Origin of the sequence: Streptomyces sp. NPDC088157 (assembly GCF_044741545.1) — a bacterium.
Taxonomy (GTDB): Bacteria; Actinomycetota; Actinomycetes; order Streptomycetales; family Streptomycetaceae; genus Streptomyces.
This window is the reverse complement of the sequence record NZ_JBIUSU010000002.1, coordinates 725,494-770,228: the sequence shown is the minus strand read 5'-3', so window position 1 is coordinate 770,228 and position 44,735 is coordinate 725,494. Positions and strand designations below refer to the sequence as shown.

At 73.6% G+C, this 44,735-nt stretch carries 28 protein-coding genes (1 of these 28 running past the window's edge); 24 read left to right on the top strand and 4 right to left on the bottom strand.

Going from position 1 to position 44,735, the window contains the following annotated elements; genetic code table 11:
* Positions 1-224: 224 nt before the first annotated feature.
* Both ACIPFH_RS09650 and ACIPFH_RS09645 read right to left on the bottom strand, forming a co-directional pair.
* A complete protein-coding gene (locus ACIPFH_RS09650) occupies positions 225-1,145 on the bottom strand; it encodes a thioesterase II family protein (RefSeq protein ID WP_401824654.1) in 921 nt (306 codons plus the stop codon).
* A gap of 121 nt (positions 1,146-1,266) precedes the next feature.
* Positions 1,267-2,520: an MFS transporter gene (locus tag ACIPFH_RS09645; protein WP_359130389.1), complete on the bottom strand. Its 1,254-nt coding sequence runs from the start codon at positions 2,518-2,520 to the stop codon at positions 1,267-1,269.
* A 203-nt stretch (positions 2,521-2,723) separates the two neighbouring features.
* On the opposite strand from ACIPFH_RS09645, the gene ACIPFH_RS09640 reads away from it, so the two are divergent.
* The 22 genes from ACIPFH_RS09640 (at position 2,724) to ACIPFH_RS09535 (ending at position 40,297) form a co-directional block, all read left to right on the top strand.
* Positions 2,724-3,917 (top strand): cytochrome P450, encoded by a 1,194-nt coding sequence (locus ACIPFH_RS09640; protein ID WP_401824653.1) that lies wholly within the window; start codon positions 2,724-2,726, stop codon positions 3,915-3,917.
* A 30-nt stretch (positions 3,918-3,947) separates the two neighbouring features.
* On the top strand, positions 3,948-10,562 hold the full coding sequence (locus ACIPFH_RS09635; RefSeq protein ID WP_401824652.1) for an amino acid adenylation domain-containing protein: 6,615 nt from the start codon (positions 3,948-3,950) through the stop codon (positions 10,560-10,562).
* Positions 10,563-10,600: 38 nt separating this feature from the next.
* Positions 10,601-13,096, top strand: a complete 2,496-nt coding sequence (locus ACIPFH_RS09630) for an amino acid adenylation domain-containing protein (RefSeq protein ID WP_401824651.1) — start codon at positions 10,601-10,603, stop codon at positions 13,094-13,096.
* Positions 13,097-13,147: 51 nt separating this feature from the next.
* Entirely contained in the window at positions 13,148-18,268 is a 5,121-nt protein-coding gene (locus tag ACIPFH_RS09625) for a hypothetical protein (protein ID WP_401824649.1), read from the top strand.
* Positions 18,269-18,324: 56 nt separating this feature from the next.
* A complete protein-coding gene (locus tag ACIPFH_RS09620; RefSeq protein WP_401824647.1) occupies positions 18,325-19,320 on the top strand; it encodes a hypothetical protein in 996 nt (331 codons plus the stop codon).
* Positions 19,321-19,509: 189 nt separating this feature from the next.
* Positions 19,510-23,523, top strand: coding sequence for an amino acid adenylation domain-containing protein (locus ACIPFH_RS09615; RefSeq protein WP_401824645.1), 4,014 nt, complete (start codon positions 19,510-19,512; stop codon positions 23,521-23,523).
* A 41-nt stretch (positions 23,524-23,564) separates the two neighbouring features.
* Positions 23,565-24,407: a DUF6202 family protein gene (locus tag ACIPFH_RS09610; RefSeq protein WP_356257129.1), complete on the top strand. Its 843-nt coding sequence runs from the start codon at positions 23,565-23,567 to the stop codon at positions 24,405-24,407.
* Between the two features lie 2 nt (positions 24,408-24,409).
* Complete coding sequence (locus tag ACIPFH_RS09605; RefSeq protein ID WP_401824644.1) at positions 24,410-25,234, top strand: aspartyl/asparaginyl beta-hydroxylase domain-containing protein; 825 nt, start codon at positions 24,410-24,412, stop codon at positions 25,232-25,234.
* Positions 25,235-25,323: 89 nt separating this feature from the next.
* Complete coding sequence (locus ACIPFH_RS09600; protein WP_401824642.1) at positions 25,324-26,373, top strand: ketoacyl-ACP synthase III family protein; 1,050 nt, start codon at positions 25,324-25,326, stop codon at positions 26,371-26,373.
* Entirely contained in the window at positions 26,370-28,304 is a 1,935-nt protein-coding gene (locus tag ACIPFH_RS09595; RefSeq protein WP_401824641.1) for an HAD-IIIC family phosphatase, read from the top strand. The genes ACIPFH_RS09600 and ACIPFH_RS09595 overlap by 4 nt, the downstream gene beginning before the upstream one ends.
* A complete protein-coding gene (locus tag ACIPFH_RS09590) occupies positions 28,297-28,623 on the top strand; it encodes an acyl carrier protein (RefSeq protein WP_401824639.1) in 327 nt (108 codons plus the stop codon). The genes ACIPFH_RS09595 and ACIPFH_RS09590 overlap by 8 nt, the downstream gene beginning before the upstream one ends.
* The gene (locus ACIPFH_RS09585; protein ID WP_401824637.1) at positions 28,620-29,051 is read left to right on the top strand and encodes a VOC family protein; all 432 of its coding nucleotides are present in this window, start codon (positions 28,620-28,622) and stop codon (positions 29,049-29,051) included. Before ACIPFH_RS09590 ends, ACIPFH_RS09585 begins: the two co-directional genes overlap by 4 nt.
* A gap of 643 nt (positions 29,052-29,694) precedes the next feature.
* Positions 29,695-30,528, top strand: coding sequence for a dimethylargininase (gene ddaH / locus ACIPFH_RS09580; RefSeq protein WP_401824635.1), 834 nt, complete (start codon positions 29,695-29,697; stop codon positions 30,526-30,528).
* Between the two features lie 99 nt (positions 30,529-30,627).
* Entirely contained in the window at positions 30,628-31,224 is a 597-nt protein-coding gene (locus tag ACIPFH_RS09575; RefSeq protein WP_401824633.1) for a nitroreductase, read from the top strand.
* A 17-nt stretch (positions 31,225-31,241) separates the two neighbouring features.
* Complete coding sequence (locus tag ACIPFH_RS09570; protein WP_401824631.1) at positions 31,242-31,976, top strand: 4'-phosphopantetheinyl transferase family protein; 735 nt, start codon at positions 31,242-31,244, stop codon at positions 31,974-31,976.
* Positions 31,977-32,106: 130 nt separating this feature from the next.
* Entirely contained in the window at positions 32,107-33,084 is a 978-nt protein-coding gene (locus ACIPFH_RS09565; protein WP_401824630.1) for a LuxR C-terminal-related transcriptional regulator, read from the top strand.
* A gap of 320 nt (positions 33,085-33,404) precedes the next feature.
* Positions 33,405-34,715 carry a DUF4190 domain-containing protein gene (locus tag ACIPFH_RS09560; RefSeq protein ID WP_401824629.1) on the top strand — a complete coding sequence of 437 codons (1,311 nt, stop codon included), beginning with the start codon at positions 33,405-33,407 and terminating at the stop codon, positions 34,713-34,715.
* A gap of 148 nt (positions 34,716-34,863) precedes the next feature.
* Positions 34,864-35,616, top strand: a complete 753-nt coding sequence (locus ACIPFH_RS09555; RefSeq protein WP_356256036.1) for a GntR family transcriptional regulator — start codon at positions 34,864-34,866, stop codon at positions 35,614-35,616.
* 460 nt (positions 35,617-36,076) lie between these two features.
* On the top strand, positions 36,077-36,292 hold the full coding sequence (locus ACIPFH_RS09550) for an SPOR domain-containing protein (protein ID WP_359126925.1): 216 nt from the start codon (positions 36,077-36,079) through the stop codon (positions 36,290-36,292).
* Positions 36,293-36,322: 30 nt separating this feature from the next.
* On the top strand, positions 36,323-36,733 hold the full coding sequence (locus tag ACIPFH_RS09545; protein WP_401824626.1) for a (deoxy)nucleoside triphosphate pyrophosphohydrolase: 411 nt from the start codon (positions 36,323-36,325) through the stop codon (positions 36,731-36,733).
* Positions 36,734-36,949: 216 nt separating this feature from the next.
* Positions 36,950-37,378 carry an ATP-binding protein gene (locus tag ACIPFH_RS09540; protein ID WP_401824625.1) on the top strand — a complete coding sequence of 143 codons (429 nt, stop codon included), beginning with the start codon at positions 36,950-36,952 and terminating at the stop codon, positions 37,376-37,378.
* Positions 37,379-37,648: 270 nt separating this feature from the next.
* The gene (locus tag ACIPFH_RS09535; protein WP_401824623.1) at positions 37,649-40,297 is read left to right on the top strand and encodes a SpoIIE family protein phosphatase; all 2,649 of its coding nucleotides are present in this window, start codon (positions 37,649-37,651) and stop codon (positions 40,295-40,297) included.
* 94 nt (positions 40,298-40,391) lie between these two features.
* Here the strand turns inward: ACIPFH_RS09535 and ACIPFH_RS09530 are convergent, their stop codons facing one another.
* Positions 40,392-42,461 carry a hypothetical protein gene (locus tag ACIPFH_RS09530; protein ID WP_401824621.1) on the bottom strand — a complete coding sequence of 690 codons (2,070 nt, stop codon included), beginning with the start codon at positions 42,459-42,461 and terminating at the stop codon, positions 40,392-40,394.
* Positions 42,462-42,778: 317 nt separating this feature from the next.
* Here ACIPFH_RS09530 and ACIPFH_RS09525 point away from each other — a divergent pair, with 317 nt between their 5' ends.
* Both ACIPFH_RS09525 and ACIPFH_RS09520 read left to right on the top strand, forming a co-directional pair.
* A complete protein-coding gene (locus tag ACIPFH_RS09525; RefSeq protein ID WP_401825128.1) occupies positions 42,779-44,089 on the top strand; it encodes a hypothetical protein in 1,311 nt (436 codons plus the stop codon).
* A gap of 127 nt (positions 44,090-44,216) precedes the next feature.
* A complete protein-coding gene (locus tag ACIPFH_RS09520) occupies positions 44,217-44,549 on the top strand; it encodes a hypothetical protein (RefSeq protein ID WP_401824619.1) in 333 nt (110 codons plus the stop codon).
* On the opposite strand, the gene ACIPFH_RS09515 is transcribed toward ACIPFH_RS09520, so the two are convergent.
* On the bottom strand, positions 44,530-44,735 hold the 3' end of the coding sequence (locus ACIPFH_RS09515; protein WP_401824618.1) for a succinate dehydrogenase/fumarate reductase iron-sulfur subunit. 565 nt of this gene lie beyond the right edge of the window; the window shows 206 of its 771 coding nt (coding positions 566-771); its start codon lies beyond the right edge, outside the window; its stop codon occupies positions 44,530-44,532. The two genes, ACIPFH_RS09520 and ACIPFH_RS09515, sit on opposite strands and share 20 nt — an antisense overlap.

Below are 44,735 nucleotides of genomic sequence, written 5' to 3'. Positions count from 1 at the left end.
GCCCCCCCCACCCGCCGCTCGGCCGCCCCCCCCCCCCCCCCCCCCCCCCCCCCCCGGCGGGCCGCGGGGGGGGGGGGGCGGGGGCGGGCGCCCCCCCCCCCCCCCCCCCCGCTTCCGTGCCGGTGCCCGCATGTCCCGGCCCGCTCGCCGCGGCCCGCAGGGACTCCTGCCCCGCTCGCTGCGGCCCGCGGGGGCCTCGGCCCGCAGGGGCCCGTGGATCCGGATCAGGCCGGGGCGGGGTGGGCGGCCAGGGTTCGGGTCACGGTGTTCAGGACCTCCTCGGCGGCCGTCACCGGGAAGAAGTGACCGCCCTCGACCATCCGCACCGAGAACGGGCCGCGCGTCCACGGCTCCCAGGTCGCGCACTGGCCCTCCGGGACGGTCGAGTCCCGCAGTCCGCCGAGCACCGTCACCGGTACGGCGGTGCGCTCCTCCTCGGTGAGCTCCTTGCGGCAGGAGTGGAACAGCCGCATGTCCGCGCGCAGGGTCGGCAGGAAGGTCCGCAGGAATCCGGGATCGGACACCAACGCCTCCGGGGTGCCTCCCCAGGCGGCCAGGTTCCCGAGCAGCTCCTCGTCCGACGGGGCGGAGGTCTGCTCCTGGACCAGGTGCGGGGGCAGCGCGCCCGCGACGAACAGGGCCCGCTGCGCGCGGGTGGACGCGGACAGCCGCCGAGTCACCTCTCGGGCGACGAGCGCCCCGGTGCTGTGGCCGAACAGGGCGAACGGCCGCTCTCCGGCGTGCCCGAGGATGTGCTCGGCGATCCGGTCGGCCAGCGCTTCGACATCCGTGAACGGAGCCTCGTTGAAACGCTCCTCGCGCCCCGGTGTCAGCACCGCCTCGATCCGTACCCCGTCGGGGACGGCGGCCGCCCAGGACTGGTAGCGGCCGGGACCCGCCCCGGCGGCCGGGAGGAGGTACAGGACCAGGTCCCCGTCCCCCGCGAGGTGTTTGAACCATCGGTTCGGGGCCTCGCGGCCGATCCGGTCGGCGAGGGGCCGGGCCTGGGACCGCAGCAGTGCCACGAACCGCTGGTCCAGCGCGGCCGGCGGACCGGCGTGCCGGAGGACCCCGGACGAGTCGACCCACAGCCGCACCTGGCGGCGCCGGGCCTCACCCATCAGCTGGTCGACGAGGAACGACATGGCATCTCCCTGCGGAAGGTCGGGGCGGTGGGCTGTCGAGACGATCGGACGGGCGACGGCGCGGCCACGGCGCGCGCGGGCCGTCGGGGCCACGGAATACGGCCGGGAACGGGCCGTCGGCTCACTCGGCCTGGTCGGGCAGGGTCTTCATCCCGGCCACCGGCGCGAGCAGCAGCGGCAGCACACTGATCACACCGCCGATCACGGCCAGCCACAGCGCAGGCCGGTAGCCCATCAAGGTGCCGAGCGCGCCCGCGACGAGCGCGCCGGCGGTCCGCACTCCGTGGATCAGGGCCAGGTAGGCGCCCTGTACCCGGGAGCGGAACCGGTCGGGCGTCAGCGCCTGCTGGAGGGAGGATCCGGCGATGTCGCACAGCATCAGGCCCATGCCGGACAGCAGTTCGGCGGCGATCACCAGGCCGAAGGCCACCCAGTGGTTCGACGGCGCGAACGGCACGAGCACCAGCGCGCCGGGGAACAGGATCGAGCCGGCGATGAACGTCAGGCCGAGGCCGATCCGGCGGGTGAACCAGCCCGTCACGAACGACCCCGCGAGGGCGCCGATCGCACCGAGTCCCAGCGCCAGGCCGATCATCCACGGGGGAAGGTCCAGGTCGCGCGCGATGAACAGCAGGAAGAGGGTGAAGTAGATCGTGTAGAAGAGGTTCAGGAAGCCGCCGCCGAGGAACTTCGCCCGCAGCACGGGGGTGCGGTTGACGAACCGTAAGCCCTCCCGGATGTGCGAGGGCTCCTTGTGCTTCGTCGGCTCCGGCTCGCGCGGGTTGATCGAGCGCAGCAGGAGCCCCGAGGTGAGGAAGGAGACGACGTCGGCGACGAGCGCCACCGGGGCGGAGAGGGCCTGGACGAGCATGCCGCCCAGTCCCGGTCCCGCGACCCAGGAGAAGGAGAAGCTGCCACGGGTGAGGGAGGTGCCCGCGACGTAGTCGGCGCGTTCCACCAGGGCGGCGAACATGCTGTTGCTCGCCACGTTGAACAGCATGGCCAGGGTGCCCGTCACGAAGGCCACCGCCCACAGCTGTGGCAACGTCAGACAATCCAGCGCGTACGCGACCGGCACGGTGGCCAGCGCCGCGGCACGGCCGAGGTCGCACAGCACCATGATGCGGCGCAGTTTGCCGCTGCGGTCCACGAAACCGCCGGCGTGCAGCGAGAACAGCAGGTTCGGCAGTGAGGCCAGCGCGCCGAGCATGCCCATCTGGGCGGCCGAGGCGTTCAGGGCCAGCACCGCCGTCAGGGGCAGGGCGATCGTGCTGACCTGGTCCCCCAGGAACGAGATCGTCTGCGCCGTCCAGAATCTGCGGAAGGCGACCTGGTGCAGCAGTGCGGGTATGCGGTCGAGGAGCGGAGTAGCCATCGGGTAGCCGTTTCAGTCGTCGAGTTCCCGCAACGAGCCCCCTCGCCGGGAGACCCGGCCATGGCCAGGGGCGGGTGCCCGGACAATCTACAGCTCCCCTCCGGCCGTTCCCGCAGCGTTCGACTGTGCCGTGTGCGCCATCGAACACTTCTACTCTCGGACCTCGGACAGAGGAATACCGGCGCTGAATTCGAGGGGCAATCGTGCTGACCGATACCGTCGCGCTCACCGATCCGATGTTGTACTCCCACGGGGACCCCCACGCGGTCTGGCGCAGGCTGCGGCGCGAGAGCCCGGTGTCCTGGCACGAGTACGGGGAGCACGGCGGCTACTGGGCGGTCACCACACACGCCGCGGGTCTCGAAGTCCTCACCGACTGGGAGCGGTTCACCTCGACCAAGGGCATCTTCCTGCGGCCGAACTTCAGGGACCCCTACCCCGGCGCGGGGAAGATGATGGCGCTGAGCGACCCGCCCCGCCACGACCGGCTGCGCAAAGCGATCATGGGCCTGTTCACCGTGCGGGCCGTCGCCAGAATGGAGGAACGCACCCGTGACGTGGTGCGCGGAGCCCTTATGGGAGTGGTGGAGGCCGGCCGCTGTGATTTCGTCAAGGACATCGCCGCTCGGATCCCGCTCGCCGTTTCCGCCGAACTTCTCAGCATTTCCATGGACGACGTGGAAATGCTGGCGAAAGTCACCACCGAGGCCGCCGAGAATTCCACGGACATCGATGGAATAGAAGCCCAGATCGCCCATTTCGAAATCATGCAGCACTATTCCGGGATCATCGAGGAGAAGCGGCGCGACCCCGGCCGCGACCTGGTCTCGGCCCTGGTCTCCGCCCAGGCCGACGGACTCGACATCACCGACGAGGAAGTCATCCTCACCTGCGACAACGTGATCGTCGCCGCGAACGAGACCACTCGTCAGGCCGTCGGCGCCGGGATGCTGGCCCTGCTGCGCAGCCCCGACCAGTGGGCGGCCCTGCGGGCCGGCGAGGTCCGGCTGAAGACCGCCGCCGAGGAGTTCCTGCGCTGGACCGCCCCGGTCACCCACATTCTGCGCACCGCCCAGCACGACACCGTCCTCGACGGCGTGCACGTGGCCGCGGGCGACGCCGTCACCGTCTGGCTGCCGTCGTTGAACCGGGACGAGAACGTCTTCGACGAGCCCGACCGTTTCCGGCTCGACCGGACCCCCAACCACCACGTCGCCTTCGGCGGCGGCGGCCACTTCTGCATCGGCGCCAACCTCGCCCGGCTGACCATCAAGGTCATGCTCGACGAACTGGCCCGGCTGCCCGCGGAGATCGAGGTCAGCGGGGAGCCGCGGCACATCGCCTCGCACATCCTCGGCGGCCTGACCTCCCTGCCGCTCACGCTCCGCCCGCACTGACCGCCGATCCGCAGAGTAGATAGGGCAGCCATGACAGCAGCAGCGCGCGACCTCCTCGACGAACTGGCCGCAGACGGCGTGCAGTTGTGGGTGCAGGACGGCAGGCTGCGGTTTCGCCCCGCCGGTTCCCTCGGCACCGAGCGCCTCGCCCGGCTGCGCACCCACAAGGAGGACATCCTCCATGTCCTCGCGCAGCCCGAGGGTCCGGCTCCCGACACCGGCGCGGCCTCCCCGCAGGAGGCTCCCGAACCGCTGGACGGGCAGCCCCGCCCCGACCTGCTGCCGTTGTCGTACGGCCAGGAGAGCCTGTGGTTCCTCGACCGCCTCGGACTCGACGCCAGCTACAACGTCGGCGTCGTCCTGCGTATGGAAGGCAGCCTCGACGTCCCGGCGCTGCACCGCGCGCTCGACGAGACCGTCCGCCGACACGAGGTGCTGCGCAGCCGGTTCGGCACCGTCGACGGCACGGTCTTCCAGCGGCCCGTCCCCGACGAACGCGTGTCCCTCACCCACATCGACCTCAGCGCCGAGCCCGACCACCTGCTCGCCGAGCGCTCCCAGCGCGAACTGGACCGGCACTTCGCCATCCACTTCGACCTGGAGAACGACCCGCTGTTCGTCGTCCAGCTCCAGAAACTCCGGCCCGACGTCCATGTCCTGGCCCTCAACGCCCAGCACATCATCGTCGACGGCCCCTCGCTCGGTCTGATCTACGCCGAACTCGAAGCCCTCTACGGCGCCTTCCGCGCAGGACTCCCCTCCCCGCTGCCCGAACCGCCCGCCCAGTACGCCGACTACGCGCTGTGGCAGCGCCGCACCCTGGGCGACGACGAGCTGGAGGCCCAGGTCGCCTACTGGCGTGACCGCCTCGACGGCGCTCCCCAGGGCCTGGACATGCCGCTCGACCGGCCGCGCGGGGAACGGGCCGACTTCGCGGGCGGCTCGGTCGGCTTCACCCTGCCCGTCGAGCTCTCCGACGCCCTGCGGGGGGTCGCCGCCCGCTGCTCGGCCACGCCGTTCATGGTCCTGCTCGCCGGCTTCCACGTCCTGATGGGACGCTGGTGCCGGCAGAACGACGTGTGCGTCGGCATACCCGTCGACGGCCGCGCCCACCCCGACGCCGCCGCCCTCGCCGGTTACTTCGCCAACACCGTCGTCATCCGGTCCGACCTGTCGGGCAACCCCGCCTTCGAGGGTCTGCTCGACCAGTTGCGCACGGGCGTCGTCGACGCCTACGACCACCGCCACCTGCCCTTCGACCGGCTGGTCGCGGCCCTGCGGCCCAGCCGCGGCCAGGCCCGTCAGCCGCTGTTCGACGTGATGTTCTCCTACCAGGGGCAGCAGGAGTACCGGATGCCCGGGCTCACCCTGACCCCCGTCGAACAGCCCAGCACCACCGCGAAGTTCGACCTGTCGCTGTTCGTCTCCGAGCTGCCCGACGGATCCCTCTACGGCTGCTTCGAATACAGCACCGCGCTCTTCGACGTCTCCACCGTCGAGGGGCTGGTCCGCAAGTACACCAGCCTCCTCGAAGGCATCGCCCAGGACTCCGGCACCCGCGTCCTCGACCTGCCCGTGCTCACCCCGCAGGAGATCCCCCCGCTCACCGTCGAGGCTCCCGCCGCCGGGCCGGCCGCCGCGGTCCGCGCCGGTTCCCTCGCCCAGTGGTTCGAGCAGGGGGCCCGCACCTGGGGCGACGAGCTCGCGGTGGTGGAGGGTGGGGTGTGCCGGTCGTATGGGGAGGTGGATGGTCGGGCGGATCGGGTGGCGTGGTCGTTGGGTGGTTGTGGGGTGGGGGTGGAGTCGGTGGTGGCGGTGTCGTTGCCGCGTTCGGAGTTGGCGGTGACGGCGTTTGTGGGGGTGTTGAAGTCGGGGGGTGTGTATTTGCCGTTGGATCCGGAGTTGCCGGGTGAGCGGGTGCGGTTGATGGTGCGGGATGCGTGTCCGGTGGTGATCGTGACGGATGCGGTGGGTGCGGCGCGGTTCGAGGGGTGGGGTGTGCCGTTGTTGGTTCTGGATGACGAGTTGACGGGGTGTGCGGTGGAGCCGGTGGGCGCGCGGCCTGTGGCGGTGGGTGACGCGGGTGCGTATCTGCTGTACACGTCGGGTTCCACGGGGCGTCCCAAGGGTGTGCTGATGACCGTCGCCGCCCTGCTCAACATGATGGACTGGCACTTCGCGGACCAACCCACGGGCCCCGGCCGCATCGTCACGCAGTTCACCGCGCTCAGCTTCGACGTCTCCGTGCAGGAGATGCTGTTCGCCCTCCTCGGCGGCGCGGCGCTCACGGTCGTCCCGGAGGATGTGCGGCGTGCTCCGCAGGCGTTCGTGCCGTGGTTGGAGGAGCACGGTGTGACCGATCTGTTCGCTCCGAACATCGTGATCGAGCTGTTGTGCCGGGCGGCGCTGGAGCAGGGCCGGACCCTGCCCGCTCTCACGCATGTCGCGCAGGCCGGTGAGGCGCTGGTGCTCAGCGACGCCGTCCGGGAGTTCTTCCGCCGGCGTCCCGGCCGCCGCCTGCACAACCACTACGGCGGCACCGAGATCCAGGTCGTCACCGCCCACCGCCTCGGCGCCGCCCCCGCCACCTGGCCCGAGGTGTCCCCCCTCGGCGCACCGGTGTGGAACACGCGGATCTATGTGCTGGACGAGGCGTTGCGGCTGGTTCCGGAGGGGGTGGCGGGTGAGCTGTACGCGGCCGGTCCGTGCCTGGCCCGGGGATACGCGGGCCGTCCGGACCTGACCGCGGACCGGTTCCTGCCCGACCCCTACGGTCCGCCCGGCAGCCGTATGTACCGGACCGGGGACCTGGTCCGCCGCCGCTCCGACGGCGGCCTGCACTACCTCGGCCGGACCGACCACCAGGTCAAGATCCGCGGCATGCGCGTCGAACTCGGCGAGATCGAGGCCACCTTGCGCCGCACCCCCGGAGTCCGGGAGTGCGTCGTCACCACCCGCACCGGCGAGCAGGGCTTCACCCACCTCACCGCCTATGTCGTGCCCACGGACCCGCACGACCCGCCGGGCACCGCCGCGCTGCGCGGCCGGCTCCTGGACCGGCTGCCCGCCCATGCCGTCCCCTCCGCCTTCGTCACCCTCGACGCGCTGCCGCTGACCCGCCACGGCAAGACCGACCGGGACGCCCTGCCCGCCCCCGACGCGTCCACCGCCGACACCGGCGCCGAATTCGTGCTCCCGCGCACCGGCGGCGAGCACATCGTGGCCGGTGTCTGGCAGGAGATCCTCGGCGTCGAACGCGTCGGCGCCTTCGACGACTTCTTCGCCCTGGGCGGCCACTCCCTCCTCGTCACCCAGGTCCTGTCCCGGCTGGACCGCGCCTGCGGCGCCCGCATCTCGGTGCGCGACTTCTACGACCGGCCCACCGTCGCCCAGCTCGCCCAGTTGATCGGGCACACCGAAGGCGGCACCCGCGACCTGCTGCCCCTGCCCGCGGGCACGGCCCCCACCACCTCCTTCGCCCAGGAGCGGATGCTCTTCCTGCACCTGCTGCAACCCGCGGGCGGGCTCTACAACGTGGCCATCCCACTCGAACTGCGCGGCACGCTCGACGCCGACGTGCTGCGCGCCTCGCTCGACGAGATCGTCCGCCGCCACCAGACCCTGCGCACCCGCTTCAGCCTGGGCAGCAGCACCGCCGTACCCGTGGTGGACACCGACGCCCACTGGCCCCTCGACCTCGTCGACGCCACCGCGGCGGCCGACCCGGACGCCGCGGCCGCCGAGGTGATCCGCCGCGACGCGTCGGCCACCTTCGACGTCGAGACCGGACCGCTGCTGCGGGCCACCGCCGTCCGCACCGCCCCCGACCGGCACACCCTCTCCCTGACGATCCACCACATCGTCTTCGACGGCTGGTCGGCGGACATCCTCATCGGCGAACTCGCCGCCCTGTACGAGGCGTTCGCACACGGTCTGCCCTCCCCGCTGCCGGAACTCGGCCTGCAGTACGCCGACTACGCCGCCTGGCAGCGCGCCGAGCTCCAGGGCGTCGCCCTCCAGGACCACCTCCAGTACTGGCGCCAGTACCTCGCCGGCGCCCAGCAGGCCCTCGACCTGCCCGCCGACCGGACCCGCCCACCGCTACCGGACTTCGAGGGCGACGCGGTCGGCTTCACCGTCGACACCGAGCTCACCGCACGGCTGCGCGCCCTGTCGGAACGCTCCCGCTCCACCGTCTTCATGACGGCCATGGCCGCCTACAGCGCCCTTCTGCACCGCCTCAGCGGCCAGGACGACCTGTGCGTCGGCTACTTCTCGGGCAACCGCACCGCCGTCGAGACCGAACCGCTCATCGGCCTCTTCGTCAACTCCCTCGTGGTCCGCTCCCGCACCGACGCCGGCCAGAGGTTCAGCGACCACCTCGACCAGGTCCGCGCCTCGGTGCTCAACGCCCACGGCCACCGGGACCTGCCCTTCGAGCTGCTGGTCGACGAGGTGCAGCCGGAGCGCGACGTCTCGCGCCATCCCGTCTTCCAGACCGCCTTCGGCTACTACCCGGCCTCGGTGACCGCAGCGGGCGCCCAGGGCGACGGCCCCGCGCTGAGGGTGGCCCCCGCCGCCCACAGAAGCGACACCTGGATGGCCAAGTTCGACCTCAGCCTCTACCTGACCGAGACCGGCCAGGGCACCCTGGCCGGCGAACTGGAGTACGCCACCGCCCTGTTCGACCGCGCCACCGTGCAACGCTTCGCCGACTGCTATCTGCGGCTGCTGCGGGCCGTCACCGAGGACGCCACCACCACCCTGGACGCCCTGCCGCTGCTGGACGACGCCGACCGGGCCCAGCTCCTCGACACCTGGGCCGGACCCGTGGCCGAGGTGCCGCACACCACCCTGCCTGCCCTGTTCGAGGCGCAGGCCGCCGCCACCCCGCACGCCCCGGCCGTCCACCACGCCGGGACCACCCTCACCTACGCCTCCCTCGACGCGCGGGCCTCCCGACTGGCACGGCACCTGACCGCACGCGGGATCGGCCCCGGCGACTTCGTGGCCGTCGCCCTGCCCCGCACCGGAGAACTCCTCGTGGCCGTCCTGGCGGTCCTCAAAGCGGGCGCGGCCTACCTCCCCGTGGACCCGGCCTACCCCACCGACCGGATCGCCCTGGTGCTGGCGGACGCCGCACCGGCCCTGGTGCTCACCGCCCGGCCGGTCCTGGACCGCATCGCGGGCGCCGCCTCCGTCCCGGTCCTGGTCCTGGACGACGAAGACACCGCCGCGGCCCTCGCCGCCCTGCCCGGCCACCCCCTGACCGACGCCGACCGCACCACGGCCCTGCACCCGCTGCACCCGGCCTACGCCATCCACACCTCCGGCTCCACCGGCAGCCCCAAGGGGGTGGTCGTCGCCCACCGCAGCGTCGTCAACCTGGTGGCCTGGGCAGGCGACGCCTTCCCCGGGGGCGTCCTGGACCGGGTGCTGGCAGCCACCTCGCTCAGCTTCGACGTGTCGGTCTTCGAGATCTTCGGCCCGCTCCTGAACGGCGGCTCGGTCGAGATCCTGCCGTCCCTGCTCAGCCTCGCCGACCCGGACACGGGCCCCTACCGGGCCTCCCTGCTCAGCGGCGTCCCCTCCGCGCTCGCCCAGCTCATCGCCACCGGCTCCGTGCGCGCCCGGGCCGACACCGTGGTCCTGGCCGGCGAGCCGCTCGCCGCCCAGGCCGCCCGGGACATCGCCGACGCGGTCGGCGCGGGACTGCTCGGCAACCTCTACGGGCCCACCGAGGCGACGGTCTACGCCACCGCCTGGTACACGCGGGAGACCGTCGCCGGCGGTCCGCCGATCGGCCGCCCGCTGCGCAACACCCGGGCATACGTCCTCGACAGCGCGCTCAACCCGGTCCCCGTCGGGGTCGTGGGCGAGCTGTACCTCGCGGGGGAGGGCCTGGCCCGGGGCTATCTGAACCGCCCGGAGCTGACGGCCGACCGCTTCCTGCCCGACCCGTTCGGCGCACCGGGCACCCGGATGTACCGCACGGGCGACCTGGTGCGCTGGACGGCGGACGGGGAACTGGTCTGCCTGGGCCGCGCCGACCAGCAGGTCAAGGTGCGCGGTCACCGCATCGAACCCGGCGAGATCGAGGCGCACCTGGCGGCCCACCCCGACGTGGCCCAGGCCGTCGTCGGCGTCGACCAGCGCCCCGGGGACGACCGGCGGCTCGTCGCCCACCTGGTGTGCGCCCGCCCGGTGCAGGCCGAGGAACTGCGCGAACACCTGGCGGGCCGGCTCCCGGGCTACATGGTGCCCGCGGCGTTCGTCTTCCTCGACGCCCTGCCCCTGACCGCCAACGGCAAGGTCGACCGCACGGCCCTGCCGGCCCCGCGGGACGCCGACACGCGGGGCGGTGCGCCCCACGTCCCGCCGGTCACGCCCCTGGAGAAGGAACTCGCCGAGATCTGGGCCGACGCCCTGGGAGTGGACCGGGTGGGGCTGCTCGACAACTTCTTCTCGCTGGGCGGCCACTCGCTCCTCGTCACCCGGATCAGTTCCCGGATCAGGCAGCGGACGGGCGTGAACGTCGACCTCATCGCCTTCTACACGACGCAGAACCTGGGCGAACTCGCCCAGCACGTCGACGAACTCGCCCAGCACGTCAACGAGCTCGCCCGACCGGCCACCGCGCTGTGACCCACGCGCCCGCCCACGTGCCTCACGAGGAGAAGCCAGTGACCAGCACCCTGAACGAATCCGTCGCGCGCGCCGCCACCACGGACCACGACGCCTCGACCGCCGAGGCCCCGCCCGGGGTGCCCTTCCGGCCGACGGCGGCCTCCCGCCGCGCGCTCTCCGAAACCGCCTCCCACCTGGGCGTACGCGAGCAGGCCGTCCTGCTCGCGGCCACTCTCGCCACCCAGTTCCGGTACACCCGGCGGGAGAACGCCGAGATCCGCACCGAACCCGGCCAGGACCGGGTGATCCCGGTGGCGGTCTCCGGCGACCGGTCCTTCGCGGACCTCGCGCGGGACGTGCACGCCGGCCTCCTGCACGGCCCCACCGCACAGCCCGCGGACACCGGCCCGGGCGACACCCGCCCCGGCGGGAGCGCCGGGCCGCACCGCGCCGTCGAGCGGATCCTCTTCGTCTGGTCCACCACCCCCGAGGGGCCGCGGGCCGCGGCGGATGCCGCTGCGGGGACCGTCGTCGACGTCGTCGCCGAGGACGGCGGCCCGCTGTCCGGCGCCCTGTACCCCGCGGACCTGCCGGCCGGGGCCGACGCACCCGGCTGGGCCGCCGCCCTGCTCACCCTGCTCACCGACGCCACGGCCCGCCCCGGGGCCCGCGTCGAGGAGCTGGCGCTGCTCTCCGAGGCCCACCAGGCCGAGACGGCCGCCGCCGCCAACGCCCACCACGAGCGCTACCCCGACCTGCGGCCCCTGCACACGGCCTTCGAGGACGCCGCCCGCCGCGACCCGCACGCCGTCGCCGTCGAGGCGGGCGGCCGCTCCACCACGTACGGCGAGATCGACGGCCGTGCCAACCTGCTGGCCGCCACCCTGGCCGAGTCGGGCGTGGGCCCCGAGAGCCTCGTCGGTGTGTGCGTCGAACGCTCCGCCGAACTGGTGGTGGCCCTGCTGGCCGTCCTCAAGCGCGGCGCCGCCTTCGTCCCCCTCGCCCCGGCCGTGCCCGTCGAGCGCGTGGCGGTCGTCACCGCCGACGCCCAGGTGCACGCCGTCGTGGTCGAGGAGGCACAGCGCGCACGTCTCGCCGCCCTGCCCGTACCGCTGGTGGGGGTCCCCACCGAGGGCTCCGCACCGCACCCGCCGCAGGCCGAGGTGACGCTCGACCACGCCGCGTACGCCTACTACACCTCGGGCTCCACCGGCACCCCCAAGGGCGTGCTCATCGACCACCGGTGTGCCACCGGCCGGCTGGCCTGGCTCGGCCGCCGCTACGACCTGAACCCCGGTGACCGGGTGGTCCACAAGACTCCGCTCATCTTCGACGTGGCGATCTGGGAACTGTTCGGGCCGCTGGCCGCCGGCGCCACGATCCTCATGGCGGACCCGGGCGCCGAGTCCGACGTCGTCCACCTGAGCGCACTGCTGGCCACCGAGCGGACCGTCTTCGTCCACTTCGTGCCCTCCCTCCTCAACGCCTATCTCGACCTCGCTCCCCGCACCCCCGCCCCCGACCTGCGCTGGGTCCAGCTCTCCGGCGAGGCCGCCGGAAGCCACCTGCTCGGGCGGTTCACCGAGCGGTTCGACGCGGAACTGCACAACCTCTACGGCCAGACCGAGACCTCGGAGGTCGCCGGCTGGGAGGGCCGCTCCTACGCGGGCACCGGCGGACTGCCCCTGGGCCGCCAGATCGGCCTCTACCGGCTGTTCGTCCTCGACGACGACCTGCGTCCCGTACCGCCCGGCGTCCCTGGCGAACTCTGCGTCTCCGGCGTCGGCGGGCTGGCCCGCGGCTACCTCGGCCGCCCCGCGCCGACCGCCGAGCGCTTCGTCCCCCACCCCTACCCGGTCGAGCCCGGCGAGCGGCTCTACCGCACCGGCGACCTGGTCGCCACCGGCCCCGACGGGCAGATCCACTACCTCGGCCGGGTGGACGACCAGATCAAGATCCGCGGCTGCCGGGTGGAGACCGGCGAGGTCGAGGCCGTCCTCGCAGGCCACCCCGAGGTCCGCGCCTGCGCCGTCTCCGTCTTCCGCGACGAGGACGGGGCCGCCCAACTCGCCGCTCACGTCGTCGCCGACACCGAGGACGTCGAGGACCTTGCCGCGTACGCGGGCCGCCGGCTGCCCGGGTACATGCTGCCCGCCGTGTACGTCCGCCTCGACGCCCTTCCCCACACCCCCTCCGGAAAACTCGACCGGCTGCGCCTGCCCGCGCCCACCGCCGCCGACCGGCAGGCCCGGGGCGGCACCGACGAGCCGCACCCCGGGCTGGAGCGGGAGATCGCCGGGCTGTGGCGATCGGTCCTCGGCATCGAGCGGGTCGCCCGCACCGACAACTTCTTCTCCGTGGGCGGCAATTCGCTGAAATCCCTGCAACTCCTCAACCGGATCAACGCGGGCTTCGACGTGCGCGTGTCGGTCCGCGACTTCTTCGCGGAGCCGACCGTCGAGGCCCTGGCCTCGGCCGTGGAGAAGGCGCTCACCGAACTGGTCGCCGGAATGACCGACGAGGAGGCGGCTACACTCCTGAGTCGGCTGTGATCGCACGGCACGGACCGGGCCCGCGGTTCCGGGCGGTGAAAGGGCTCAGCGGTGAGTACGAGCGGTACGACGGGCGCCGAGGACGTGAGCGGCTTAGCACTGCGGATCGAAGGCGCGGCCGAGAACAACCTCCATGACGTCGACGCCACGTTCGGCGACGGCATCACGGCGGTGGTCGGGGCCTCCGGCTCCGGCAAGTCCTCCCTCGTCTTCGACACCCTGCACCGCGAGGCCAGGCACCGCTTCCTGGCCACCCTCGCAGGCTCCGGCGGCGGCGCCGCCACCCGGGCCGCACAGGTCCGCGCCGTCCACGGCCTGCGCCCCGCCGTCGCGGTCGGCCAGAACGTCCTCAACCGCAACCCGCTCTCCACCGTGGCGACCGCCTCAGGCGTCCACCCCTTCCTGCGGGTCCTCTACGCCCGCTTCGCCACCCCGCGCTGCCTCCGCTGCGCCGCGACGAGCGAGATCCTCTCCGCCGAGGAACAGCTCTCCGTCCTGCGGCGGACGGCCGACACGGCCGGCTCGGTGGAGGTCGGCGCACCGCTCGTGCGGGGCGCCGAAGGCAGTCACGCCCGCTTCCTGGCGCACCTGGCCGGGCGGTTCGGGCCGGACGGGCTCACCGTGGACGACCACCCCTGGGACGGCGGCCCGCTCGACCCCGACCGCGCCCACACCATCGAGGTGACCCTGGGGGTCCTCACCGCCGGGGCGCCCGCCCGGGCCGCCCGCGCCCTGCTCGACCGGGCCGCCGCTCTCGGCGCCGTCCAGGTCCGCCTGACCGTGCCCGACGGGCCGGCCCGGGTGCTGTCCCGGGCGGCGGTGTGCACCAGTTGCGGGGCGCCGCTGCCGCCGGTGCGGCCCGAGGACTTCCGCGGCGAGGCACGGACGAAGGGGAACGGAGCCGCCGACAGCGCGGCCGCCCACTCCTCCGGCCGAAAACCCCCCACCACCGCACGGCGCACCACCCCCGAGCCCGCCGCGCCGGGTCCGGTGTCCCCGGCCGCCGTCGCCGAGCCCGCGGCGTCGGGTCCCGTGTCCCCGGCCGTCGTTCCCCAGCCTGCGGCGTCGGGCCCCGCGCCCCGGGTCGGCGTCGAGCCCGCCGAGTCGGGTCCGGTGTCCCTCGCCGCCGTTTCCGAGCCCGCCGCGTCGGGCCCCGCGCCCCGGGTCGGCGAGGAGCCCGCCGCGCCGGGTCCGGTGTCCCCGGCCGTCGCGCATGAACTCGCCGGGTACACCTTCGCCGACCTTCTCGCCCTCGACGTCGACCGGGCGCACGCGGTCCTGGCCGGTGCCACCCTGCCCGGCCACGCCGACGCGGCCGTCCGGCAGATCCTCACCAGGCTCCAGGCCCTGCGCTCCCTGGGCCTGGGCTACCTGGCCCTCGACCGGTCCTCGCCCTCCCTCTCCCGCGGCGAGGCCCAGCGGCTGCGCATCGCGGTGCTGCTCGCCAACGACGTCGAGGACCTGCTGCACATCCTCGACGAACCGACCACCGGCCTGGGCCCCGACCAGGTCCGCACGCTGATGGATCAACTCGCGCGGCTGGCCGGCCCGGTGGTCCTCGTGGAGCACGACCGCACCGCCGTCGCCGGAGCCGACCGGGTGATCGAGATCGGACCCGGCGCCGGGCCGGGCGGTGGCCACGTCGTCTACGAAGGCACCCCGGCCGGACTGTGGGAGGCGGACACCCTCTCCGGCCGCTGGTTCTCCGGCCGAGAGCAGCTCACCGCGCCCGCACGCTCCACCACGCTCGCCACCACGACGGACCCCGACGCCTGGCTGCGCGTCCGAGGCGCCCGCCACCACAACCTGACAGGCTTCGACTGCGCCTTCCCCGTCGGCGCCCTCACCGTGGTCACCGGCCCCTCGGGAGCCGGCAAGAGCACCCTGGTCCGTGACGTGCTGGTCGCCTCACTGGAGGCCGGCGAACCGCGCGGCTGCGAAGCCCTCGACGGTCCCGCGCTGGTCCCGCTCACCGTCGACCAGTCACCCATCGGCGTCAATCCGCGCTCCAACCCGGCCACGTACACCGGGCTCGCCGACCGGATCCGGGCCGTGCTCGCGGCCGCCAACGGCACCGACGCCGGCATCTTCTCCTTCAACCGCAGCGAGGGCGCCTGCCCCGAATGCGCCGGCCTCGGGTCCGTGGAGGTCAAGCTCCGCTTCCTGCCCTCGGAGTGGGTGCAGTGCGAGGCGTGCGACGGCCGCCGCTTCACCGCCGAGGCCCTGGCCCTGCGTGCCGAACTCGCCGACGGACGTGGCTACTCCGTCGCCGAGGTCTTCGCCCTCAGCGTGCGCGAGGCCCGGCCCCTCTTCGACCACGACGCCAAGGCCCGCCGCATCCTGCGGGCCCTCACCGACGTGGGGCTGGACTACCTCACCCTGGGCCAGCCCTCCCCGACCCTCTCCGGCGGCGAGGCCCAGCGGGTGAAACTCGCCCGGCAGCTCGCCGCGAGCCGACCCGCCCAGCTGGTCTACCTCGACGAACCCAGCACCGGTCTGCACCCCGCCGACGTGCCCCGCCTCGCCGCCCTGCTCCGCGCCATGACCGACCGGGGCTGCACCGTGGTCGTCGTCGAACACCACCAGAGCATCGCCGCCATGGCCGACTGGACCCTGCGCGTCGGCCCGGGCAGCGGCCCCGCCGGCGGCCGGCTGCTGCACGCCGGGCCGCCCGGACCCCCGCCCCGCGAAGAGACCGCGCCCCTGGCCCGGCCACGCCCGCGCCGCCCGGCCCGCACCGCCGTCGAGATCTCCGGCGCCACCGCGAACAACCTCCGCAACGTGTCGGTGGCCCTCCCCAAGAACACGCTCACCGCCGTGGTCGGCGTCTCCGGCTCCGGCAAGTCCTCCCTCGTCCGCGACGTCCTGGAGGCCGAGGCCACCCGGCGTCTCCTGGAGTCCCTCTCCCTCTACGAGCGCCAGTCGGTCCGCGAGGGACCCCGGTCGGGCGCCGCCTCCGTCACCGGACTGGGCCCCACGCTCGCCGTCGGCGCCGGCGGCCGCACACCCGGTCTGCGCAGCACCGTCGGCTCCACCACCGACCTCGGCCCCCACCTGGGCGTCCTGCTGGCCTACGCGGGCACCCGTACCTGCCCCGGCTGCGGCGGCGAGCAGCGCCGCGCGGGCCACCGGCCCGGCGCCCTGTGGACCTGCACCGGCTGCGGGCTGTCCGGACCGCCCGCCGACCCCTCCGACTTCTCCCCGCTGCGCTACGAGGCGGCCTGTCTGCGCTGCCACGGCATGGGCACCGTCGCCGTACCGGTGGTGGAACGGCTCATCACCCGGCCCGACCGGCCGCTGGCCGACGGCGCCATGTACTCGCCGGGCTTCTATCCGCGCTCCTACCACTCCAAGCCCGCCAACGGCGGCTACTGGATGCTCAAGGCACTCGGCGAGCGGTACGGCTTCGACCTCGACACCACCCCCTGGCAGGACATGAGCCAGGAGGCCCGCGACGCCTTCCTGTTCGGACAGGAGAAGGTCACCCTCTCCGACCGGGCCCGCGTCACCCCGGGCGCCACCGTCATGTGGCGCGGCATCTTCCGCATCATGGACGGGTGGGACGTCGGCGGCCTGTACACCGAGCGCGTCTCCTGCCCGCCCTGCGGCGGCGGTCGACTGCGCCCGGAGTTCCTCGACCGCGAGCTCGCCGGGATGAACCGGCACGCCCTGCACCGCGAGCCCGTCTCGACCGTCCGCGCGGCCCTTGCGGCACTGCCGCTGCCCGTCGGGGTCCCCGGCTGGGCGGCCTCCTCGTACGCCCTCGTGCTGCGCCGCCTCGAGTTCCTCGGCCGGGTCGGCCTGGGGCACCTGAACCTGGACCGGATGGCCAACACCCTGTCCGCGGGCGAACTCCAGCGGGTGCGTCTGACCGCGCTGCTCGGGGCCGACCTCACCGGCATGACCGTCCTGCTGGACGAACCCTCGCGCGGCCTGCACCCGCGCGAGACCGACGTCCTGGGAGACGTCCTGGAGGAACTCGCCGAGCGCGGCAACACCGTCGTCCTGGTCGACCACGACAGCCGGCTCGTCGCCCGGGCCGGCCATGTGGTCGTGATGGGCCCCGGGTCCGGCCGCGAGGGCGGCACCGTCGTCGCGGCGGGCCCCACCGGCGAGGTCGTGCGCGACCCCGCCGCCCGCGGGCTGCTCCGGCGCCCGCTGCCCGGGCGCGTGTCCGGACCGCGGGCCGAACCCACCGGCTGGATGACGGTACGGGCGCCCGTGGAGAACCATTTCGACGGCCAGGACGTGGCGATCCCGCTCGGCGTCCTCACCGGCGTCTGCGGGGTCTCCGGGGCCGGCAAGTCCACCCTGGCCATCGACATCGTGGCCCGTGCGCTGGCCCCCAAGAAGCTCACCACCTCGGCGGCCGCCACCCCCGTCGCCCCCGGCGCCCACGCCCGGATCGAGGGCGCGCCCCGGCAGGTGCGGCACGCCGACCAGAGCAGCACCGGAATCACCTCGCCGGGGGCCTTCCTGAAGATCCTCACCCCGCTCCGCGCGGCGTACGCCGACACGGACGCGGCCCGCGAGCGCCTGCTGGCCGCCGACGACCTCCAGCCCCGCTGCGACGCCTGCAAGGGCAAGGGCGCCGTCACCGAGGACATGGGCTTCATGCCCGCAGTCCACCGCCCGTGCGACGCCTGCGAGGCGACCGGCTACCGCGCCGAGGTCCGCGAGCTCGTGGTGCGCGGGCACAGTCTGCCCGCCCTGGAACGCCTGACCGCCCAGGAGGTCCTGGAGGTCTGGGCGGACCTCGAACCGGTCGCGGTCGTGCTGCGGGCGGCCGTCGCGCTCGGCCTGGGGCATGTCAGCCTCGGCCAGACAGGCGTCGCCCTCTCCGGCGGAGAACGCCAACGCCTCAAACTGGTACGGGAAATCGCGAAGCCGGCCACCCGCCCCACCCTCTACATCCTCGACGAGCCGTCCGCCGGACTGCACGACGCGGACGTCGAACAGCTCGTGCACGCCCTGGACGGTCTCGTGCGCCGCGGCCACAGCGTGCTCCTCGTCGACCACGACGTCCGGCTGCTCGCCTGCTGCGACCGGCTCCTGGAGATCGGCCCCGGCGGCGGGCCCGACGGCGGCCGTGTCGTCGCCGAGGGCACGCCCGAAGACCTGGCGGCCGGCTCCACCGCCACCGCCCCGTACCTGCGCGAGGTGCTGTCGTGAGCCCGTCCCCGTCCCCGTCACCGACCTCGTCCCCGTCGGCGTCGCACCCGTCGGGCGTGGAGACCGCACCCGACGACGCCGTGTGGCTGCTGCTCGGCGACCGCTCGCCCGCCCTGCGCGCCCGCGTCCTGGCGGAACTGCTCGACGTCCCCGAGGACGACCCCGAGTACGCCGACCTGGCCGCCCGTCGGCTCACCGACGCCGACACCCTCGACCTGCTCGCGACGCGGCCCGCCGACTTCCAGGAATCGGTCCTGCTCCTCGCCCGCCTCGGCCACCTCGGCCTCGAGCGGAGCCACCCGCGCGTCGCCGAACTCCACGAGCGGGTCCTCGCCGAACAGCGCGCCGACGGCGCCTTCCCGCTCACCCTCTTCCGCACCGACGACCGGTACAGCATGATCCCGCTCCAGGCGTCGATTCCGCTGCGGGCCCTCGCCGCCGTCGGCGCCGCCACCGATCCCCGGGCGGAGCGGGCGTACGACTGGCTCGTCGACCAGCGGCTCCCCGACGGCTCCTGGCCGACCGGACTGGTCGCCGGACAACCCGGCGGGGTGCCCGCCTACCGCCGGCTGCCCGGATCGCCCGGCTGTCGCGCCAACACCCAGGCGGCGCTGGCCGCCCTGGTGCTCCATCCCGGCCGCGCCGGCTCCGAACCCGCCCGTCGCGCCGTCGATCTGCTGCTGCGCCGCGAGACCCGGGACGAATGGGCGCTGGGAACCGAGATCTCCCGCATGCACGGCCGGGAGCGGGCCGCCGGGTTCATCTCCCACCACGCCCGCTTCGACCTCGCCTTCGTCCTCGACCTGGCCTCCCGGACCGGAATCTCGCCCGCGGACGCCAGGATCGGGGACCTGACCGCGTTCCTGCGCGGTCTGCGCGGCGCCGGTGGCCTGTGGGAACACCCCTCCCACCCGGACCTGGGACGGTGGCTCACCCTGTCCCTGTCGGTGAGCCTGCGCCGACTCGACAGGGCGCTGGCGCGCGGCGACTCCTGGGCGGGGGAGGGGCCCCGGCTGGCCTTCCGCTCCGGCGCCGCCCCGGCGGGCGTCTGACCCGCGGGCTTTCCCCGCGCGGCCGCCCCCCCCGGCCTGCCGGCCTGCCCCGCGCCGTGCTGTCCGCGCACCGCCGAATGATCCTCCCGCGCCCCCTTTCCCCGTTCGACTGAAAAGCTGGGACAGTCGAATTCACCGGCCGTCGGATAACTTCCTCTCATCGTCAGGAAGCCGTCCTCTCGTAAACCGGTGGGGTGTGAACAGGTGAGTCAGCTCAGTGCCGGCCAGACCCAGCTCCTAGAAAGACTCCGCAGTCGGAAATCGGAGAATGCGGCCGCCGCCGGGACAACCAGGACGGCGCCCGGGACCCGCGTTCCGCTGCTGCCCGCGCAGGCCCGTATCTGGTATTTCACCAAACGATTTCCGCACAGCGCCGAATACAACCTCTACAACACGGTGGACCTCGACCGCGCCCCCGAACGCGGGCTCCTCGAATCCGCCGTCCGAACCCTGACCGAGCGCCACGACGCCCTGCGCATACGCATCGTCGAGGTCGACGGCCTCCCCCACCAGGAGGACCCGGGCAGCGTCGAACCGGCCGTCACCTGGCACGATCTGAGCGACCTCGCGCCGCCGGAGGCCGCCGACCGGGCCGCCGCGATCGCCCACGAGGGCGCCCGAACACCGCTGCCCACCGACCAGGCCCCGATGTTCCGGCTGAGCGCCCTGCTGCTGCCCGAGGGGCGCGCCCGGCTCGTCCTGGGCTTCCACCACGTGATCATCGACCACTGGTCGGTCACCCAGGTCATGGAGGAACTCACCGCACTGCTGGCCGGCCGTACGCTGCCGCCCCCGCACGGGGTGGGCTACCTCGACTACGCCGCCGCCCACGCCCGCGCCGCCGACCGGGCGACCACCGCCCGCGAGCTGGCCTACTGGACCACCCGTCTGGGCGGCGACCTGCCGGTCCTCGATCTGCCCCGCGACCTGCCCCGCCCGGCGACGGAATCGCGCGCCGGGGCGTTCGCCGAGTTCGCGGCCGACCCCGAACGGGCCGAACGGGTCCGGGCGTTCGCCGCCCGCGAGAACGTCTCCCTGTTCGTCGTCCTGCTCGCCGCCTACAGCGTTCTCCTCTCCCGGATCACGGCCCAGGACGACGTGGTCGTCGGCTCCCCGCTCGCCGGCCGCGACGACGAGACGGCCGAGAACGTCGTCGGCTGCTTCGTCAAACCCGTCGCGCTGCGTACGGACCTGCGCGGCACCCCCGACTTCCGCGCACTCGTCCGGCAGGTCCGGGACACCGTCCTGGAGGCCCAGGACCACCAGTCGGTGCCCTTCGAGCAGGTCGTCGCCGCCCTCGGCGTCACCCGCACCCCCGGCGTGAACCCGGTCTTCCAGACCATCTTCGGCGTCCAGGACGGAGTCCGCCTGGGCCAGGGCGCCGAGAGCGCCGCGCTGACCGTCATCGACACCGGCTCGGCCCGCACCGACCTGTCCGTCTCCATCGACGACGAGGGACCCGGCGGCGGCTTCCACGGGCTGTTCGAGTACGCGGCCGACCTGTTCCGGCCCGCCACCGTCGAGGGCTTCGCCCGGCTCTACCTGGACCTGCTCGCCACCCTGGTGGCCGAACCGCAGACCCCCGTACGCCAGGTGCCGCTGCTCTCCGCCGCACGCCGTGACGAGATCCTGCACGGCCTCAACCGCTACGAGAAGCCGCGGTTCGGTTACGCCACCCTCGCCGAGCCGTTCGAGGAGCAGGCCGCCCGCACCCCCGACGCCCCCGCCCTCGTCGACGACGAGGGGGAGCTCTCCTACGCCGGACTGAACGAGCGGGCCAACCGCCTCGCCCACCACCTGGCCGAGCGCGGCGTACGCCCCGGCGACAAGGTCGCCGTCTGCATGGACCGCAGCTTCACGATGGTGGTCGCCCTCTACGCGGTCGCCAAGGCCGGGGCCGCGTACGTGCCCATGGACCCCGAACTCCCCGACGGACGCATGGCCTTCATGCTGGAGGACATCCGCCCGCAGCTGGTCCTGGCCGACGACCGCGGCGCCGCCCAACTGCCCGCCGGCCCCTGGGAGGTGCTGTGCCTGACCGGCCCCGACCGCCCCTGGGACCGCGGTCCGGCGCACAACCCGCGCATCCGCACCCGCGGTGACGCCCTGGCCTTCCTGCTCTACACCTCTGGCTCCACGGGCCGCCCCAAGGCCGTCGCCTACCCGGTCGACGGCGCGCTGGCCAACATCTTCTGGCTCCAGCGCGAGTACCCCTTCGGTCCCGGCGACGCCAACATCCTCAAGACCTCCTACGGCTTCGACGTCTCCACCTGGGAGCTGTTCTGGCCGCTCTACCACGGAGCCCGGCTCGTCGTGGCCCGCCCGGGCGGCCAGCGCGACCCCGAGCACCTGCTGGACCTCACCGAGAGGTACGGCGTCACGACCCTCTTCTTCGTCCCGACCATGATGGAGGTGTTCCTCGACGCCGCCCCACCCGGCAGCTGCCGCTCGCTGCGCCGGGTCGTCATCGGCGGTGAGGAGGTCAAACCGCGGCTGCGCGACGCCTTCCACGCACGCTTCGACGCGGACCTGGTCAACTGCTGCGGCCCCACCGAGGCGGGCACCGTCGTCGAGGGGGTCATCCCCCGCGAGCCCGGGGTGCCGGTGCTGCCCCTGGGCCGGCCCTGCGCCAACTTCCGGGTCTACGTCCTCGGGCCCGACCAGGAGGTCCTGCCGGTCGGCATGCCCGGCGAGATGTACATCGGCGGCGAGATCGGCCTCGCGCACGGCTACCACCAGCGGCCCGGGCTGACCGCGGAGCGCTTCCTGCCCGACCCCTTCGGGCCCGTCGGCGGGCGCATGTACCGCACCGGGGACCTCTGCCGCCACCGCCCCGACGGGGTCATCGAGCACCTCGGCAGGATCGACCGGCAGGTCAAGATCCGGGGACTGCGGATCGAGCTGCCCGAGATCGAGGCGGTGCTGCGCGACCACCCCGACGTCCGGGCCTGCGCCGCCCTGGCCCCGCGCTCCTTCGACGGCCGCATCGCGAGCTTCGTGGTGCTCGAACCCGGGGCCGCGGCCGGACCCCGCGAGCTGGAACAGCACGCCCGCCACCTGCTGCCCGCCCACATGGTGCCCGCGGCCGTGGTCGCCGTGGACCACATCCCGTACAACGTCAACGGCAAGATCGACGAGGCCGCGCTGCTGGACCTTCTGGACACCCGGGCGGCGGCCGGATCGGCCGAGCTGGTGGCGCCCGAGGGCGACACGGAGACACGGCTGGCGGCGATCTTCCGCTCGGTCCTCGGCATCGGGGAACTGAGTGTCACCGACGGCTTCTTCGCCCTGGGCGGCCACTCCCTGCTGGTCTTCCGGCTGATCTCCGCCTGCGTGCGCGAACTGGGCCTGCGGCCCACGGTCGGCGACGTGTTCGCCGCACCGTCCGTACGCGAACTCGCCGCCCGGCTCGACGCGGCCCCGGCCCACCCGGCCGATCCGGCCCGGGAGACGATCGTCCCGCTCGTCCCCCCGCAGGGCCGCCCCCTCGTCCTGCTCGTGCACGGGGCCGGAGGCTCGGCGCTGCCCTTCCGCGCGCTGGGCGAGGCGCTGGGCGACAGCCACGACGTGTACGCGGTGCAGGCGGCCGACGCACCGGGCCCCGGCAGCGCGCGCATCGAGGAGCTGGCAGCCCGCTACGCGCAGGCCGCCGACGCGGTCCGCGGCACCCGACCGGTCCTGCTGGCCGGCTGGTCCGTGGGCGGCTGCATCGCCCTGGAGATGGCCCGCGCCTGGCAGGCCCGCGGGGTCGAGGTCCTGGGAACCGTCCTGCTCGACACCTGGCTCCCGCCGGCCGCACTGGCCGACGCGCAGGCCGCCGACTCGGCCCGGACGGCCTTCGCCGCCATGGACCTGCTCGCCGGGGAGGCCCCCACCGGCCAGGACCCCGACGACCTTGCCGAGGCCGAGCGCCTGAGCGTGACGCTCGAGCGCCACCGGTCCGCCTTCCTGGACTACGCGCCCAGCGCCTTCGCCGGCCCGGTCCATCTGCTGCGGGCCGCCGAGCCCTTCCCTGATCCGCGGTTCCGGCTGCCCGCCGCCCTGCTCGCACCCGACCACGGGTGGGGGACCCGGATTTCCCTCCTGACCGCCCGGGACATTCCCGGGAACCATTTCACGCTCGTGGCCCAGGAGAACACGACGGCTCTCGCGGAGGCACTTCGCGAAATCGCCGACGACGCGCTCTCCTTCGACGAAATCTGATTCAGCCGATAAACGACCCAGCCGAGAAAACTGGAGCAGCCGTGACAGCGATCGCATTGACCGAGGACGCCCGCACCGAACTCGACGAACTCGTGGACCGCATCATCGCGGAAGCCGGACTCGGCCGCGCGGACAACCGATTCTTCAGCCACGCCCGCGGACACGAGACCGACGACTTCCGCGGGGCTCTGGCCGTCGCCCACCAATGGCGCGCGATGACCAAGCAGTTCATGTACACCACCCTGTCGAGCCTGGGCGTGATCGCCCACCGGCTCGCCGGGCAGGAGTCCCCCTCCCGTGACGTCCTCGCCGCCTTCCAGACCATCTTCCGGGTCGTCGGCGACGACCTCGACAACCTCGCCCCGGTGTTCGGCGCGGTGGCACCCAAGGGCCCCGACGGCGCCCACTACGTGTGGTGGGAGGACGCCGTCATCGCGCCGGTCGCCGCCCACGTCGACGACGCCGGCCGTGCGGCCGCCCGGCAACTGCCCGAGGACGTCGTGCGCCTGATGGCCACCATGGAGCGCTACGCGCACTCCCCCCTCGGCGCGGCCGTGCAGCTCCGGGTCGTCGAGACGATCGCCCTCGACATCGCCGTCGGCTTCCGCCGCGTCTACGGCAAGCTGGAGACCGACGGGCGGCGCATCTTCCCCGAGGCCGCCGACCTGGCCTGGATCGACTCCCACATCAAGGCCGAGACCATGCACGCCGCGCAGGTCAGCGACGACGAGACCGGCATGACCACCCTGCTGACCACCGAGGACGAGGCCGCCGCCTTCACCGCGATGACCCGCGAGTACGCGGCCTGCTGGGCCGGCGCCCTCAACGCCTTCGCCGACTCGCTCGGCCTGCCCTCGGCTGCCGCCACCGCACAGGCGGCCTGAGTATGGGCTCCCACCGCATCGGCGCCGTGCGGCTCGACGAAGAACGCCTGGCCGCCGACCTCGCCGCGTCCGAGGAGTTCGTCTACAACGACAGCTACGCGGACTTCGTCAGCACCGGCCTGCTGCGCAGCACCATGCTGTGGAACGGCACCGGCACCCTGGACGAGTCCGCTCTCGGAGACTACGAGGGCGTCGCCCGGCCCACCCCGCACGGCGCCGCCCTGCCCTACATCGGCGAGCTGATCGGCACGCTCTTCCGCCCCCAGCGGCTGAAGTTCGCCCGGTTCATGCGGCTCGCGCCCGGCAGCGTGTACGTGCCCCACCGCGACTTCCTCGAGCTGAAGTCCGACATGCTCCGCATCCACCTGCCGGTGCAGACCGACGACAACGTCTACGCCTCGGAGGAGAACACCGTCTTCCGGATGCGCCGGGGGGAGCTGTGGCGGCTGGACGCCACCCGCACCCACTCGGTGGGCTCGTTCTCGGACGCCGACCGGATTCACATCATCTGCGACTTCACCGCCCGCGACGTCGACGAGGTGCTGGCCGCCGGAGCCCGGTCGGAGACCGGCATGCCGGCCGACAACGTCGCCGTCCGCCCACCGCTCGGCGAGGACGGCCGGCGCGCCCTGCTGGGGCTGGCCGGCGTCCTTCAGGAGCGCAACTACCGGGACGTGCAGACGCTGCTGATCAAGCAGCACTTCCTCAGCGGCATCTCCGGGGACGAGGTCTTCACCCTGCTCAAGGAGATCGCCGAGGCCAGCGGCAACGAGGAACTGCTCACCCGCGCGACCGAGCACGAGGAGTACTGCATGCTCCGCCGGTGATCCGGAGCCGCCCGACGGCACCGGTGAAGAGCTCGCACGGCGGAGCACGGACGGCAGAGCACAGCGACAACGGAGAAGGGGCACATCCCGTGCGGTGGAACGGAATCCATGTCAATGCCTGCGCAGCCGTCCTCGGCGACCCCGAGGACACCGGCGCGGCCGTGGCGCGAGGGCGCTACGACGAGGCGGAGGCCGTCGCCGACGGCTACCTCTCCATCAGCGTGGCCGAGGGCGGCCCGGCCGTCGAACTGGCCGTGCGGGCCGCCTCCGCGGCCATGGCCCGGGCGACCGTGCCGGCGTCGGACATCGCACTCGTCGTCCACTCCAGCTGCAACAACCAGGGCCTGGAGCACTTCGCTCCGGCCTCCTACGTCCAGGGCCGCACCATCGGCGGGCAGGCCCCCGCCGTGGAGGTCAAGCAGTACTCCAACGGCGGCCTGGCCGCCCTGGAGATCGCCGCGGCCTATCTGACCGCACAGCCCGAGCAGGCCGCCGCCCTGCTCACCACCAGCGACGTGTTCGCCCTGCCGGGCTTCGACCGCTACCGCTCCGACAAGGGCGTGGTCTTCGGCGACGGCGGCACCGGACTGGTCCTGTCCCGCTCCGGCGGCGTGGCCAGGCTCCTGTCCACCGCCGTCATCAGCGACGGCACCTACGGGGCGGTCTACCTCGGCAACACCCCCTTCGAGGAACCGGGCGAGGACGCGCCGGACGGCCCGGTCGACCTGCGTGGCCGCCGCGACGCCTACCTGGAGGAGCACGGCGAGCTCCTGATGAAGATCGTGCAGTCGCTGACCGAGCGCCAGCAGGAGAGCGTCACCGTCGCCCTGCGCGACGCCGGCCTGGCCGCCGGCGACATCGACCGCTGGGTGCTCACCAACGTGGGCCGCACCCTCGACGACGTCGACTTCCGGGACATGTTCGGCATCGAGGACGCCGCCACGACCTGGGAATGGGGCCGCAGAGTCGGCCACATCGGGGCCGCCGACCAGATCGCGGGCCTGACCCATCTGCTGGAGACCGGGGCGGTCGGCCCCGGCGACAAGGTCGCCCTGTGCGGCATCGGCATGGGCTTCACCTACGCCTGCGCCGTCGTCGAGATCCTCGGGGTGCCCGACTGGACGGACGGCGCGCCGTGACCGTACCCGCACCCCGCACCGGCGCTCAGGGAGCGCCACGGCACCCCACCGAGGAGGAGCTGCTCCGGCGCGTCACCGCCCTCCACGAGGACCCGCGGGCCACCGACCACGGGCTGGCCGCACCACTCGGCCGCCTGGACGACCCCCTGCTGCTGGCCGAACTGGGCCGGGTGCTGGAGACGGTGGAGGCCGCCCGCCTCTCGCCCGCTCCGGCCCGCCGGGCCCGTCCGCTGCGGATCGCCGTCGCGGCCACCTTCACCGCCGACAACGTCGTACCCCTGCTGCGCGCCACCCTCCTCGCCGCCGGGGTCGACACGGAGATCCACACCTGCCCGTACGGCCGGCTCACCCTCGAACTGGCCGACCCCCACTCCGGACTGGCCGCCTTCCGGCCCGACGCCGTGCTCTGTCTGCTGGACGCCGGCGCCGTGCTGCCCCGCGGCTGGGACCCCTCCCGGCCGGAGGAGCTCGCCGACGTCCTCGGCGAGCGGACCGCCACCCTGACCGACGCCGCCGCGGGTTTCGCCGCCCGCGGCGGCACCGCGGTACTGCTGCACACCGTGCCGCTGCCCCGCCCGGACCGCCGAAGCGTCATCAGCCTGCGCGGAGCCGCCGCGCTGGGCCGGATCTGGCGCGGCGCCAACACCGCCCTGCTCACCGCGGGGGAGACCTGCGACGGGGTGTACACCACCGACCTGGAAGCCGTCCTGACCGACGGCGCGGGCCCCGTCCGGGACGAACGGCAGTACCGCTTCGGCCGGATGGCCTGGACCCCGTCCACGGAACTGGCCTACGCCCGGGAGGCCGCGGCGTTCTGCCGGGCGGTGGCCGGACTCGGCCGCAAGGTCCTCGTCCTGGACCTCGACAACACCCTGTGGGGCGGAGTCCTCGGCGACGACGGACCGGCCGGCATCGAACTCGGGACCCTCTACCCCGGCGACTGCTACACCGACCTCCAGCACCGCGCGCTGGCCCTGCGCCGGCAGGGTGTCCTGCTCGCCGTCTGCTCCAAGAACGAACGCGAACTCGTCGACAGCGTCCTCGACGGGCACCCGGACATGGTGCTGCGGCCGGACGACTTCGTCGCGGTTCTCGCCGACTGGGAGCGCAAGGACGCCCACATCGCCGCCCTCGCCGAGGAACTCGGCCTCACCCAGGACGCGTTCGTCTTCGCCGACGACAGCGCCTTCGAGTGCGGAATGGTCGGCGAGACGCTCCCGCGGGTCGCTGTCGCGCACCTCGACGGCGACCCGTCCGACCACTCCCGCACGATCCTCGACCCGGCCCACTTCGTCCAGCTGGGAACCACGGACACCGACACCGACCGCACGGGCCTCTACCGCGACCGGCGCGAGCGGGGGCGGCTGCGCGGCACCCATTCCTCGGCGGAGGACTACCTGCGCGACCTGGACATCCGCGTCCTGATCCGACCGGCCGACGCCTTCACCCTGCCGCGCCTGATCCAACTCGAGCTGCGCACCAACCAGTTCAACCTCACCGGACGCAGCCACGGCGAGGCGCTCACCCGGCGGATGGCCGACTCGCCCGACCACCTCGTCCTCGCCGTCGAGGTGACCGACCGCTTCGGCGCCGAAGGCGTCGTCGGCGGGGTCTGGCTGGACCGCCGTCCCGACCGCTGGGTGGTGCGCAACCTCGTCCTCAGCTGCCGCGTGCTGTCCCGGGGCGTGGAGCAGGCCGTCCTGCAGCACGTCGCGGACCGGGCACGGGCCGCCGACGCGTCGCTCCTGGAGGCCCACTTCAGACCCACCGGCCGCAACACACCGGCCGCCGGGCTCTACCCCTCCGCCGGTTTCGCCCCCACGGCGGCCGCCGACGACACCCACCGCTACCTGACCCACCCGGACAGCCTGGCCACCCTCGCTCCGGACTGGATCACCCTCGACGCCAAGGAGGTCCCGCACCATGTCTGACCAGCAGCTTTCTCATACCCGCGCCGGGCAGTCCGAGGGCGGGGGTGGACCGGCGCCCCTCGACTCGCTGTGCCCGCTCGTCGCCCGGGTCGCCCGCAGGCCCGCCGAACAGCTGGGGGCCGACACCCGCTTCGAGGAGATCGGCAGCTGGGGCAGCCTCTCCGCGATGAGGCTGCTCGCCGTCGTCGAGCAGACCTACGGCGTCCAGCTGGATCTGCGGACCTACATGAAGTTCGGCACGATCGGCGAGCTGGCGGGGGAGATCGGCCGGCTCCGCGGGGGCGCCGCCGTCGAAGCGCCGACCGCGCCCACCGGGTGACGGCTGTGATCCTCGGCCTCGACCACGTCGGCCTGGCCACCGCGTTCCCGGGGGAGGCCGGCGAGCAGCTCGCCGCACTGGGCTTGACCCGCACCGCCGGGGGAGAGGCCGACGCCTATGGAGTGGCCTGCGAGTTCTGGTCCCCGAGCGCGGATCCCGGCGGGACGGCCGTCGAACTGGTCTCCCCCGCCCGCCCGGGCTCCGCCGTCGACGGCCGCCTCCAGGAGCGCGGGCCCGGCCTGTACCACCTGGCCTTCAGGGTCGACGACCTCGAGGGCGAAGCCGCCCGGCTGCGCGCGGCCGGATTCCTGGCCCTGGACGCCGCTCCCTGCCGCGGAGCCCGCCCCGGCATGCGCGTCACCTTCCTCTACCAGCCGGAACCCGCCGAGCTTCTGGTCGAACTCGTGCACTACGCCACCACCCCTTGATCCCTCGGCCCGTCCTCCCTGTCCCGTACACACCGCCCCGCCCGTCTCGCCCACGCCGCGCGTCCCGCCCCCCCCCGGCCGGTCCTACCCGTCTCGCCTACGCCGCGTGTCCCGCCCGTCCCGCATCCTCCGCCCGCCCCGCCCGTCTCGCCCACGCCGCGCGTCCCGCCCCCCCGGCCGGTCCTACCCGTCTCGCCTACGCCGCGTGTCCCGCCCGTCCCGCATCCTCCGCCCGCCCCGCCCGTCTCGCCCACGCCACGCGTCCCGCCCCCCGCCGGTCCTACCCGTCTCGCCTACGCCGCGTGTCCCGCCCCCCCCCCGCCCGTCGTACCCGTCTCGCAACCCCCGCCCGTCGTGCCCGTCTCGCACACCCAGCCCGCCCCGCCCCGCACCCTCACCGGGCCCGTACACCCTCGCGTGGCCCGCACGCCCCTACCGGGCGCCCGCACACCCTCGCGTGGAGCACACGTCCCCGCGTGGTCCGCATCCCCGCCCGTCCCGCATCCCCGCCGGGTCCGCACCCCGCGCCCGGCCCGCGGCACCCGTACGGCCCGCAGCACCCGGCGGTTCCGTGACCACCGGTACGACCCGTGCACCGCACCTGACGACCGCCACCGACCGGTGGCCTCACCCGGGAGTGACCATGGCCTCTGTCGAGCCCGCCGCCCGACCCCGCGCACAGCGCCGGCGCCGTTACCTGATGTGCCGTCCCTCGTACTTCGACGTGGTCTACGCCATCAACCCCTGGATGGACCCCGGCAAGCCGGTCGACGGCGCCCTCGCCGTCCTGCAGTGGGAGCGGCTGCGCGAGCTGTACCGCGACCTCGGCCACACGGTCGAGCTGATCGCGCCCGTGCCGGGTCTGCCCGACATGGTCTACGCCGCCAACGGGGCCACCGTCGTGGACGGCAAGGTCCTGGGCGCCCGCTTCCGCAACGCCGAACGCGTCCCCGAGGGCCCCGCCTACCTGAACTGGTTCCGCGACCACGGCTTCAGCCGGCTGCTCGACCCGCGGTACGTCAACGAGGGCGAGGGCGACTTCCTCGTCACGTCGAGCCACGTCCTGGCCGGCCACGGGTTCCGCAGCGACCTGCGCGGCCACCAGGAGGCGGAGGCGTTCTGGGGCCGCCGGGTGACCAGCCTGGAACTGGTCGACCCCCGCTACTACCACCTCGACACCGCGCTCGCCGTCCTCGACGGGGACGAGATCATGTACCACCCGCAGGCCTTCACCCCCGAGAGCCGGGCCCTGCTGGAGAGCCTCTTCCCCGACGCGCTCACGGTCGGCGCCGAGGACGCGGCGGTCCTCGGCCTGAACGCCGTGAGCGACGGGCTCAACGTGGTCCTGCCCGAGGCGGCCGAGGGCCTCGTGGGCCCGCTGCGCGCACGCGGCTTCAACCCCATCGGCGTGGACCTGTCCGAACTGCTCAAGGGCGGCGGCAGCGTGAAGTGCTGCACGCTCGAGATCAGGCCCTGAGCACAGCCGTCTCCCCGCGCCCGGTTCCCTTCCCGGCACCGGGTTCCGCCGCGCACGAGAAACCCCGCCCCGCACCAGTACGACGACTAAGGACGAGCCATGGACGTCATGACCGCGATACTCACCCGGCGCAGCCAGCAAGTCCTCGACGGTCCCTCGCCATGTGACGAGGAGTTCACCTATCTCGTCCAGGGCGCCAGCACCGCCCCCGACCACGGCCGGCTGCGGCCCTGGCGGTGGGTACTGCTGCGCGACGACGACCGAGACGTCCTGGGCAGCGCCCTCGCCGAGGACGTCGAGGACGAGCAGACCGCCCGTCAGGTCGCCGCCAAGCTCCACCGCGCGCCCCTGACCGCGGCTCTGGTCTTCTCCCCCCACGCCGGGCATCGCGTCCCGGAATGGGAGCAGCTCGCCGCCGCGAGCTGCATGGCCCACTCCCTGATGCTGCTTCTGCACTCCCGCGGCTACGGGAGCATCTGGCGCACCGGCAGGCTGGCCCGCTCCGCGTCGGCCTGTGCCGTGCTCGGCCTGGACGAGGGCGAGCAGCTGCTCGGTTCCCTCGACATCGGCACCCCGGACCCGGCGTCCGCCAAGGCCCGGCGCCCCCTGGAGGACGTCAGCGCGCGCGTCACCCGGTTCCGCGACGTGACCCCTCGCGAGACCGCCAAGGTCCCCGTCGGCAGTCACGCCGCCTGAGCGGGGAGGTCCCGGACATGGCAGTCGTCGCCACCCCCGCCGTACCGGTGCTGACGCTGCCGGCCTCGGGACCGCCGTCGGCCCTTCCCGCCCTGCCGCCGCCGGGAGCACCACCCCTGCTCTGGCTGCTGCGGGCGGGGACGCTCCCGCCGCCGGGTGCCGAGGCCGGGCTGGACCGGCTCGAGGCGGCACGGCGGTCTCGCTTCGCGCGTCCGCGCGACCGGGACCGCTACACCGCGGCCCATCTCGGCCTGCGCCGGCTGCTCGGCGGCTATCTCCACCGGGATCCGAGCGAAGTGGTGATCGTCCGGGAGCCCTGCCCGGTGTGCGGCGGGCCGACGGGCCGGCCCGCCGTGGCCGGACCGGGACTGCACTTCTCCCTGTCACGCAGCGGCCCCGTCGCCTTGTACGCCCTCGCCCGCGCTCCCGTCGGCGTCGATATCGAGACGGCCGGCTCGGCCGGGGCGTCCACGGACGTGGCGCGTCTGCTGCACCCCCGGGAACGCGCCGAACTCGACGCCCTGACCCCCGGGGAGCGGGGCGAGGCGTTCCTGCGGTGCTGGACGCGCAAGGAGGCCCGGCTGAAGGGGACCGGCGCGGGTCTGTCCCACGGCATCGACGGCACCTACGTCGGGACGGGGCCCGTCCCGTCCCGGCAGCCGCCCGCATCTGGCTGGACCCTGCTCGATGTACGGGCCGCGGAGAAGTTTTACGCCGCTGTGGCGTTTAGATCGGGCACCGACGCGTCATGATCGACAAAAGATAGACTTGAAAAGTGCAAAATCGGGCGCCCGGCGGATCGTCGGGCCCGTACCACACGAAGGATCCGATACCGGGTGGTACACGTGCACGGGCCGACCATTCGGAGAAGAGGAGCATCCGTTGCTGGAAGCACTCGGTCTGAGACCCGCACTCGAGGCGGTCTACCGGTTGTTACTGGCCCAGCCCGAATGGGGTCTGCACCAGATAGCTGAGCACCTCGGACTGCCCGAGCCCGAGGTGCGCAACGTCCTCGACGAGCTTGCCGACCTCCACCTCCTCCAACCCAGCCGGAGCGAAGGCGAGTTCCTGACCGTCAGCCCCGAGGTGGGCCTCGGAGTGCTGCTGAACCGGAACGAACTGGAACTGAGCGCCAGGCAACGTCAGTTGGAGGACGCCCGCGCCTCGGTGGCCGCCATCGTCAGCCAGTTCAGCACCCACCGGCACGCACCCGAGGTGGTCCGCCAGCTGTTCGGCCTGGAGACGGTGCGCCGACGCCTGGAAGAGCTGGCGGAGACCGCCCGCACGGAATGCCTCTCCTTCTTCCCCGGCGGCGCGCAGAAGCCCGACGTGATGGAGTCGAGCAAGCCCCTCGACCAGATGGCGCTGGAGCGCGGAGTCGTCCTGCGCACCCTGTACCAGGACAGCTTCCGCAGAGATCCGGACACCTTCGAGTACGTGCGCTGGCTGGCGTCCCTGGGCGGCCAGACCCGGACGGTGCCCTCCCTGCCCATGCTCATGGTGATCGTGGACCGCGAGGTGGCGCTGGTCCCGATCGACCCCGAGGACGCCCGCCAGGGAGCACTGGAGGTCCGCAGCCGGGGCATGGTCGAGGCCCTGCACGTGCTGTTCACCCGGTTCTGGGACTCCGGGCTCTCCTGGCACGAGCAGGACAGCCCGGACTCGGACGGCCTGTCCCGGCGTGAGCGCGAGCTGCTCTACCTCCTGGCCAGCGGGCACACCGACGAGGCCATCGGCAAGAAACTCGGCCTGTCACTGCGCACGGTCCGCCGGACAGCCTCCGGCCTGATCAGCCGGCTCGGCGCCAGAAGCCGCTTCGAGGCGGGCGTCCTCGCGGCCCGCGCCGGCTGGCTCTCCTGAGACCGCCCGCCCGACGTCGGGCAGGATCCGGTCCAGCCCTTCGGGCGGGGCCCGGGCGCGGCCCGCCGACGCCGTGCCGTTGTCGAGGAGCGAGGGCGGCGGGCGCGGAGGTCCGAACCGAGAAACTGCGTTCCGTCCCCGCTGGTGCCGCGCTTACGATGCGCGCAGTTGCAAGAGGGCCGTACGAGGGTCGTACGCCGGTTCGGCGCCACTGTCGGAGCCGCCTGCCAGACTGACCGAGGCGTCTGATCAACTGGCTCGACAGCGCCTCGGCAACCGCCTGAACTGCCTGAACCGTCTGAACCAGGAGCACGGTACCCGTGTCCATACCCCCGCCTCCCGGGCCGCACCAGCCCCAGGACCCGTACCAGCCTCCGCAGCCGCAGAGCCCGTATCCGCAGGACCCCTTCGCCCCGCCCTCGCAGGACGCGTACGCCCCGCCTCAGCGGGACCCGTACGCCCAGGGGCCGTACGGTCCGGTGGGTCCGCAGGGTCCGATGGTGCCGTATCCGCAGGCTCCCTACGGGGGTGCGCCCTATCCCGTCTGGGGTCAGGGCTACGGACCCTTCGGCCGGCCCTCGCCGGTCAACGGCGTGGCCATCGCCTCCCTCGTCCTCGGACTGCTCTGCTTCCTGCCGGCCGTCGGGCTGGTGCTCGGGATCATCGCGCTGGTGCAGATCAGGAAGCGGGGGGAACGCGGCAAGGGAATGGCGATCGCGGGCTCGGTGCTGTCCTCCGTCGGGCTCGCGCTGTGGGTCCTGCTGCTGGCCACGGGCAGCTCCTCGGACTTCTGGGACGGCTTCAAGGAGGGTGCGAGCGGGAACTCCAGCTTCTCGCTCGCCAAGGGCGACTGCTTCGACGTGCCGGGTGACACCTTCGACGAGGACGTCTACGACGTCGACGAGGTGGCCTGCTCCGGTGAGCACGACGCCGAGGTGTTCGCCACGGTCCCGCTGTCCGACGGCGGTTTTCCGGGCGACGACCACGTCACGGAGGTGGCCGAGGACAAGTGCTACGCGCTCCGCGGCGCCTACGCGATGGACCCCTGGGCGCTGACCGACAAGGTCGACGTCTACTACCTCACGCCCACCGCCGACAGCTGGAGCTGGGGCGACCGCGAGATCACCTGCGTCTTCGCGAACGTGGACGAGAAGGGCACCCTGACCGGCTCGCTGCGCGCCGACGAGACGACGCTCGACGCCCACCAGTTCGCCTTCCTCAAGGCGATGGCCGCCGTCGACGACGTGCTCTACGAGGAGCCGGAGGAGTATGCCGAGGAGGACCTCGCGAGCAACCGCACCTGGGCCGGTGACATCGGCGACGTGACCGGCGACCAGGCGGACTCGCTGGGCACGCACATCTGGCCGACGGATGTCCGGCAGCCCGTCGCCGCCCTGGTGAAGGACATGCGGGACGCGGCCAAGGAGTGGGCGGCGGCGGCGAAGGCCACCGATGCCGACGGCTTCTACGAGCACTACGACACCGCGTACGAGTACGTCGACGGCGACACCACCGTCACCGCCCGCGAGGCTCTGGGCCTGGCCACGACCGTTCCCACCTATGACGAGGACTCCGAAAGCGGGAGCGGCGGCACGGGCGGGGGCGACAGCGACAGCGGCCTGGATGTGTGATCGCGTGCGGGGGCGGGGAGAAAGTGCCTGGGTAAAGCGTTTCCCGAGCGCATGTCATCACATCGAGTGATTCTCTGGCCTTTGCTTGCATGGTACAACCCACGGTTGCCAGGCTGTAGCTGTCTGTACAACCTGATGGGAGTGGCCAGTGACATTCGGTGAGCAGCCGGCGTATCTGCGTGTCGCGGGTGATCTTCGCAAGAAGATCACCGACGGATCGCTGCCACCGCACACCCGGCTCCCCTCCCAGGCGAGAATCCGCGAGGAGTACGGGGTCTCCGACACCGTCGCCCTCGAGGCGCGCAAGGTACTGATGGCCGAGGGGCTGGTCGAGGGCCGCTCCGGTTCGGGGACGTACGTGCGCGAGCAGCCCGTGCCGCGCCGGATCGCCCGCTCCGGCTACCGCCCCGTGAGCGGTGCCACGCCGTTCCGTCAGGAGCAGGCCGAGGCGCACACGCGGGGGACGTGGGAGTCCAGCAGTGAGCAGGTCGAGGCGGGCGTCTCCGTCGCCGAGCGGCTCGGCATCGCGTCCGGCGACCGCGTGATGTGCACCAGGTACGTCTTCCGGGAGGCCGGGGAGGCGATGATGCTCTCCACCTCCTGGGAGCCCCTCGCCGTCACCGGCCGCACGCCCGTCATGCTGCCCGAGGAGGGCCCGCTCGGCGGCATGGGTGTCGTGGAGCGGATGCGTGCCATCGACGTGATCGTCGACAACGTCACCGAGGAGGTCGGCGCCCGGCCCGGGCTGGCCGAGGAGTTTCTCGCCCTCGGCGGTGTCCCGGGGCATGTCGTCCTCGTCGTCCAGCGCACGTACTACGCCTCGGGCCGCCCGGTCGAGACGGCCGACGTGGTGATTCCGGCCGACCGTTACCGGGTCGCGTACCACCTGCCGGTGAAGTAGCCGCCGAAGCGTGCCGGGCGCCTGTCCCGGCAGCAGAGGCAGGGACGCCTCCCCGTGGCGTGGGTGAAGCGGCGGAGGCGGGGGCGCCGCCCGTGGCGGTAGCGCATTCGCCGGGGCGGCGCACACCCTTCCGGCAGTTGCCCCCGGTATCCGCCCGCCGTGGACCCGCCCGCCCGCCGTCGGAATTCGGTCGTTTCCGCTTGTTCCCGCAGGTCGCCCCCCAGGTGGCCGTACCCCCGCCGACCGGACGCATCGTGGCGCGCGCACGGCGCGTTCGGTCCCGTGCGCCCCCTACGTCTTGGCTGGTTGCGTACCTCTTTGTGCAAAGTCGTGTTCGGTGCGTAAAGGTAAGGCGTACGCTCGGGCATATGCGGATTGCGGTTTCCTTAGAGGGCGGGGCGTCGGGCGTGCCGCGGACGGGATCCGGGCGGGCCGGGGCGAGAAGGGGGCGAGGGGCGCGATGAACGACAGCACCATCTCTCTGCCCTGGCTCGTCATACGGCAGGACGACAACGGCAACCGCTACCGGGTGGGCAGGTACGCGAGTCGGGCCGAGGCCCAGGAGATCGCGGACAGCCTCGACAGCCGCGGACACAAGCAGCTCTACTGGGTCGAGCGGATCGGCCAGGGACAGAGCCAGGCCCAGGCGCAGAACGGGGACGGCACCCGGAACTGACGTGCCGCCGGGTGTCCTAGGCTCTGCCGCATGACGGAACGGATCGTGGTGGTGGGAGCCGCCCTGCTCGACGCCGGCCGCCTGCTCGCCGCGCGCCGCAGCGCACCTCCGGAACTCGCCGGCCGCTGGGAACTGCCCGGCGGCAAGGTCGAGGCGGGGGAGGCGCCCGAGGCGGCGCTCGTGCGCGAACTGCGCGAGGAACTCGGCGTCGAGACCGAGACCGTCGAGCGCGTCCCGGGGGAGTGGCCTCTCCGGCCGCCCTACGTCCTCCAGGTCTGGACCGCCCGCCTGCGTCCTGGCTCCGCCGCTCCCGAACCCCTCCAGGACCACGACGCGCTGCGCTGGCTCACCCCGGCCGAGATCTGGGACGTCGACTGGTTGGACCAGGACGTGCCCGCGGTACGCGAAACCCTCCCGAAGTTCGACACCGACGCCCGCTGAACGAGGGCACCCCCGGTCCTGCCGTGCCGGCCCGGGCGGGTCGGTCCCGGCGGCCCCGGCCGAGGGCGTCCGGAGCGTCGGCGGGGCTGTGCGGAGGGCGCCTGCGCCGAGGGTGGGCCGGCGCGTACGCCGTTCGCGCCACAGTGCGCCCCGCCGCGCGGTACTGCCTGGCCAATATCGGGTATGGGCCCATTAACCCCACGAAACCGGACATGGGTGTACTCGCTGGCCCGGGAAGTGATCGGCGTGATCGACACCGACGGCGACCGCGCCGAGTGGACGTTCCCCGCGGACCCGGGCGCGGTGCGTACCGCCCGCCGCGCCGTCCGCGGCCAGTTGCACGCCTGGGGCCTCGACAGCCTGAGCGACATCACGGCGCTGCTGGTCAGCGAGCTGGTCACCAACGCACTGCGGCACGCGACCGGTCCGATCGGTGTCGGTCTGGTGCGCCCCGCCGGCCTGGCGGGCGTCCTGCTCGTCGAGGTCTCCGACCCGCTGCCCGACCCGCCCCGCGAGCGGGTCGCCCGGCCCGAGGACGAGAGCGGGCGCGGACTGCAACTGGTGGCCTCCTCCGCACGCCGCTGGGGCACCCGCCCCGGGGGCGCCGGCAAGACGGTCTGGTTCGAACTGGCGGTACCGGGTTGACGGGGCGTCTCGCGGGGATGAGCCGGTGTACAGCGGGGCTTGTGCTGTCGCCCGTTCGGTTCCGGTCGCCGACCGGCCGCGAAAGAGGTGATTCGAGGACGTGCCCGCTGGTTAGAAGACTGGAAGTGTTGTCGCGGGACGGGCCAAAAAACGCCTGGACCGTGCTGTGATCGTGAACACCGTGTCGTGCGGACCCGTAGTGCTGGATACTGCGGGCAGCCGCCGCCGGTGACCGGTGCCGGACGCGGTGAGCTGGAGGGGACGGTTCGCGTGAGCGAGATACCAGCGAAGGCCACGGAGTCCGAGGACCCGTCGGGCGGCGCGAGGGCGAAGGCCGCGAGTGCGCTCGCCGCCGATGCCGCGCACGGCCTCGCCGACGGCCCGGGCGAGTTGGCGACGCCCGGTGACGCCATGTGGCAGAGCAGTCCGCCCGGTTCCATCTACGACTACATCAAGGTCGCCTCGTTCTCGATCGGCCCCGACGGCCTCGTCGACCAGTGGAGTCTGCGCGCCGAGCAGATCTTCGGCATCCCCGCCGACCGCGCCGTGGGCATGGACCCCATCGACGCGTTCATCGACCCCGACCTGCGCGAGCGCGGCCAGCGCAAGATGGCCGAGATTCTCGACGGGCGGGAGTGGACCGGCGTGGTCCCGTTCCGGATGCCGGATCCGGTGCCCGGCGGCGGACGCGGGGAGAAGGGCCTCGCCGAGGTGTACGTCATGCCGACGCGCAGCCTGGACGGCGAGAAGGCCGCCGTGTGCATCGTCGTCGACGTCCGCACGCTCCGCAGCATCGAGACCGACCTCGCCGCCTCGCAGGCCATTTTCGGCCAATCCCCGTTCGGCTTCCTGCTGATCGATCCCGATCTGCGGGTCCGCCGCGCCAACCATCGGTTCGCCTCCATCTTCGGCGGCACCCCCGACGACCACCGCGGCAAGGGCGTCCACGACTACCTGCCCCGGTCCGAGGCCGACCGGGTCAGCGCGACCCTGCGCAGGGTCCTCCAGACCGGCGACTCCATCACGGACATGCACGTCACGGGTTTCGTGCCGGGCAGCGACGAGCGCCGGCACTGGTCGATCAACCTCTACCGGGTGCACAGCGGCACCGGTCGCCCCATCGGCATCGCCTGGCTCGGCACCGACATCACCGCCCGCCGCGCCGCCGCCCGCGAGGCCGCCGCGGCCCGGCGCAATCTCGCCCTCCTGAACGAGGCGGGCGCCCGCATAGGGAACTCCCTCGACCTGGAGACGACCGCACGCGAACTCCTCGACGTCGTCGTGCCCGGCTTCTGCGACCTCGCCACCGTGGACCTCTACCAGGGTCTTCTGGCCGGCGACGAGACCCCGCCCGGCCTCGCCGACGGCAGCGCGGAACTGCGCCGGGTCGCCTTCTCCTCCGCCGTCTCCGACGCCCCCTTCGCCGGCACCGGCGCGCCCGTCGCGGTCGGCGCGGTCCACCACTTCCCGTTCAACTCGCCCTGCGCGGACGCCCTGCGCACCGCCCGCCCGCAGGCCATCCCCGGCGAGGAGGGGGGCCTCGTGCAGTCCACCCTCGCCGTCCCGATGGTCGCCCACGACACCGTCGTCGGCCTCGCGCAGTTCTCGCGAACGAAGGGCAGTGAGCCGTTCGGGGACCGGGACCGCGATCTGGCCGTGGAGTTGGCGGCGCGCGCGGCGGTCTGTATCGACAACGCGCGCCTGTACCGGCGGGAGCACGAACGGGCGCTGATACTGCAACGGTCGCTGCTGCCGCCCGGCGACCCGGTGGCCTCGGGTCTGGACATCGCCTGCCGCTATCTTCCCGGCAACGCCTCCACCGACCGCCCCAGCGAGGTCGGCGGCGACTGGTTCGACGTCATCGAACTTCCCGGTCACCGTACGGCGTTGGTGGTGGGCGACGTCATGGGCCGCGGCCTGCGGGCGGCGGTCGCGATGGGTGAACTCCGCACGGCCGTCCGTACGCTGGCGCTGCTGGACCTGGAACCGGCCGAGGTGCTCTCCGCGTTGGACGAGATCGCACGCGGCCTCGGCGCCCCGGGAGGCGTGCAGCAGGCCACCCGGGCCGCCCGTCGCCCCCGTGAGGCCGACCTGTCCGAGGTGTACCTCGCGACCTGCGTGTACGCGGTCTACGACTCCGTGACCAGGCGCTGCACGTTCGCCAACGCGGGACACCTCCCCCCGGTGCTCGTCGAACCCGGTGAGCCGGCGCTGATGCTCGACGTGCCGCCCGGCATGCCGCTCGGCGTGGGCGGCGAACCCTTCGAGGAGGTGGAGGTCGAACTCCCCGAGGGCGCCCTGCTGGCGCTCTACACGGACGGACTGGTCGAATCGCGCGACCATCCGCTGGACGAGGGTCTCAACGCGTTCGTCGGCGCCCTCACCGACCCGTCCGCCCCCCTCGAGGACGTCTGCGACCACGTCCTCAACACCCTCGACTCGCACCACGGCGAGGACGACATCGCGCTGCTGATGGCACGCGTGCAGGGCCTGCCCGCCGACTCGGTCGGCGACTGGACCCTGCCGCGCGAGCCGCGCAGCGTGGGCCGCGCGAGGGAGTACGCGCGCGGCCAGTTGCTGTCCTGGGGCCTCGAACCCCTCGTCGACACCACGGAGTTGCTGGTCAGCGAGCTGGTCACGAACGCGCTGCGGTACGGCGAGGGCGAGATCAGACTCCGGTTGCTCCTCGACCGCACGTTGGTGTGCGAGGTCTGGGACGCGGGCCTCGTCCAGCCACGCCGCCGCCGCGCCCGGGACACCGACGAGGGCGGCCGGGGCCTTCAGCTCGTGGGCCTGCTGTCGGCGGCCTGGGGCTCGCGCCGTACCCCGCGCGGGAAGACGGTGTGGTTCGAACTCCCCCTGCCGGACGGCGAGACGGGGCTGGCGGACCCGGCGGAGGCGTTGCTGAGCCTGTTCTGATCCCGTTCGGACGGGCCGTCCCTCAGGTTGCTCCGGTTCCTCAGGTTGCTCCGGTCCCTCAGGTTGCTCCGGTCCCTCGGGTTCCTCGGGTTCATCAGGTGTCCGGGCCTGACGGCGCCCGGGCGGGCCGCGCCTCGCCGTCGAAGCCCGCGGGGGTCCCGTCCTCGGGGTCCTCGGCCGGGACGATGCCGCCGAGCACGGCCCCGCCGGTGCCGGCCGTGCCTTCGACGCCTCCGGGGCCCGCGTACGGGTTCCCGTGCGCCCGTACGTCGCGCTCGGCCAGCTCCAGGGCCTCCAGGGCGAGGGTGTCGGCGGCCGGACGTTCCGCCGGGTCCCCCGTCGCGAGGAGCCGCACCGCCTCCGCCAGCCGGGTCCGTGCGACGGCGCCGACCGCGCCCCGGTGCGTCGCGACGAAGTCGGCCGCGGCGGCGGTGGCGGTTCGGGCGGTGATCAGGGCGGCGGCCGGGAGCACCCCGGCCCGCCCCGAGGCGACCGGCGCGGTCGCCCGCACGACCCGACGCAGCACCCCGACCGGATCCCAGGCGCGCCCCCCGGTCAGTTCCTGCCGCACGGACCCGAGCACGGCGTCGGCATGCTGCAGCGCCGACGACCGGCCGGCCGCCGTCCCGGCGAGTGGGGTGCCGGAGCGGGGTTCGGCGGTGGGCGGACCGGCTGAATGGGGGGCCGACCGGGGTCGCGCCTTCCCACCGGGGCGGGGTCCGGCCGGGGGCGGGCCGGCAGGTCCTTGGGCCGGACGGCCCCGGGCCGAGGACTGCGCCTCCGCGTCGGGGTGGGATTCGCCCGGGACCGGGTCGGCCGGGCGGCGGGCCGACCGGTGCCGCGCCACCGCGCCGGTGGGCGGGCCCGAGGTGGGCCGGCCGCCGTTGAGTGGGGTGTCGGTGGGCGGGCCGGCGGTGGGCGGGACGCTGTTGACTGGGCCGCCGTTGAGTGGGCCGTCGGTGGGCGGGCCGTCGTTGAGCGGGGTGTCGTTGAGTGGGCCGTCGGTGGGCGGGCCGTCGTTGACTGGGCCGCCGTTGAGCGGGGTGTCGGAGAGCGGGGTGTCGGGGTGGGGTCCTGGTGGGAGTGCTGTCGTGCGGTGCGGGGACGGCTGTTGTCTGGCCAGGGCCAGCTCCGCCTCCGCGCCCGTGAGGGCGGCCGGCACCGTGTGCTCGGCCGTTCGCAGCTCCGTGGCCAGCCGGTCGACGCCCTCGACGAAGACGGCCGCCTGGGCGACGGCGCCCTCGGCGGCACGCAACTGCCGGGCCGCCCGCTCCGGGCGCCCCGCGTCGGCCGACTGACGGGCCTGGTTGAGCCGGACCGTGGCGAACAGCAGACGATCCTTGGCCTGTTCGACGCTCCCGGTGACGGAGGCGGTGGCGGTCGGCGCGTACCGGGCCCGGAGCCCGGCGAGGACGGCTTCCGAGGCCCCCGTTCGCCCCGTCAGCTCCCGGAACCGGCCCTCGGCGACCCCCAACGCCTCACCCATCCCCCGTTCCAGTCCCCGCAGCCGCCCGAACTCACCGGACACGGCGTCCAGCCGCCGCCCGGCCTCGTCGCACCGCCCGACGATCCCGGCGAGCGCGTGCCCCCGAGCCGCCTCCTCCGCCGGCACTCCCTCGTCGTACCGCTGCCGCATCCTGAACGCGGCGGCGAGTTCGCTCTCCGCCTCGCGGACGGCCCGGCGGAAGGCCTCCAGGTCCTCCGCGGGGCACAGCGCCTCGGCGAAGCCCAGTTCGGTGCGGGCAGCCCGGACCCGGTTGTCGGCCTCGACCAGCGCCGCGCAGGCCTGCTCGTCGGCCGCGGCGAGAGGCGGCGACGTTCTCGACGGCGGTGGGCTGCCGCCCCCGCCGGGAGTCGTGCGGACGCGGGCGCGCCGTACGCGCCGCAGGTACCCGTAGCCGGCGACCGCGCCGGCCGTGCCGACCGCCACGAGCGGCAGCACCAGATCGACGGTGGACCTCTCGTCGGCCTCGGCCGCGGCTGCGGCGGCGCTCGCGCCGGGCGCCGGGTTCTTGATCGCAACCGGAGCGTCGTCACCCGACGTCATCCCTGGCAACACCAGCCACACGACCCCGACCGCACCGCCCAGCACGGCATGCGCCACCCGCACGGATATGTGCGACTTGGCACGCCGCGGCCGGCCCCGGAGCAAGGAAGAGGTCACATTTGGGAGCGTATGGCCGCGCATACGGCAACGCGACCGGGATGCACCCGAGGCGGGGACCGTGGGACGGAACGACACGCGAGGGGGAAACCGCGATGGAACGGCCACCGGGCCAGACGGACACGGAGACGGGGACGGACACGGCGACCGGGACGGGGACGGTGACCGGTACAGACACGGTGCCGGGGACGGACACGGCGGCCGGGACGGACACGGCGACCGGGACCAACGCGGTGACCGGGGCGGAGACCGGGATGGGGACGGACGCGGTCACGGGGATGGAGAAGGAGACGGGGCCAGCGGCCGGAACGGCGGACGTGCGGGTCGGGACACCCGCAGCGGACTCCGCGAGTCGCGCGCCCGATGCGGGCGATGCGGGCGGGGCCGAGCCGGACGGGACCGGGACCGGCGATACGGGGGCCGAGGCGGGCGCGAGCGGGAGCGGTGGTCCGGGGGCCCACGAGGGTCGGAGCGGGAGCGGTGGTCCGGGGGCCGAGCCGGACGGGACCGGGACCGGGACCGGCGATACGGGGGCCGAGGCGGGCGCGAGCGGGAGTGGTGGTTCCGGGGTCGACGAGGGCGGGACCGGCGATGCCGGGGCCGAGGCGGTTCGTCCGGGCGGGCGCCGCCGACGGCTGCTGCGTCGATCCGCCCTCGCGCTCGTCCTGCTCCTCCTGCTGCCGGTCCTCGCCGCCGAGACGGCCCTGCGCGTGAACTACCTGGGCGACCCGGCCGACGGGACGTACACCCGCGACAGGGACGCCATCTGGCTGGGCCACGCCTGGGTCGACGGCCGCAAGACCGACGCCGACGTCAAGACCCTCGCCGGGCGGCTTCGGGACACCGGCATCCGCGACCTGTACGTCCACGCCGGCCCCCTGGAGCACGACGGCACGCTCCCCGCGTCCGCGTACGCCAACGCGCGGTGGTTCATAGCCGCCGTCCACCGGGAAGCGCCGAAGCTCCGCGTCCAGGCCTGGCTCGGGGACGTCCTCGCCAGCGAGAGCCCGAACGGCATGCGGCTGGAGCGGGCCGGGACCCGCGCCGCCGTGGTGCGGTCCACTCGCGAGATCCTCGCCGCGGGCTTCCAGGGCGCCCACTTCGACCTGGAGCCCCTGCACTCGGACGACGCCGACTACCTCACCCTCCTCGACTCGCTGCGCGCCGTCACCCGTGCCCACGACGCCCAACTCTCCGTAGCGGCCCACCAGATCGATCCGGTCCCCGGCTTCCACTCCTTCTGGGGCACGACGACCGGCCATCCCAAGTGGTGGTCGCAGAAGTTCTTCGGCCGGGTCGCCCGCCGCGTCGACCAGATCGCCGTGATGTCGTACGACACCATGCAGCCGCTGCAGAGCACCTACGGCGGGTACGTCGCCCAGCAGACCTCCCTCGCGCTGGAGGTCACCCCGCCCTCCACCGACCTGCTGATGGGCCTGCCCTTCTACCACGAGAACCGGTTCGGCCACTGGAACCACGCCGAGACCGTCGCCGCCGCCGTCCGGGGCGTCAGGCTGGGCCTGTCCCGCACCGACGCCGACCGCGAGAACTTCGGCGTCGCGGCCTACGTGGACTTCGCGGCCATCGAGCAGGACTGGACGTCGTACGAGGAGGGCTGGGTCCGGTAGGCCCGCCCCCGTCCTGGTCGGGGCCCGCCGGCGCTGTGGGAGGGCGGCTTCCCAAGGCCTGGGGAAATGCGGGCCATCGCGGAGTCAAATCCCTTGCGGGTGCCGGAGTCGCTGGGATCCTGAGCGCATGTACTGGGCATTGGCGGGGACGATCGTCGTCTGTGTGACGATCATGGCGGCGTTCGGCATCGCGGCCGTCACCCGGGAGTGGGTACCGCCGCTCGGCCGCAGCCAGGTGCTGCGGCCGAGGCTGTGGGGCGCCGGCGCCCTGATGAGCGCCCTGGGCCTGAGCCTCTTCGTGTTCCTGGGTCCGCTGGCCCCCGGCGGTCGGGCGGTGAACTTCTACGTCCCGCTCGCCGGGATGGCCGTCAATTTCGCCGGGCTCGGCGTGCAGTCGCTCGCCCGGCGTCCCGGCCGCACGCCCCCGCTGCCCCCGGCGCCTACGACGACCGCCTCCTGATCTTCGACCCCAGCCACACCAACGGGTCGTACTTGCGGTCGACCGCGCGTTCCTTGAGCGGGATCAGCGCGTTGTCCGTGATCTTGATGCCCTCGGGGCAGACCTCCGTACAGCACTTGGTGATGTTGCAGTAGCCGAGGCCGTGTTCGTCCTGGGCCGTGCGCCTGCGGTCCAGGCCGCTCTCCT

Coding starts and splice junctions, on each gene's coding strand:
- ACIPFH_RS09650 (WP_401824654.1), bottom strand. CDS start 1,145: ATGTCGTTCCTCGTCGACCAGCTGATGGGTGAGGCCCGGCGCCGCCAG.
- ACIPFH_RS09645 (WP_359130389.1), bottom strand. CDS start 2,520: ATGGCTACTCCGCTCCTCGACCGCATACCCGCACTGCTGCACCAGGTC.
- ACIPFH_RS09635 (WP_401824652.1), top strand. CDS start 3,948: ATGACAGCAGCAGCGCGCGACCTCCTCGACGAACTGGCCGCAGACGGC.
- ACIPFH_RS09605 (WP_401824644.1), top strand. CDS start 24,410: ATGGGCTCCCACCGCATCGGCGCCGTGCGGCTCGACGAAGAACGCCTG.
- ACIPFH_RS09590 (WP_401824639.1), top strand. CDS start 28,297: ATGTCTGACCAGCAGCTTTCTCATACCCGCGCCGGGCAGTCCGAGGGC.
- ddaH (WP_401824635.1), top strand. CDS start 29,695: ATGGCCTCTGTCGAGCCCGCCGCCCGACCCCGCGCACAGCGCCGGCGC.
- ACIPFH_RS09575 (WP_401824633.1), top strand. CDS start 30,628: ATGGACGTCATGACCGCGATACTCACCCGGCGCAGCCAGCAAGTCCTC.
- ACIPFH_RS09570 (WP_401824631.1), top strand. CDS start 31,242: ATGGCAGTCGTCGCCACCCCCGCCGTACCGGTGCTGACGCTGCCGGCC.
- ACIPFH_RS09550 (WP_359126925.1), top strand. CDS start 36,077: ATGAACGACAGCACCATCTCTCTGCCCTGGCTCGTCATACGGCAGGAC.
- ACIPFH_RS09545 (WP_401824626.1), top strand. CDS start 36,323: ATGACGGAACGGATCGTGGTGGTGGGAGCCGCCCTGCTCGACGCCGGC.
- ACIPFH_RS09520 (WP_401824619.1), top strand. CDS start 44,217: ATGTACTGGGCATTGGCGGGGACGATCGTCGTCTGTGTGACGATCATG.